At 59.1% G+C, this 57,142-nt stretch carries 53 protein-coding genes (1 of these 53 cut by a window edge); 24 read left to right on the top strand and 29 right to left on the bottom strand.

The features are described from left to right. The 7 genes from sucD to GbCGDNIH8_RS00235 all read right to left on the bottom strand — a co-directional run. Window positions 1-725, bottom strand: partial view of a succinate--CoA ligase subunit alpha gene (gene sucD, locus GbCGDNIH8_RS00265; protein ID WP_011630761.1) — the 5' portion only. 172 nt of this gene lie to the left of the window's left edge; 725 of the gene's 897 nt are visible here — the first part of the coding sequence; its start codon is at window positions 723-725; the stop codon falls past the left edge of the window. Between the two features lie 15 nt (window positions 726-740). After that, on the bottom strand, window positions 741-1,910 hold the full coding sequence (locus tag GbCGDNIH8_RS00260; protein WP_011630760.1) for a malate--CoA ligase subunit beta: 1,170 nt from the start codon (window positions 1,908-1,910) through the stop codon (window positions 741-743). A 109-nt stretch (window positions 1,911-2,019) separates the two neighbouring features. After that, window positions 2,020-2,661, bottom strand: a complete 642-nt coding sequence (gene fchA, locus GbCGDNIH8_RS00255; RefSeq protein WP_072571654.1) for a methenyltetrahydrofolate cyclohydrolase — start codon at window positions 2,659-2,661, stop codon at window positions 2,020-2,022. Next, complete coding sequence (locus tag GbCGDNIH8_RS00250; RefSeq protein WP_072571653.1) at window positions 2,661-3,533, bottom strand: NADP-dependent methylenetetrahydromethanopterin/methylenetetrahydrofolate dehydrogenase; 873 nt, start codon at window positions 3,531-3,533, stop codon at window positions 2,661-2,663. Before GbCGDNIH8_RS00250 ends, fchA begins: the two co-directional genes overlap by 1 nt. Before the next feature lie 48 nt (window positions 3,534-3,581). Next, on the bottom strand, window positions 3,582-4,520 hold the full coding sequence (locus GbCGDNIH8_RS00245; protein ID WP_072571652.1) for a D-2-hydroxyacid dehydrogenase: 939 nt from the start codon (window positions 4,518-4,520) through the stop codon (window positions 3,582-3,584). 125 nt (window positions 4,521-4,645) lie between these two features. After that, on the bottom strand, window positions 4,646-5,830 hold the full coding sequence (locus GbCGDNIH8_RS00240) for an aminotransferase class V-fold PLP-dependent enzyme (protein ID WP_038511699.1): 1,185 nt from the start codon (window positions 5,828-5,830) through the stop codon (window positions 4,646-4,648). A gap of 91 nt (window positions 5,831-5,921) precedes the next feature. Next, window positions 5,922-7,640: a formate--tetrahydrofolate ligase gene (locus tag GbCGDNIH8_RS00235; protein ID WP_072571651.1), complete on the bottom strand. Its 1,719-nt coding sequence runs from the start codon at window positions 7,638-7,640 to the stop codon at window positions 5,922-5,924. A 408-nt stretch (window positions 7,641-8,048) separates the two neighbouring features. Between GbCGDNIH8_RS00235 and GbCGDNIH8_RS00230 the strand changes: the two genes are divergently transcribed. From GbCGDNIH8_RS00230 to GbCGDNIH8_RS00220, 3 genes are all read left to right on the top strand, one after another. Further along, window positions 8,049-8,891: a L,D-transpeptidase gene (locus GbCGDNIH8_RS00230; RefSeq protein ID WP_253736052.1), complete on the top strand. Its 843-nt coding sequence runs from the start codon at window positions 8,049-8,051 to the stop codon at window positions 8,889-8,891. Between the two features lie 109 nt (window positions 8,892-9,000). Beyond that, the gene (locus GbCGDNIH8_RS00225; RefSeq protein WP_216634462.1) at window positions 9,001-9,387 is read left to right on the top strand and encodes a copper resistance CopC family protein; all 387 of its coding nucleotides are present in this window, start codon (window positions 9,001-9,003) and stop codon (window positions 9,385-9,387) included. An 18-nt stretch (window positions 9,388-9,405) separates the two neighbouring features. Further along, on the top strand, window positions 9,406-11,058 hold the full coding sequence (locus tag GbCGDNIH8_RS00220; RefSeq protein ID WP_072571650.1) for a copper resistance D family protein: 1,653 nt from the start codon (window positions 9,406-9,408) through the stop codon (window positions 11,056-11,058). Between the two features lie 110 nt (window positions 11,059-11,168). On the opposite strand, the gene GbCGDNIH8_RS00215 is transcribed toward GbCGDNIH8_RS00220, so the two are convergent. The 6 genes from GbCGDNIH8_RS00215 to GbCGDNIH8_RS00190 form a co-directional block, all read right to left on the bottom strand. Next, window positions 11,169-11,750 (bottom strand): hypothetical protein, encoded by a 582-nt coding sequence (locus GbCGDNIH8_RS00215; RefSeq protein WP_072571649.1) that lies wholly within the window; start codon window positions 11,748-11,750, stop codon window positions 11,169-11,171. 14 nt (window positions 11,751-11,764) lie between these two features. After that, complete coding sequence (locus GbCGDNIH8_RS00210; protein WP_072571648.1) at window positions 11,765-12,388, bottom strand: hypothetical protein; 624 nt, start codon at window positions 12,386-12,388, stop codon at window positions 11,765-11,767. A 225-nt stretch (window positions 12,389-12,613) separates the two neighbouring features. Beyond that, the gene (locus tag GbCGDNIH8_RS00205) at window positions 12,614-13,504 is read right to left on the bottom strand and encodes an energy transducer TonB (protein ID WP_081368747.1); all 891 of its coding nucleotides are present in this window, start codon (window positions 13,502-13,504) and stop codon (window positions 12,614-12,616) included. Further along, window positions 13,504-13,938 carry a TonB system transport protein ExbD gene (gene exbD / locus GbCGDNIH8_RS00200; RefSeq protein WP_072571647.1) on the bottom strand — a complete coding sequence of 145 codons (435 nt, stop codon included), beginning with the start codon at window positions 13,936-13,938 and terminating at the stop codon, window positions 13,504-13,506. Before exbD ends, GbCGDNIH8_RS00205 begins: the two co-directional genes overlap by 1 nt. 33 nt (window positions 13,939-13,971) lie before the next feature. Then, window positions 13,972-14,919: a tonB-system energizer ExbB gene (gene exbB / locus GbCGDNIH8_RS00195; protein WP_072571646.1), complete on the bottom strand. Its 948-nt coding sequence runs from the start codon at window positions 14,917-14,919 to the stop codon at window positions 13,972-13,974. 155 nt (window positions 14,920-15,074) lie between these two features. Further along, a complete protein-coding gene (locus tag GbCGDNIH8_RS00190) occupies window positions 15,075-15,917 on the bottom strand; it encodes a polysaccharide deacetylase family protein (protein ID WP_172822862.1) in 843 nt (280 codons plus the stop codon). 201 nt (window positions 15,918-16,118) lie between these two features. On the opposite strand from GbCGDNIH8_RS00190, the gene GbCGDNIH8_RS00185 reads away from it, so the two are divergent. From GbCGDNIH8_RS00185 to GbCGDNIH8_RS00145, 9 genes are all read left to right on the top strand, one after another. Beyond that, window positions 16,119-17,585: an AMP-binding protein gene (locus GbCGDNIH8_RS00185; RefSeq protein ID WP_157692494.1), complete on the top strand. Its 1,467-nt coding sequence runs from the start codon at window positions 16,119-16,121 to the stop codon at window positions 17,583-17,585. A 10-nt stretch (window positions 17,586-17,595) separates the two neighbouring features. Continuing rightward, on the top strand, window positions 17,596-17,952 hold the full coding sequence (locus GbCGDNIH8_RS00180; RefSeq protein WP_072571644.1) for an ApeI family dehydratase: 357 nt from the start codon (window positions 17,596-17,598) through the stop codon (window positions 17,950-17,952). Window positions 17,953-18,062: 110 nt separating this feature from the next. Continuing rightward, window positions 18,063-19,097 carry an LpxL/LpxP family acyltransferase gene (locus GbCGDNIH8_RS00175; protein WP_072571643.1) on the top strand — a complete coding sequence of 345 codons (1,035 nt, stop codon included), beginning with the start codon at window positions 18,063-18,065 and terminating at the stop codon, window positions 19,095-19,097. 16 nt (window positions 19,098-19,113) lie between these two features. Then, window positions 19,114-19,599, top strand: a complete 486-nt coding sequence (locus tag GbCGDNIH8_RS00170) for a LolA-related protein (RefSeq protein WP_172822861.1) — start codon at window positions 19,114-19,116, stop codon at window positions 19,597-19,599. Between the two features lie 137 nt (window positions 19,600-19,736). Further along, on the top strand, window positions 19,737-21,080 hold the full coding sequence (locus GbCGDNIH8_RS00165; RefSeq protein ID WP_095206392.1) for a dicarboxylate/amino acid:cation symporter: 1,344 nt from the start codon (window positions 19,737-19,739) through the stop codon (window positions 21,078-21,080). Between the two features lie 125 nt (window positions 21,081-21,205). Further along, window positions 21,206-23,605, top strand: coding sequence for an MMPL family transporter (locus GbCGDNIH8_RS00160; protein ID WP_072571641.1), 2,400 nt, complete (start codon window positions 21,206-21,208; stop codon window positions 23,603-23,605). 10 nt (window positions 23,606-23,615) lie between these two features. Then, window positions 23,616-24,785 carry a beta-ketoacyl-[acyl-carrier-protein] synthase family protein gene (locus GbCGDNIH8_RS00155; RefSeq protein WP_072573458.1) on the top strand — a complete coding sequence of 390 codons (1,170 nt, stop codon included), beginning with the start codon at window positions 23,616-23,618 and terminating at the stop codon, window positions 24,783-24,785. A gap of 11 nt (window positions 24,786-24,796) precedes the next feature. Next, window positions 24,797-25,624 (top strand): beta-ketoacyl synthase chain length factor, encoded by an 828-nt coding sequence (locus tag GbCGDNIH8_RS00150; protein WP_081369021.1) that lies wholly within the window; start codon window positions 24,797-24,799, stop codon window positions 25,622-25,624. Beyond that, on the top strand, window positions 25,621-26,073 hold the full coding sequence (locus GbCGDNIH8_RS00145) for a hotdog family protein (protein ID WP_072571640.1): 453 nt from the start codon (window positions 25,621-25,623) through the stop codon (window positions 26,071-26,073). Before GbCGDNIH8_RS00150 ends, GbCGDNIH8_RS00145 begins: the two co-directional genes overlap by 4 nt. Window positions 26,074-26,080: 7 nt before the next feature. On the opposite strand, the gene hemW is transcribed toward GbCGDNIH8_RS00145, so the two are convergent. The 4 genes from hemW to rph are packed head-to-tail and all read right to left on the bottom strand — an operon-like array spanning window position 26,081 to window position 29,318. Continuing rightward, the gene (gene hemW, locus GbCGDNIH8_RS00140; protein WP_072571639.1) at window positions 26,081-27,265 is read right to left on the bottom strand and encodes a radical SAM family heme chaperone HemW; all 1,185 of its coding nucleotides are present in this window, start codon (window positions 27,263-27,265) and stop codon (window positions 26,081-26,083) included. Further along, on the bottom strand, window positions 27,262-27,861 hold the full coding sequence (locus tag GbCGDNIH8_RS00135) for a nitroreductase family protein (protein ID WP_072571638.1): 600 nt from the start codon (window positions 27,859-27,861) through the stop codon (window positions 27,262-27,264). Before GbCGDNIH8_RS00135 ends, hemW begins: the two co-directional genes overlap by 4 nt. A gap of 45 nt (window positions 27,862-27,906) precedes the next feature. Then, window positions 27,907-28,524 carry an RdgB/HAM1 family non-canonical purine NTP pyrophosphatase gene (rdgB, locus tag GbCGDNIH8_RS00130; protein WP_072571637.1) on the bottom strand — a complete coding sequence of 206 codons (618 nt, stop codon included), beginning with the start codon at window positions 28,522-28,524 and terminating at the stop codon, window positions 27,907-27,909. A 41-nt stretch (window positions 28,525-28,565) separates the two neighbouring features. Then, on the bottom strand, window positions 28,566-29,318 hold the full coding sequence (gene rph / locus GbCGDNIH8_RS00125; RefSeq protein ID WP_072573456.1) for a ribonuclease PH: 753 nt from the start codon (window positions 29,316-29,318) through the stop codon (window positions 28,566-28,568). Between the two features lie 226 nt (window positions 29,319-29,544). Between rph and hrcA the strand changes: the two genes are divergently transcribed. The 4 genes from hrcA (at window position 29,545) to dnaJ (ending at window position 34,788) form a co-directional block, all read left to right on the top strand. Next, complete coding sequence (gene hrcA, locus GbCGDNIH8_RS00120; RefSeq protein WP_072571636.1) at window positions 29,545-30,672, top strand: heat-inducible transcriptional repressor HrcA; 1,128 nt, start codon at window positions 29,545-29,547, stop codon at window positions 30,670-30,672. A gap of 144 nt (window positions 30,673-30,816) precedes the next feature. Continuing rightward, complete coding sequence (locus tag GbCGDNIH8_RS00115; protein ID WP_072573455.1) at window positions 30,817-31,401, top strand: nucleotide exchange factor GrpE; 585 nt, start codon at window positions 30,817-30,819, stop codon at window positions 31,399-31,401. 187 nt (window positions 31,402-31,588) lie between these two features. Further along, a complete protein-coding gene (dnaK, locus tag GbCGDNIH8_RS00110; RefSeq protein ID WP_072571635.1) occupies window positions 31,589-33,487 on the top strand; it encodes a molecular chaperone DnaK in 1,899 nt (632 codons plus the stop codon). A 176-nt stretch (window positions 33,488-33,663) separates the two neighbouring features. Next, on the top strand, window positions 33,664-34,788 hold the full coding sequence (gene dnaJ / locus GbCGDNIH8_RS00105) for a molecular chaperone DnaJ (protein ID WP_072571634.1): 1,125 nt from the start codon (window positions 33,664-33,666) through the stop codon (window positions 34,786-34,788). A 197-nt stretch (window positions 34,789-34,985) separates the two neighbouring features. Here dnaJ and GbCGDNIH8_RS00100 read toward each other — a convergent pair whose 3' ends face one another. Next, window positions 34,986-35,774, bottom strand: a complete 789-nt coding sequence (locus GbCGDNIH8_RS00100) for an amino acid ABC transporter ATP-binding protein (RefSeq protein ID WP_072571633.1) — start codon at window positions 35,772-35,774, stop codon at window positions 34,986-34,988. A 213-nt stretch (window positions 35,775-35,987) separates the two neighbouring features. Here GbCGDNIH8_RS00100 and GbCGDNIH8_RS00095 point away from each other — a divergent pair, with 213 nt between their 5' ends. Next, window positions 35,988-37,322 (top strand): Nramp family divalent metal transporter, encoded by a 1,335-nt coding sequence (locus GbCGDNIH8_RS00095; RefSeq protein ID WP_072571632.1) that lies wholly within the window; start codon window positions 35,988-35,990, stop codon window positions 37,320-37,322. A gap of 142 nt (window positions 37,323-37,464) precedes the next feature. Here the strand turns inward: GbCGDNIH8_RS00095 and GbCGDNIH8_RS00090 are convergent, their stop codons facing one another. The 5 genes from GbCGDNIH8_RS00090 to GbCGDNIH8_RS00070 all read right to left on the bottom strand — a co-directional run bounded on the left by GbCGDNIH8_RS00090 (window position 37,465) and on the right by GbCGDNIH8_RS00070 (window position 41,963). After that, entirely contained in the window at window positions 37,465-37,770 is a 306-nt protein-coding gene (locus GbCGDNIH8_RS00090; RefSeq protein WP_072571631.1) for an HU family DNA-binding protein, read from the bottom strand. A 240-nt stretch (window positions 37,771-38,010) separates the two neighbouring features. Further along, window positions 38,011-38,217: a cold-shock protein gene (locus GbCGDNIH8_RS00085; RefSeq protein ID WP_025285611.1), complete on the bottom strand. Its 207-nt coding sequence runs from the start codon at window positions 38,215-38,217 to the stop codon at window positions 38,011-38,013. A 123-nt stretch (window positions 38,218-38,340) separates the two neighbouring features. Further along, window positions 38,341-39,327: a quinone oxidoreductase family protein gene (locus GbCGDNIH8_RS00080; protein ID WP_072571630.1), complete on the bottom strand. Its 987-nt coding sequence runs from the start codon at window positions 39,325-39,327 to the stop codon at window positions 38,341-38,343. Window positions 39,328-39,339: 12 nt separating this feature from the next. Beyond that, entirely contained in the window at window positions 39,340-39,843 is a 504-nt protein-coding gene (locus GbCGDNIH8_RS00075; protein ID WP_172822860.1) for a methylated-DNA--[protein]-cysteine S-methyltransferase, read from the bottom strand. A gap of 101 nt (window positions 39,844-39,944) precedes the next feature. Then, on the bottom strand, window positions 39,945-41,963 hold the full coding sequence (locus tag GbCGDNIH8_RS00070; protein ID WP_072573454.1) for a thioredoxin domain-containing protein: 2,019 nt from the start codon (window positions 41,961-41,963) through the stop codon (window positions 39,945-39,947). Between the two features lie 216 nt (window positions 41,964-42,179). Here GbCGDNIH8_RS00070 and GbCGDNIH8_RS00065 point away from each other — a divergent pair, with 216 nt between their 5' ends. From GbCGDNIH8_RS00065 to GbCGDNIH8_RS00040, 6 genes are all read left to right on the top strand, one after another. After that, window positions 42,180-42,578 carry a (2Fe-2S) ferredoxin domain-containing protein gene (locus GbCGDNIH8_RS00065; RefSeq protein ID WP_253736051.1) on the top strand — a complete coding sequence of 133 codons (399 nt, stop codon included), beginning with the start codon at window positions 42,180-42,182 and terminating at the stop codon, window positions 42,576-42,578. Further along, entirely contained in the window at window positions 42,575-43,897 is a 1,323-nt protein-coding gene (mnmE, locus tag GbCGDNIH8_RS00060; protein WP_072571627.1) for a tRNA uridine-5-carboxymethylaminomethyl(34) synthesis GTPase MnmE, read from the top strand. The genes GbCGDNIH8_RS00065 and mnmE overlap by 4 nt, the downstream gene beginning before the upstream one ends. Before the next feature lie 40 nt (window positions 43,898-43,937). Next, entirely contained in the window at window positions 43,938-45,827 is a 1,890-nt protein-coding gene (gene mnmG, locus GbCGDNIH8_RS00055; RefSeq protein WP_172822859.1) for a tRNA uridine-5-carboxymethylaminomethyl(34) synthesis enzyme MnmG, read from the top strand. Then, a complete protein-coding gene (gene rsmG / locus GbCGDNIH8_RS00050) occupies window positions 45,815-46,456 on the top strand; it encodes a 16S rRNA (guanine(527)-N(7))-methyltransferase RsmG (protein ID WP_172822858.1) in 642 nt (213 codons plus the stop codon). Before mnmG ends, rsmG begins: the two co-directional genes overlap by 13 nt. Before the next feature lie 79 nt (window positions 46,457-46,535). Beyond that, the gene (locus tag GbCGDNIH8_RS00045; protein WP_301335566.1) at window positions 46,536-47,363 is read left to right on the top strand and encodes a ParA family protein; all 828 of its coding nucleotides are present in this window, start codon (window positions 46,536-46,538) and stop codon (window positions 47,361-47,363) included. Beyond that, on the top strand, window positions 47,360-48,226 hold the full coding sequence (locus tag GbCGDNIH8_RS00040) for a ParB/RepB/Spo0J family partition protein (RefSeq protein ID WP_072571626.1): 867 nt from the start codon (window positions 47,360-47,362) through the stop codon (window positions 48,224-48,226). The genes GbCGDNIH8_RS00045 and GbCGDNIH8_RS00040 overlap by 4 nt, the downstream gene beginning before the upstream one ends. 20 nt (window positions 48,227-48,246) lie before the next feature. Here GbCGDNIH8_RS00040 and holA read toward each other — a convergent pair whose 3' ends face one another. The 5 genes from holA to GbCGDNIH8_RS00015 all read right to left on the bottom strand — a co-directional run bounded on the left by holA (window position 48,247) and on the right by GbCGDNIH8_RS00015 (window position 54,145). Further along, window positions 48,247-49,272, bottom strand: a complete 1,026-nt coding sequence (holA, locus tag GbCGDNIH8_RS00035; protein WP_072571625.1) for a DNA polymerase III subunit delta — start codon at window positions 49,270-49,272, stop codon at window positions 48,247-48,249. A 12-nt stretch (window positions 49,273-49,284) separates the two neighbouring features. Continuing rightward, window positions 49,285-49,845, bottom strand: coding sequence for an LPS assembly lipoprotein LptE (lptE, locus tag GbCGDNIH8_RS00030; RefSeq protein ID WP_072571624.1), 561 nt, complete (start codon window positions 49,843-49,845; stop codon window positions 49,285-49,287). A 115-nt stretch (window positions 49,846-49,960) separates the two neighbouring features. After that, window positions 49,961-52,588 (bottom strand): leucine--tRNA ligase, encoded by a 2,628-nt coding sequence (leuS, locus tag GbCGDNIH8_RS00025; protein WP_072571623.1) that lies wholly within the window; start codon window positions 52,586-52,588, stop codon window positions 49,961-49,963. Between the two features lie 67 nt (window positions 52,589-52,655). After that, window positions 52,656-53,249, bottom strand: a complete 594-nt coding sequence (locus GbCGDNIH8_RS00020) for a Maf family protein (protein WP_072571622.1) — start codon at window positions 53,247-53,249, stop codon at window positions 52,656-52,658. 44 nt (window positions 53,250-53,293) lie between these two features. Continuing rightward, a complete protein-coding gene (locus GbCGDNIH8_RS00015) occupies window positions 53,294-54,145 on the bottom strand; it encodes a pyruvate, water dikinase regulatory protein (protein WP_072571621.1) in 852 nt (283 codons plus the stop codon). Window positions 54,146-54,518: 373 nt separating this feature from the next. Here GbCGDNIH8_RS00015 and hemE point away from each other — a divergent pair, with 373 nt between their 5' ends. Then, entirely contained in the window at window positions 54,519-55,550 is a 1,032-nt protein-coding gene (gene hemE, locus GbCGDNIH8_RS00010; RefSeq protein WP_072571620.1) for a uroporphyrinogen decarboxylase, read from the top strand. 16 nt (window positions 55,551-55,566) lie between these two features. Here the strand turns inward: hemE and GbCGDNIH8_RS00005 are convergent, their stop codons facing one another. Next, on the bottom strand, window positions 55,567-56,988 hold the full coding sequence (locus GbCGDNIH8_RS00005; protein WP_253736050.1) for an MFS transporter: 1,422 nt from the start codon (window positions 56,986-56,988) through the stop codon (window positions 55,567-55,569). Window positions 56,989-57,142 lie beyond the last annotated feature (154 nt).

Genomic DNA, 57,142 nt, shown 5'->3' with positions numbered 1-57,142 from the left:
GTCAGGCCGGCAACGTAGCCAACCACCGGCTTCGACATGTTCTCGCTGATCCACTTCGCCGCTTCGGCTTCCTGCGGGCCACCGATCTCACCGATCATCAGCACGGCATGGGTCTCGGGGTCGGCTTCGAACAGCTGAAGGTGATCAAGGAAGGAGGAACCATTGATCGGATCACCACCGATGCCCACGCTGGTGGAGACACCGATGCCCAGCTCCTTCAACTGCGCGGCGGCTTCATAGCCGAGCGTGCCGGAGCGGGAAACGATGCCGACATGGCCTTCCTTGTAGATATGGCCCGGCATGATGCCCAGCATGGCCTGGCCCGGGCTGATGATGCCCGCGCAGTTCGGCCCCACCAGACGCGTACGACGATCCTTCTGGTAACGGCGCAGATAACGCTTCACGCGCATCATGTCCTGCGCCGGAATACCGTCTGTGATGGTACAGATCAGCTCCAGCCCCGCATCGGCGCCTTCCATGATCGCATCGGCACAGAAAGCAGGCGCCACAAAGGTGATCGACGCCTGGGCACCGGTTTCACGCACCGCGTCCTCGACCGTGTTGAACACGGGACGACCCAGATGGGTCTGGCCGCCTTTGCCTGGTGTCACGCCGCCGACGACATTGGTGCCGTAATCGATCATCTCGCGACCGTGGAACGTGCCCTTGTCGCCGGTGAAGCCCTGAATGATGATCTTGGTCTGTTTGTTGATCAGAATGCTCATTGGTCCTGCCTCCCCTTACGCCGCGGCCTTCGCGGCCTCGACGGCCTTTTCGGCCGCTTCGGTCAGGCTTTCGGCCATGATGACGGAAATGCCGCTTTCTTTCAGAATACGGCGGCCTTCCTCCACATTGGTGCCCGCGAGGCGCACCACCAGCGGAAGCTTCAGATCCACTTCCTTCACCGCGTGCACAACACCTTCCGCAATCCAGTCACAGCGATTGATGCCGGCGAAGATGTTGACCAGAACGACTTTCACGTTCTTGTCGGACAGCACCAGACGGAACGCCGTCGCGGTACGCTCAGGGCTTGCACCACCGCCGACATCAAGGAAGTTGGCAGGCTCACCGCCCGCATATTTGATGACGTCCATGGTCGCCATCGCCAGACCGGCCCCGTTCACCACGCAGCCGATATCGCCTTCCAGCCCCACATAGTTCAGGTTGTGCTCGGCAGCCTGAGCCTCACGCGGATCGTCCTGAGAGGGATCGTGCATGTTGGCGACGTTGTTGCGACGGAACAGCGCATTGTCGTCGAAGCTCATCTTCGCATCGAGCGCCAGAATGCGGTCATCCTTGGTCAGAACCAGAGGATTGATTTCCAGCATGGTCGCATCGTGATCGCGGAATGCACGATAGGCGCCCATGATGCTGGTCACCGCACGCTGCACCTGACGGCTGGACAGGCCCAGCTTGAAGGCGATCTGACGGGCCTGGAACTGCTGAAGACCAACCGCCGGCTCCACGATGACCTGGATCAGCTTTTCGGGATGCTTCGACGCGATTTCCTCGATCTCCATGCCGCCCTCGGCGGAGGCGATCACGCGCACGCGCTCCAGCTTACGATCCAGCACGAAGCCCAGATAGAATTCTTTCTCGAAGGGATCGGCGACTTCGACATAAACGCGCTGCACCGGCTTGCCTTCCGGGCCGGTCTGATGCGTGACCAGACGCTTGCCGAGCATACCGGCCGCGGCCTCGCGCACCTCATGATATGTCTTGCACAGCTTGATGCCACCGGCCTTGCCACGCGCACCGGCATGAATCTGGGCCTTGACCGCCCAGTGCCAGCCACCCAGTTCGGTTGCGGCATAGACAGCCTGATCAGCGCTGAAAGCGATTGCACCGCGGGGCACGGCCACGCCGGCGCTCGCAAGCAATTCTTTTGCCTGGTACTCATGGACGTCCATCTACGTCTCTCCCTTCGCGTTGATGCGCGCCTTCCCCCCCTCAGGTAAGCGCCAGACAGGATCGGGTTGGAGGCATGCCGTCATAGCTGCTCCGGACCCGGAGTATCACTCAGATGAGCTGTGATCTCACCAGCTCGTATGTCGCTTCCGTCTTTTCGCCTGCACTGCCCAGAATCTCCTGAAGCTCCTGCAGACGGCTTTCCGCAAATGCGCGGTCTTCGATGGCCTTGGCATTGACATACACGTTCAGTGCCGAGCTGCGCAGCCCGGCATGGGCAGCCAGAACGGCCACGCCGCCATCACTGATGACCGCCGCATTCCCCTTGCGGCTGACGATCTCCGCCAGGTCAATCGCATCACGGCAAAGGCGTGCGCAGTCCAGCGGCGCATCCGTGGCCAGATGCAGGGCCTTCTGGATCGCTTCCTTGCGGGCAGCCTGTTCCTCTTCCGTGGCCTTTGGCATGCCGTAGGCACCCATGACCGCATCGAAAGCCTGCACGTCTTCCTCAATCGCCGCAATCAGCTTGAGACGCAGCGCATCGGCCTGCGCCAGAACGCCTTTCAGCTCCTCCTCAACCTCGGCATACTTCTTCTTACCGATGGTCAGGTTGCAGACCATGCTGGACAGGGCCGCACCGATTGCCCCCATCACCGCAGCGGCACTTCCACCACCGGGGGTGGAAGCCTTGCTCGCCAGTTGTTCGAGGAAAGCCTCGACGCTTTCGTCCTTGAACGAGACGCCTGCGGTCATCACGCCATTTCCTTCGCCAGGGCGTAGATGCCCTCCGCGTCCAGAACCTGATCGTCCTTCTCAAACAGCTGGGCGATGCAGGCACGATGCAGCTTCAGCTTCAGGCCGCCGATACCCAGCGCACCGAAGCCCTTCACGGTACCGGCGCCGCCTTCGTATTCCTTGCCCTTGTCCATGACGCCAACCCCGCCAATACCCAGCGGAGGCTGTGCATTCACATCGGCCAGCAGCTCGACGGAGGAGGTCTTTTTCCAGGCCTCTTCGGACAGCAGTTCGAACCCGATCGCACCGGCGGCATACACCACCTGCTGACCCTGAATGGCGGCTTCACGCGCCGCAGCATCAGCAGCCTCGATCGCCTTCACCTCAACGCCGAAACGCTTGCTGATCGCAGCGGCGGCTTTTTCAGTGCGGTCCTTCTGACGGCCGGTGATGGTGACATCGGCCCCCTCCAGCGCCATCAGACCGGCAGCGCGCATACCCACCGGACCGGTTCCGGCCAGCACGATCGCCTTCTTGCCTTTCAGCGGAGCCGCCTTGGCCAACAGCGCCACACCCGCCGCAGCGGTGGTGTTGGAGCCATTGCTGTCCAGCATCACGGAGACGCGGAAATTGCCGAAGAATTTCTTCTTCACCGCGCTCAGCACGGCCTCACCGGCCTCCATGCTGCCACCGCCGATCCACAGAGCGGTGAAGCGCTTTTCCTTCGGACCGCGCGTGAAGATCGCACCATCGACCAGAGCACCGACATTCTCGGGCGTCACATTGGCATGGCCAATCACATGATCCGCGCCGCCGTCATACGCAACAACGCTGTCGAAAACGCTCGGGGTCCAGTCAGTATCAAATTGATACAGCAGTTTCGCTGTCATATTTTCGTTTCCTCTCCGCCTGAGGCAGTCCTGATGTGAAAGACGATCTTACTCGACCACGTTGGCAGGCTTGCCGGAGACAAAAGCCTCAATATTGTCCACCAGCTGATCGGCCAGAATCTGCATCGCCTCGGTGCTCGCCCAGGCGACATGCGGGGTCACGATCAGATTGGGAATAGTCGGATCCAGCAGTACGTTGCCGTTCACCGGCGGCTCCTGCGTCAGCACGTCGAAGCCCGCACCGGCGATTTCACCCTCTTTCAGCGCCTGCGCCAGAGCAGCTTCGTCCACCAGACCACCACGCGCAGTGTTGATCAGGATCGCGCTGTTCTTCATCTTTTTGAACTCAGCCGCGCCGAACATGTTGCGCGTCTCATCGGTCAGGGGAGCGTGAATCGTGATCACGTCACTGTCACGCAGGATGGTTTCGAAATCCACCAGCCCTTCCTGCGGGAACGCATCATAGGCAATGACCTTCATGCCGAGCGCACGCGCCCGTTCAGCAATGGACTTGCCCAGCGCACCATAGCCGACAATGCCCATGGTGGAGCCGGCAATGTCGCGGATCGGATGCGGGAAGAAGCAGAACTGGCGGGCCTTGTTCCACACGCCGTTCTGCACATCCACGGCATAGGCCAGCAGGTTGCGGCGCAGCGCGAACATCAGCGCAACAACATGTTCCGGAACGGTGTTGAACGCATAGCCGCGAATGTTGGAGACAACAATGCCCTGCTTTTTGGCAGCCACCTTGTCGATGACATCAGTACCCGTCGCCGCAACCGCGATCAGCTTCAGATTGGGAAGCTGGGCCAGCGTATCGGCGCGCAGCGGTATCTTGTTGGTAATGGCGATCGTTGCGTCCTTCAGTCGTTCCACCACCTGATCAGGGGCGGTCACGTCATATTCGACATACTCATGTGCAAAACCGGGCCTGCGCACCGTGGCGCCGAGCGTTTCGCGATCGAGGAAAACGATCTTCTGGGTCATGGACGCAATCCTGCCATCGAAGGGAAAAACCGGAGCATTTCCTCCGGGTCCGGCTGGCGGTCCCGAAGGACCGCCCCGGTTTTTATTGCGGAGGGTGCAACCGGGCACCCTCCGTCATCCGGCAATTATTTGCCGTTCGTGCGATAGTATTCTTCAGCAGCAGCTGCACCGCTGCCCGGCTTCACGTCGATGCCGATATCGCGCATCGCCATTTCCGCCCCGGTGATGGCACCCAGGCACATCAGCTCGTTCAGATCGCCCAGATGGCCGATACGGAACAGCTTGCCGGCAACCTGTGACAGACCAGCACCCAGAGCGAGGTTATAGCGCTTGAACGCACGGGAGATCACATCGGCACCGTTGAAGCCTTCCGGAACCAGGATGGCGCTGACAGTGTCGCTGTACCACTTCTGGTCCTTCGCACAGAGCGTCAGGCCCCACGCCTTCACCGCTTCGCGCACACCCTGAGCCAGGTAGTGATGACGGGCGATGACGTTATCCAGACCTTCCTCGTCGAGGATGATCTGCAGCGCTTCACGCAGCCCGTACAGCAGCGGCAGGGCCGGAGTGTAGGGGAAATAGCCGGTTTCATTCGCCTTCGACTGATCTTCGAAGTCGAAATACACGCGACGCAGCGGATTGTTGGCACGGGCGGCCTTCTGCGCTTCCAGCGCCTTCTGGCTGACGACGGCAATACCGAGACCGGCCGGCAGCATCAGGCCCTTCTGGGAGCCGGTGATGATCGCGTCGACCTTCCAGTCATCCATGCGGAAATCGATGGAGCCGATGGAGCTGACACCGTCAACGAACAGCAGCGCCGGATGCTTCGCGGCGTCGATCGCCTTGCGGACGGCAGCAACGTCGCTGGTGACGCCGGTGGCGGTTTCGTTCTGAACCACCATCACCGCCTTGATCTGATGCGCGGTGTCTTTTTCCAGTTCGGCCTGGATGTGTTCCGGGGAAGCGCCCGTGCCCCATTCTTCTTCCTGAACGATCACGTCCAGACCATGGCGCTTGGCCAGGTCAATCCACAGATGGCTGAACTGGCCGAAACGGGAGGCCAGAACCCTGTCACCACTGGACAGGGTGTTGGTCATCACCGCTTCCCAGGCGCCGGTGCCGGAAGAGGGGAAGATGAAAGCCTGACCGGTCTCGGTGCGGACCAGACGCTTCAGCTGCTTGAACAGCGGCAGGGTCAGGTTCGGGAAGGTCGGGTTGCGATGATCCTCGCTGGGAACATGCATCGCACGCAGGACGCGATCCGGAATGTTGGTGGGACCCGGCACGTGCAGAAAATGACGACCCGTCATAGAAAACTCCCTCAGGATATTGATCCGCATCGCAAGCAGACCATCGTTTGCGACGCGCACATTACGGTGAGCAGAAAACCCGGCAAGTGCCTTAGAACAATCCGGCGATAGTACCATTCGATGCCAGGCGGATAGCGTTGGCAGCAGGTACTTTCGGCAGACCCGGCATGGTCATGATGTCGCCGCAGATCGCGACGACGAACTCGGCGCCCGCAGACAGACGCAGATCACGCACAGGAATGACGTGCCCGGACGGCGCGCCACGCAGATTCGCATCGGTGCTGAAGCTGTACTGCGTCTTGGCGACACAGATCGGCAGGTGGCCGAATCCTTCCTTCTGCAATTCGTCGAACCGCTTGCGCACTGCGGCATCGGCCGTGATGTCGGACGCGCCATAGATCTCGGTGGCAATGGTGCGCAGCTTGTCCCAGAGGGGCATGTCTTCCGGATACAGCGGCTTGAAATCGGCGGAGCCGCCTTCCACCAGCTTGACCACCTCATGCGCCAGATCGGCGGCACCCGCACCGCCATTGGCCCAATGGTCGGAGCTGACGCAGGGGACGCCCATTTTCGCGCACAGATCATGCAGCATCCGGAATTCGGCATCCGTATCGGCACTGAACTTGTTCACGCCGACCACAACCGGCACGCCGAACTTGCGGACGTTCTGGATATGGCGTTCCAGATTGGCGAACCCCTTCTGCACGGCTTCGACATTTTCGGTCTTCAGCGCATCCTTGGCCACGCCGCCATGCATCTTCAGGGCGCGCACCGTCGCCACGATCACCACGGCAGACGGAGAGAGTCCAGCCTTGCGACACTTGATGTCGAAGAACTTCTCAGCCCCCAGATCGGCACCGAAGCCCGCTTCCGTCACCACATAATCGGACAGCTTCAGCGCGGCGCGGGTCGCGATCACGCTGTTGCAGCCATGGGCGATATTGGCGAACGGACCGCCATGGATGAAGGCCGGATTGTGTTCCAGCGTCTGCACCAGATTCGGCGCGATCGCATCTTTCAGCAGCACGGCCATGGACCCGGCGGCGCTCAGCTCACTGGCGCGGATCGGCTTACGGTCCTTGGTGTGGCCGACGATGATGTTGCCAAGACGGCGTTGCAGATCATCCAGATCGGTGGCGAGGCAGAAAATCGCCATCACTTCGGAGGCCACGGTGATGTCGAAGCCATCCTCACGCGGATAACCGTTGGAGACGCCCCCCAGCGAGGACACGATGGAGCGCAGGGCGCGATCATTCATGTCCACCGCACGGCGCCAGCCAATGCGACGCGGGTCGATGCCGAGCTCGTTACCCCAGTAGACATGGTTGTCGATCAGGGCGGCCAGCAGGTTGTTGGCTGCACCGATCGCGTGGAAATCGCCGGTGAAATGCAGGTTGATGTCTTCCATCGGCACCACCTGGGCGTATCCGCCGCCGGCAGCGCCACCCTTCACACCGAAACACGGACCCAGCGAAGGCTCACGCAGACAGGCAACTGCCTTCTTGCCGATATGATTCAGCGCATCGGTCAGGCCCACCGTCGTCGTGGTTTTGCCTTCACCCGCCGGGGTGGGGCTGATCGCCGTCACCAGAACCAGCTTACCGTCAGGACGGCTGTTCAGCGATGATAGATAATTCAAATCAATTTTGGCCTTGTAGTGGCCATACGGAGCCAAATGCTGAGCGGCAATACCCAGCTTTTCTGCCGCAACGTCGACAATCGGCCGCATAAATGCCGCCTGCGCGATCTCGGCGTCGCTTTTTGCTTCCTGATGCTGATTGCCGCGCGGCTTGTTTGCTTCCGTAGACATCTGGCTCCCCTCTGCCCGCGTCATTGCATTTCTCTATCAGTTGAATGCAACGATCGTACGTTATAGAGCCATTTAACGTAACCGAACGAACAAAACAACCCCGGTTTTGCTTATAATATTGCGGGAAGCGATACCGAAGATGATTTTCTTGTTATTTTCTTGCGCACCTCCGGACAGAGACACCACATATTTACCTGGCTGACGCACAAACTTCGTTCCTCCAGCGATGTTTGGGGATAGAGTCGCTCAATCGCTTCGCGGCGTCCTCATTTTATCCGGATGCGATCCATGGTCCGTTTTCCCGTTCGATTCCTTTCCATATCGGATAATGGAAGAATCTCTGTTCTTGCAGCGGGGGCCTTTCGGCATGGCATGATCATGTGCGCCTTTCTGCTCCCGATCTGTTCGATGATGGATGCCCAAGGGGCTGAAACACTGACAGCGGCGGCAGCGCCGGTACCGTCACTCCAGACGACTCCGTCCGAGATTCAGACAATCCCGCTGATTCCCTCCCTCCCCAGCCTCGGCAAGTCAGAAGCCCTGGCGGAGGCCAGTCTTCTGCGTCGTGCCATGCAGCGGGAAGTTCCCCGGACCAGCCTGTCCATCACACCGGAAGAAAAAAGCCGATGGATCGGCCTGACCGCCACAGCACTCAGGCAGGCAGGGATCGTCCTTGACCGGGAACAGCTTCTGATCGTGGTCGATCGTGCACCGCGTATGCAATATCTGCTGCCCGTTCTGGCGGATGGTGGAGATCCTGCCGGCTGGATGATTCTGGGCAAGGCCCATGTTTCGACCGGCCAGCCGGGGCGGAAAGACCATTATCTGACTCCCACCGGTGTTTTCCCCCACAGCACAGGCATTCTGGATTACCGGGCTCAGGGTACCTATAATGAAAACCATATCCGCGGCCTGGGGGTAAAAGGCATGCGGGTATGGGATTTCGGCTGGCAGAATGCCCGCAAAGGCTGGCGAACCGATGGTGAGACGGGTGATATCCGGTTGCTGATGCATGCCACCGACCCCGCAGTACTGGAAAGCCGGATCGGACGGCAGGCTTCACAAGGATGTGTAAGGCTGCCCGCCGCGCTCAACCTGTTTCTGGATCGGCACGGCTTGCTGGATGCCGATTACGAACAAACCGCAGCCTATGACATCAGTTTTCGCGCCCTGCTTCGACCGGACCGGACCCCGACCCCCATCGCCGGCAAATATATGGTGGTGATCGACAGCAGCGGCGCACCTCTTTAAACCCTGCCCGTCGGCTCTCTCCGCTCCCGGGGCGGATAGCAGCCTCATCACGCCGGCAGCCCGCTCTTTGTTCATCTGCCAGGCATTGAATCTTATCGGAGAGTCTGACTTGACCGTATTCCGCTCGACCGGCGCTGCCCTTTTCGGGATCATACTTGCTGCTCTGGCTGCCCTGATGCCGCAGACCGCTTCAGCCCACGCCATCCTGCTCGGCAGCACGCCCGCCGCCGGCAGCACCGTTCCGCCTGGCAGCCAGACCATCGAACTTCATTTCAACAGCCGGATCGACAAGAAGCGCTCGCGCATTTCGCTTTCAAGCCCGGACAAACACAAGACCGTGCTGGCCATCGCACCAGACGGACAGCCCGATATTCTGGACGTCACCGCTGTGCTCGATCAGCCCGGAGACTATGTGCTGCATTGGCAGGTTCTGGCAGTGGATGGCCATATCACACGCGGTGAGGTGCCGCTGACTGTCTCAAAAAGCGCCCCCTGATCTTCCGCGACCATATCAGTGTCCCTTCTCGTTGATGTTTTCGGCTATCTCAGCGTCGTCATTCATGGGCTGACCATCGTCGCCCAGTCGATGATGCTGGGGGCCATTCTCTTTCTGGCTCTCCTGGCCCGACCACTGGCTTCACGGATGGGAACCGCCGGGCCTGATGTCATCCGGGACAGCACCCGGATCGCTTTCTGGTCTGCGCTCGGCCTGATGATGACGGAGGCCGCCGCTATCGGCCTTCAGATCTCCGTCATTTCCAGCACCGTTGATCTGCCGATCAACGGTATTCTGGGAGCCGGTTTTGCAGTGTCCGGGCTGATCAAGATCGCTGCCGCTTTCGCGATAGCCGTGCTGTTGGCGGGGGGAAGACTGCGTGCGCCGCTGGGGCCATTGCTACTGGCCGGGGCCATCGAACTCGGGGCCGCCACCATGACCACCCATGCCGCAGCACGGATCGATAACAGCCTGCTGCTGCTGGTTGTTGAAGGGTTGCATCAGTTGGGTGCTGCAATCTGGGTAGGGGGCATCCCATGCTTTGTGGCCGCACTCGCCCGCATCAGGGATGTGAGCGCATTGCAGGCTGTCGGCCCCCGGTTTTCGCGCCTCTCCATGGCGGGCGTGGCTTTCATTCTCGTCTCCGGCATCATCATGGCATGGTATTATATCGGCTCATGGCAGGGATTTTACGGCACGGCCTATGGTGTCATGGTCGGAGCCAAGATCGTCATGCTGCTGATGTTGCTGGCGCTTGGCTATGGCAATCTGAAAGTCACCGAGCGGCTGAAGCGTGACCCTGCGACACCCGTGCTGCGTATGAAGCGGTTTGCCGAGGCGGAAATAGGCATCGGCTTCACGCTGTTTTTTGCCGCGGCCTCTCTGACCTCCGTGCCGCCGGCCATTGATCTGACGCAGGATCGGGCGAGCTTGCACGAAATCGCCGAACGCAACCGTCCGGTCTGGCCGCGCCTGACCTCCCCTGATCACGACCAACTGGCCCTGATCGAAAAACAGCAACAGCTGGATACGGAAGCCGCCACAGCCCATACCAATCCCCAACTCGCTTTCGAACCGGGTTCCGGCGATCTGCCGCCGCGTAATGCCGCCGATATCGCCTGGAGCGAATATAACCATCATTGGGCCGGTATTTTCGTGGCAACTATCGGCATGCTGGCCCTGCTCAATCGGGCAGGATTAAGGATGGCCCGTCACTGGCCTCTGATTTTTCTGCTGATGGCAGGATTTCTGCTGGTGCGCTCCGATCCTGAAGTGTGGCCGCTGGGCCAGGAAGGATTTTTCGCCTCCCTGCGCGATGTGGAGGTACTGCAACATAGGCTGTTCGTGGTCCTGATCGTGGTGTTCGGTCTGTTCGAATGGCGCGTCAGGGTTGGCGGGCTGGAGCATTCCCGCGCCGCGCTGGTGTTTCCATTGCTGACGGCAATCGGCAGTGCACTGCTGCTGACCCATAATCACGCCATTGCCAATGTGAAGGAGCAGCTTCTGATCGAGCTGACCCATACCCCGCTGGCCCTGACCGGGGTGCTGGCAGGATGGTCTCGCTGGCTGGAGATCAGGGCCGATGGCCGAACCGCCCGGATTGCCGGATGGATCTGGCCGGTCTGCTTCGTCCTGATCGGGCTGATGCTGCTGTCTTACCGGGAAGCCTGACAATTCCTCTGCACCTGCACCAGAGGCTGTGAACACATCAAAAAGGCCGTCGAACCCGCATTCGACGGCCTTTTCGTGGCTGTCGCCTTTCCGCCCCTCAATGCAGGCCCTCAATGCAGGGCGGTGGACATGCCTTCCTCCATTGTTCCAAACGCGTGCCGCCGCAGTGCCGCGCTGGCGCGGGGCATCACATGCCCGACCTTATTAAGCAGATGCATAAGCTGCCCGGCGCTTTCACATCCGGCTATAGCCGCCTCCGGTTTTGTCATGCCGGACAGCACGGTCATGGCCTCGTACCGCTGTTCCTGTGCCAGTGCCAGCACGTCCAGCAACAGCGCCTCATCCTGACTGACAACGGTCTGACAGACGCAGTTGACATCAAGCTGACGCCTGGCGCCACGGCACAGCGCCCACATGAAACCATCCAGATGCAGCGCCGCCGCCGGGATTCCGAGCCTCTGATACACCTCCTGAATCGCCGCAGAGGTATTGACCCGGCGTGAGACGCCAATGGCCCAGGCGCGCATGGTCCATAACAGGGCATGCTCGACCATCGGCAATTCGTGACCGGCCCTGAGCGCCGGGTCAACCTGTGCCAGACGACCGCAGACCTGCCCGGCCTTACCGGGTCCTGGCGCATGCTCTTCCGTCCCAGCCTCGACGGCCTGTTCATCCTGTTTGTCAGGCCGCATGAGGCCACATCCTTTCACGCTTGTTCACCGATCCAGTCGATGATGAGATTATCCGGCGAACATCCCCGCGCCCGCAGCGCCGCCAGCGCAGGGGCGGGAAGAATCCCGTGACCCCGGATTGGGCCGGGACTGGGCAATCCTGGGTGGGCAGCACAGGAAACAGCCTTGCAGGAGCTTGATGCAGTCTGTGGCGATCCGTCCGGCATGCCCTGTCCCCATGCCGCAATGCTCTGGATGATCAGTGCCAGTTTCATCCGCAGTTTCCGGTCCAGGGCCAGCTTGAACAGATAATTATCCAGCAGCCGCCTGTCCCCGGTCCCGGCCACTTTCACCGCCCGCAGAAATCGACGCTCATCGCGCGTTATCCCCAGCGATCCGGGAGGCTCCATCTGCCAGCCGCGATAACCGGTCTGTTGCAGGGCACAGTTGATATCTGCCAGCCCGGACAGGATTCCCCGCACATACAGCGCGTTTTCCTGTGTCTGCGATCCAAGCGTGGAGGGCGGATCACCCATTGCAAACCCGATATCACCCACCGCCCTGATCGCCAGACGCAAGGCCGTCAGGATGCTTCTTTCCTGCGACCCCAAAGCCAGTGAGGGGGCAGGAAACCATCCTTCTGGAAAACCATGATCCATATCCACCGCTCCGCCCGTTGCAGGTCCGCCTGATCGGGGGGACGGCCGGTTGGTCCGTCCCTCTTTCACGGTGTTAGACGATTCGAGGGTTTAATTGCAAGTAATTCTTATTTGCGATATTGCTTTTGAGGCAGACACAGGATGATGTACCTCTCTGGACAGCCCCAAACAGCAAAGGCCGCCCGAAATGGCGGCCTTTGCTGCATTCATCACCGACGAAGATGATCAGCGATCAGCGATCGTAAAGCTGAGCGGAACACTCAGCACCATCGGGCGACCATGGCTTATCTCCTGAGGCGGCGGTGGCAGCGGCTGTGCGCGGTGGATCCATTCCCGCGCGCCCTCATCCAGCAGTTCATGGCCGGAAGAGGTCACGATCGTAAAGCCCGTCACATGACCTGTCTCATCCACGGCAAAGCGGACCTTGACCACGCCTTCCTCATGCCGAAGCTCGGCCATACGGGGGTACCGCTTGAAGCGCAGCAAATGCCCGGCCACCTTCCCGTACCATGACGCCTGTGCCTGACGCGCTGCTGAAGCAGCCTGAGCAGCATCCGGTGATGGCGGTGCCGCCGGAGCAGGCGGAGCATCCTTGGGGTTTTCCTCGACATGCTCAGCCGGTTTCTGAACCGGTTTTGGCTTTGGCGGCTGCACCGGCTTTGGTTTGGGACGCTGCGGAACCGGTGGGGCTTTGGGCGGAGGCGGCAACACCGCTTCCGGCGATGGCGCCGGAGAAGGGGGAATCTCGGGCAGTTTCTGGGTTTCCTGAAGCGGCTGAACCTCTGGCTGCGGCGGCAGTTGAGGACGGGTCACATCTTCAGGGGGCGGTGCTGATGGCGTGGGTGCAGCAGGAGGCAGATCAATCATCACCGCCGGAGGAGAATCATTGCTGTCGCCAATCGGCACAGGATGAAGCTGGCTGACATAGGCGAACATAGCCACATGCAGCCCCAGAATCACCAGGCAGGCCCCCGAATAGCGCATCAGCGCACGGGTTCGGGACTCCGGCAAACCGCTCGGGCCAAGGGTCAGCCCGGCCAGTCCGGGGAGCAGCGTCGGCGGGATGACCGGACGGATGGTCTGTACAGTCCGGTCAGGTGTTGCGGCTGACACCATCAGTTCACCGCCGCATCCAGAGTCACCAGACCGATTTTCAGGTATCCCGCTGCCCGCAGGGAATCCATCACCTTCATCAGCGCCTCATAAGGCACCGTCTTATCAGCGCGCAGGAAAATCCTCTGTTCCTTGTCGCCATGTGTAATCTGGGACACCGCCTGACCCAACATAGCCTCAGGCACCGCTTCCTCACCCACAGTCAGGGTCTTGTCCGCCTTCAGACTGACAAAAACCGGCTTTTCCGGCCGTTTGTGGATTTTGGAGGTCGAGGATGGAAGATCAACCGCCACATCCACCGTCGCCAGCGGGGCCGCGACCATGAAAATGATCAGAAGCACCAGCATCACATCGATAAAGGGCGTCACATTGATTTCATGCGCCTCGGCCAGATCATCGCCGCCTGCGGTCTCCAGATCACCCACACCCATCGCCATGATGGTTACTCCGTCAGGATCGCTTGAAACAGATTACTCGGCGGCATGGCGCAAGGAGCGCTGGTTATCCAGATCCCTGGAAACAATCCGGGTAACCGCCGCTGTCAGATCGGTCAGTTGCGCACGATAACCGCCGGTAATCCGGGCAAAGCTGTTATAGATGACCACCGCAGGAATGGCCGCCACCAGACCCGTGGCGGTTGCCAGCAGCGCTTCCGCAATGCCGGGGGCCACCACCGCCAGATTGGTGGTATGGGACTGGGAAATGCCGATGAAGCTGTTCATGATGCCCCATACCGTTCCGAACAGACCGATAAAGGGTGAAGTCGCACCAATGGTCGCCAGAAAGCCGGTGCCACGCCCGATACGGCGGCCATAAGCGGCCTCCAGACGACGCAGACGGGAGACAACACGTTCCTGAATGCCGCCGGTCCGATCACCGGACGCGATGATTTCCTCCGCCGCCGCATTGACCATGGCCACGCCCGGACTCATACCGCGCCCATGCTGACGGGCCTGAAGGGTAGCCAGAGAACGCTCAGTCATTGCCTCGCTCAGATCACGGCGCAGGGAGCGGCGGGCACCGGCAATCTCGATCCCCTTCGCCAGAAGAATGGTCCAGGTCAGGATGGAGGCCGCAACCAGACCCAACATCACCGCTTTCACGACCATGTCCGCATTATGGAACATCGCCTGAACCGATAAATCATGCGGCAGATCGGCATCCACCTCAGCCTCGGTAATTTTCGGAGCAGCGGCAGACGTTGCATCCGGCGTGGGTGCGGCGTCTGCCGGGGTTCCAACCGGGGCGGGTGCCGCCGGTGCTGATGCTGGTGCCGGAGCAGTTTGTTGGGAAGCCGTCTGGGCGGAGACAATACCCGGCAACAAAATACCAGCTCCCAGCGAAAAAGACGTCGCTGTCAGAAACACAGCCGTCAGCGCGCCATGCACACCTGCCAGCCGATTGCTACGAATGCTCATCGGTCTCTCCGGTTGCGAATAATTCGCAAGAAAGGGGCAGTTACTGCATTCGCCGCATCAACGCAATCTTAATTCCGGGATGCTGCCCCGTTTTCCTTGAAAAACAGCCTGACTTCCGCTGGCTGCAATCAGCCAACATTGGCCCCACCCACTTATTATTTCTGTATCGTGATGGCCTGTCGCCGCCAGAGCGGCACCCTTTCCCCAAAACAGGGAGCAGGGTTTGCTGCCAGAATCGTCATTCTTTCGACCATACGGCCGCGATTGGCCCACATCGCCATACTGGCCACACGGGACCGGCCCGGTAAAAGTGACAATTTTTCTTTGGTATCAATATCATAAGGATGACAGTAAGCCCATGACGGCTGATCTCCCATCCGCTTTATAGCCAGACGTAACAAGGGCAAAGGCAGGTAGCGCAGCCACATCCCCCCCATGAAAGGCACATGGAAAGGGCCAATGCGAAACAGCGGGACCGGGATCTCCAGCACTCCGGATGGCCACAGAAATGGACGAGCCGGCAGACCGGCCCAGCCAATCGGGGCCTCCCCTCCCCTCAGCCGGGTCGGCATGATGGAGGAGGACCAGAGATACCCGGCCTCCGCCAGAACATCCGGCACCCAGGGCGTCAGCGGCGTCAACGAGAACTCAGGCGCACGAAATCCCTCGACAGACTGGCCGGAAAGATCGCTCAGCCGCTGACGCGCCGCGATCAGACCAGCACGCAACTGCGCCGGGGACAGCCGTTCCAGCCGCTGATGCACCTCCCCATGGCAGGCGATTTCGTGACCTGCTTCGGCAAAGCGCCGGACGATCGCCGGGGCGGTGCGTCCCAGTTCCCCCACGGTGAAAATCGTTGCCCGCACATGGTGGGATGCCAGCCAGTCCAGCAGACGGCTGGCATTCCCCGCGAGGCGATCCAGCCCACCCCCGTGATCTTCCAGATCAACACTGAATGTAACGGGATGATCCGGCCTGCCAAGAATCAGAGCGGTCAAGGAACGAGCCGGAAGCAGCCTGTCGGCTTTCAAACGTGTCACGGCTCGCCCGTAGCATTCGTGATGGGATAATGAAATATCTGTTTGACCGGGAATGAAAGATAAGAATGACAAAAAATCAAATGTTACTGTCCGGCCTGACCTGATATTTACCCGCACGGCCCCGGTCGCGGTTTATGCTTCTTCCTGTCAGGATACGTTTTGCTTACGACTCATGATCTATCGGTCCCCCGACGCGCGCCAGCCAGCACGGCCCTGACCGACCGGCAGCTTCACGAGACGCTTTTTCTGACGCCGGACGCGACTGTCCCGGACGGGTCCGTCACAGTCGCAATGTTTCTGGGAGAAGCCGATCTGCTGACACGGCAGTTACCGGCATGCCGGTTTCTGGCCCTGCCCTCCAGGAATCGGCTGGCGGTCGCCACGGGTTTTGCTGCCGCACAGATCATGGGCATTCCTGCGCTGATGACGGCCGAACGCACCCTGCACGGGCTTGAACATCTGATCCAGTCCTATCCGGGAACAACATTACTGCTGTCATCATCAGATACCGACATCATTGATCTTGCCCGGCAACAGGGATGGACTTTCGTGGTATGGGACATGAGCGGCGCTTCCCTCTGGACCCGCTCCCCTCACGACATTCCCGATGACCGGATTGCAGCCATTGCCTTCACCTCCGGATCAACGGGAAACCCGGTGGCCCATACCAAACAATGGCGTGCTCTGGTGGATCGCAGCCGGGCCATCGGCAATCGCTTCGCCCTGCCGACGGAAACGGATGCGCCTTGCAACATAGTGGCCCCTGTTCCGTCCCAACATATGTACGGGTTTGAGCTGTCCGTCCTGCTGCCCCTGCATGCCAAAGCAGCCATATGGTGTGGCCCGGCTTTTTATCCGGCCGATATAACCCGCGCGCTGGAGCGGATTCCGGCCCCGCGTATGCTGGTATGCACACCACTGCATATGCGGGCGATGCAGGATGCGGCCTTGCCGGTTCCACCCCTGTCGCGCACCATTTCAGCCACCGCCCCGCTGTCCCCGCTCCTCGCGGGCGGGTTTGAAACACGTTTTGGCACCGAGGTGCATGAAATCTACGGCGCCACCGAAATCGGCTCATTCGCCACCCGCCGGACGGTTGCCGGAGACAACTGGTATCTGCTGGATGGGGTGAACCTTAAAGCCGCTGGCAGCATGGAGGCCGGTCAGGGCGGGATCGAAATTGATCAACCGGTTGCGCAGGCTCCTTTCTGTCCGGACACACCGCTTGCGGATATTGTTGCCCTGCTGCCGGACCGTTCCTTTCGGCTGATCGGACGTCAGGCAGATATGATCAAACGCGGCGGCAAGCGCGCTTCTCTGGCCGGGCTGAGCCGTATTTTGTCGGAACTGCCGGGAGTAGAGGATGGTACTTTTTACCTTCCCTCTTATCTGCCCTCCGGCAAAACAGACGATGCGAGCAATCTGGAAGCAAAGCTGATCGCGCTGGTAGTCGCGCCAAGCTGTTCTGTTACCACCATAATGGAGGGGCTTCGCACCCGGATCGACCCGGCCTTCCTGCCGCGTCGCGTGGTGATAGTCGAGGCATTGCCCCGTAATGCGCTTGGTAAACTTCCGCGCAACGCGATAGAGGATCTGCTCCATCGTATGAACACAATTGCTTCTTAAAGATTACGATATGAATGACAGTGTTTCAGACGATCAGCAGGGTACCCTTCCTCCGCCGTCCCGGTTCGAGGTCGCACAAGATCACCCCGCCCTGGCCGGGCATTTTCCCGGCAGGCCATTGTTGCCGGGTGTTCTGCTGCTGGATCATGCCTTGCGGTCTCTGAAGATGGACCAGGCTCCGGTTCATATCGTCTCCGCCCGTTTTTCCATGCCCGTTCTGCCGGGGGATAGGGTCGATATCTCCACTAAGCCAGCCACGAATGGAGAGAGCGCCATCATCCTCTCCACCGGAAGCAGAGTATCACTGAAGGCCAGGGTCCGGGCCATGCACCCGCCTACCCCTCAGGAAGGGATAGGTCATGTCTAACCTTTTTCTCCACCACATCCAGATCGGCCTTGCTGCCAGGATGACTCCCTTGTGGATTGTTTCACGTGAAGCATCCATTGCTTCACCTGCCAGCATGATCCTCTGAGCCGATGAGTACGCACTGGACCAAAATAAAGGAAGGCGGTGGACAATTTCTGCCTGCGCTCCTGATCCGTCTGACCTTGCGGGCGGACTGGCTGATCAGGTTCCTGATCATGCCTGTGGTAGCAGGGTGGTACCTGATCACCCGAACACGGGCGCGGCAGGCAAGCAGGCAGTTTTTACAGCAGGCGCTCAACCGGCCCGTGACCTTGCGAGATTTGTATCGGCATTTTTACTGCTTTGCCTGCGTGATTCTGGACCGCGTTTTTTTGCTGTCCGGCCGGATCAGCCATTATAAAATTACCGTGCATGGTCTGGACCTTCTGCACCATCATGCCAGAACCGGTCAGGGTGCATTGTTATTCGGCGCCCATCTTGGCAGCTTTGAAAGCCTGCGCGCACTGACCACGCTGGAAAATTGCCCGGTCCGGGTCAGGCCGCTGATGTGGAGAGAACATACAAGCGGTCTGTCGGCTGCACTGGACAGTCTCAATCCGCAGGCTGCTCAGGACATCATCGATATCGGGCGAGCCAGCACAGCGCTGGATGTGCAGGAAGCGCTTGGCCGGGGAGAATTGATCGGGTTGCTGGCCGACCGTTCCCACATGCCGCAACGCATGCTTGGTGTACCTTTTCTCGGCAAAATCGCCCATTTTCCGGCAGGGCCGCTGCTGTTGGCCGCCGTTACAGCAGCACCTGTCCTGCTGTGTTTCGGGCTGAGGACCGGGCCACGCCACTATACTATCATCATCGAACCCTTTGCCGACCGCATCACCTTGCCAAGACAGAATCGTCTCGGCGCAGTGCATGAATGGCTGCTGTCTTTCATCGCCCGGCTGGAACACCATGCGCGGGCCTATCCTTACAACTGGTTCAATTTCTATGATTTCTGGCACACAGATGAAGGCACTGGTGAAAACACTCTCAATCAGCCGGATTGCCAGCCTGATTGCGTTGTCCCTATCGGGCAGCGTTCCAGCCTTTCAGGCGATAGCCGCAGACCAGGAACCCGCTTCCCCGCCCCTGGCCAGCCAGCCATCTGATCCGCTGCATCAGTTGATGGCGCGGCTGGCGCAGGTCGAGACGTCCCATGCACATTTCAGAGAAGAAAAGACGCTTTCCCAACTGACCCGACCGATTATTTCGGAAGGGATCCTGTCCTATCAACGCCCTGATCGGCTGGAGAAAATAATCACCTCTCCCTCGCCCGAAACATTGCGTGTGACAGGGGATACTCTGGTACTGATTCATCCGCCTGAACCACCCCACACTATTGATCTGACCACACAGCCTGCGCTTGGTGCCCTGGTAGATACTGTCCGCGGTGCGCTTTCCGGCAATCTGGCAACGCTGGAAAAGCATTACCGGATTGCGTATGAATCATTGGGGGGAGATGCATGGCGGCTTACCCTGAAACCGATCGACGGACATATTTCAGGATTTATAAGCGTCGTCCGCATTGATGGCATCGGTCATCAGCTACGCCAGACTGATACGGTCCAGACCAATGGTGATCGCAGTATCATGCAGATCACACCAGATTAATCTTTTTGCTGACAGACTTTCTGCATCACTCCGGACTGGTCCCGGATTATGGCTTTATAACGAAACGAAAAAGGCATATGGCACCCTGTCATAACCCGCAGCCCTGATGCGGGACAATAAGGGGGAAATACAAGACAATGGCCATGGCCCCAGTTTCACAGGTACCACAGCCCCACCGACCACATAAATGGTATCAGCATCTGTACGTACAGGTTCTGATTGCCATGGCTCTCAGTGTCCTGCTGGGTTATTTTGCGCCGGGTGTCGCGAAATCTTTCGGACCGCTGGGTGATGCTTTCATCAAGCTGGTCAAGATGATCATCGCACCGGTTATTTTCCTGACGGTCGTGACCGGCATTGCCAGCATGCGGGACATGAAAACCGTTGGCCGGGTCATCGGCAAGGCGATGATCTACTTCCTGTGCTTTTCAACGCTTGCACTGATCGTCGGTCTGGTCGTGGTCAATATTGTGCAGCCAGGCACCAGTATGCATGCCGATCCCGCCAAGCTTTCATCCTCGCTCGTGCAGACATATGTACAAAGGGCGCACGATACCACCCTGATCGGCTTTCTGCTGAACATCATTCCGGCCACACCTGTCAGCGCCCTTGCAAGCGGTGACATCCTTCAGGTGCTGTTTTTCTCCGTTCTGTTCGGGATTGCACTGGCATCGGTCGGGGAAGCGGGCGCACCCCTGCTGAAAGTTCTCGAATCCCTTTCTGCCGGTATCTTCAGGCTGGTCGCCATCCTGATGCGCGCAGCACCGCTCGGTGCATTCGGAGCCATGGCCTACACGGTTGGCACATTCGGCATCCGGTCTATCCTCAATCTGGCGATGCTGGTGGGGACATTCTACATCACCGCCATCCTGTTTGTGCTGATCGTGCTGGGGGCTGTCGCACGATATAATGGATTTTCCGTCCTCAAGCTGATTCGCTACATCAAGGAAGAGCTTCTCCTCGTTCTCGGCACCAGTTCCTCCGAACCTGCTCTGCCCGGGCTTATGGCCAAGATGGAGGCTGCAGGCTGCGAGAAAACTGTGGTCGGTCTGGTAATCCCTACTGGATATTCCTTCAATCTTGATGGCACCAACATCTATATGACCATCGCGGCACTGTTCATTGCCCAGGCCCTGAACATTCCGCTATCATGGGGTGATCAGGCCCTGTTGCTGGCTGTTGCCATGCTCAGTTCCAAAGGCGCTGCGGGCGTAACCGGAGCAGGGTTTGTCACACTGGCTGCCACCCTGTCAGTGATCCCAAGCATTCCCGTTGCAGGAATCGGACTGATTTTCGGCGTAGACCGATTCATGTCGGAATGCCGTGCGCTTACCAACCTGATCGGTAATGCCGTCGCGGCCATCGTTGTGGCGCGATGGGAAGGCAAGTTGGACAAAAACCGGTTGACCGCAGCCCTGAATGGCGAATTTGGTCCTGTGGAAGCCGGTGAGGATCTTGCCGGGCATGTCACAACATCGTGACTCTGCCTTTGGTCCACTGACCGATCCTGCGCGCTGTCTTCGTCCGGCTTGACCGGACGAAGCGTCCACTCCTACCAAGACGACACGGCAACAGGATTATTTGCTCTCGTGACACGCGCAGTTCCATGAAACGACTTCTGGCCGTTTTTCTTCTCTGCGCTGTCTGTCTCGGTCTGGTGCTGACGCAGATCCGCATTCGTACCGACATTACAGATTTCCTGCCTCCCGGTACAGACTCTGCTTCCCGCTTCCTGTTACGGGAAGTGCGGGAAGGAGAGGCAGCCACCCTTCTTCTCGCCGGAATAGACGGACCATCCACGCCCGCTCTCACAAAAATCAGCCAGAGGATGGCTGCACAGTTGCGAGGACACAACCTGTTCAGCCTCGTCATGAACAGCAGTGCGGGCATGGATCAGGAAGCGGAAAAGTTGTTTGCAGATCGCTATCTTCTTTCTGACGCCGTTACGCCGGAGCATTTTACCACCGATGCCCTGCATCATCATTTCGAGGCCTTGCTGACCGGTTTGTCAGGCGCGGCCTCACCGGTTGTTGCCCGCTATGGTTTTGCCGATCCGACCGGTGCATTCGCCGCAGTGGCTGCACAATGGCTGGAGGGGGGGTTCAGTGGTCCGCGCACGGTGGATGGCGTGTGGTTCGCACCGGAACAGCCGGATCAGCCACCACGCGCCCTGCTGCTGACCCGGCTGCATGCCGGTTCAAGCATCGAGGAACAACAGGTTGCCCTCTCCCTGTTGCGCTCTTCCTTTGAAGATGCCCGTCGTACCGTCAGTCCAACCGATCCCGGTGCATTTTCCCTGCATTTGACCGGTCCGGCGATTTTTGCCGAACAGGCTTCCAGCATCGTCAAGGCCGATATTCATCGCATCGCCATTCTGTCCGGCGTCCTGATTCTGGCCCTGCTGTTATGGCGCTTCCGATCGCCTGCCGTACTGGTGGCGATGCTGATTCCACCGATGCTCGGCATTGCGCTGGCAGCGGTCACGATCCAGCTCTGGAACGGTAGCGTGCATGGCGTGACGTTAGGATTCGGCCTCACCATGCTGGGTGTCACGCTGGATTATCCCGTGCTGTGGATCGGCCATCGCCGCCCTGGTGAGGCCGTGAGGGCAACACGACGGAGGATCGGCATGACGCTGGGCCTGACCATGATCGCCGCCTCGCTGGGGTTGATCGGGATGGTGTTTTCCAGCTTCCCCGCTCTGGCGCAGTTGGGATTGTTCTCGGTCATGGGGCTGCTGGGGGCGGGGCTGGCAACATTTCTCGTGCTGCCTCCTGTCGTCCGTTCGGCCGATCTGGCGCCTGCCCTGCTGAAAACGCCCGGGCGGAATAGTGCCGCGCCTGCATGGATGATCAGGCTGGAGCGGCTGCACCGTTTTCGGCCTCTGGCACTGTTGGTGCCCTGTCTGGCCCTTCTCTATCTGACCATCACCGGCCTGCCTCCGCTGGAACGCGATCTGGCCCATCTGAGTCCGGTACCAGCGAGCCAGATGACGCTGGATGACACTCTGCGCCGCCAGATCGGCGCACCGGATGCCAGCGTCCTGCTGGTATTCAGCGGCACCAGCCAGGAAGATGTTCTACGCCATGCGGAGCGTCTGACCCCGTTCCTGCACCAGATGCGGCAGCGCGGCCTGATCACATCCTCGCTCGGGCCTGCCGATCTGCTGCCCAGTGAATACAGCCAACGCCAACATCAGGCTGCGATTCCGCCTGCCCCGGAACTGCATGACCGGGTCATGGCCGCCATGGCAGGCTTGCCCTTCGCAAACGGAGCCTTCGATCCGTTCCTGAAAGATGCGGAGCAGCAACGGACGGCTTCCCCCCTGCACGCCTTACCCAGCCCCCTGTTGCGGGCACGTCTGGCCCCCATGCTGTTTCAGCGCGGTGACAGCTGGTATGGCATCGCCTCCCTCACCGGTCTGACGGACGCGGATACATTCCAGAGCCTGCTGGACCAGTCCGGCACCGGTCCGGCGCAGGTCATCGATATCCGGGAAGCCACCAACGGGCTGGTGAACCGCTTTACGGGTCAGGCTTTTCGCTGGCTTGGCGCAGGAGCCTTGCTGGCGCTGTTCGCTCTGGCGATCGGGCTGCGGCAACCGAAACGTTTGCTGGCCGTTCTGGTCCCGATCGGCGCGGCTCTCTGCGTCACTCTGGCATTGCTGAAACTCGCCGGGATATCGATCTCCCTGTTCCACGTGACAGCCATTCAGCTCATGATCGGTATCTCTCTGGATTATGCGCTGTTTCTGACGCGACGGGGAGACAATGGTGCCCCGCTGGATCTGGAGGAACGTGTGCGCACCCTCCGTACCCTGCTGGTCTGCAATGGCATGACCTTGCTGAGCTTCGGACTTCTGGCCACATGCCAGACCCCGCTGCTGGCCAGTATCGGCCTGACTGTGGCCAGTGGCACTTTCTGCGCACTTGTGCTGGCCTTCTTCATGGCCCGTCCGCAAGATACGGATTTGCCTGCCATTTCCCCCCCATCCGCGAATGGATGATACAGCCAAGATGCAACCGCTCGGGATTACCGCAACCAGCCTTGTCAGCGCGATCGGGCAGGACGAACACACGACCTTGCAGGCCCTGCTTACCAGACAGAGCGGTTTGCGGCGCTGTGACATGTTCGGCATCACCGAGGGATGGATCGGACGTGTGGAGGGGCTGGAGGAATACAGCCTTCCATCCGCGCTGGCCCGGTTCGACTGCCGCAACCACCGGCTGGCCGATATGGCCCTGCACAGTGACGGATTCTCGGAGCATGTCGCCCGCGCCCGTGCCCGCTATGGCGCGGAGCGGATCGCCATCGTGCTTGGCACCAGCACATCGGGCATCCTGACCAGCGAGGAAGCCTATCGTTGCCGCGCGCCGGGGGAAAAACTCCCTGACGCTCTGGATGTCGAAAACACCCATGACCTGTTCGCGCTTGCCCGCTTCGTGCAGGCGCGGTTGCAGCTGGAGGGTCCGGCTTTCGTGATTTCGACTGCCTGCGCTTCTGCCGCCAAGGCGTTTGCCGATGCCCAGCAACTGATTGCCAGTGGGCTGTGTGATGCCGCCGTGGTGGGTGGTGCAGATACGCTGTGCCGGATGACCCTGCGCGGCTTCGCGGCGCTGGAGCTGATCTCTCCCGATGCCACCCAGCCCGGCGATACCGGGCGGCGCGGTATTTCCATCGGTGAGGCCGCCGGGTTCGCCCTGCTGGAACGCGATGAAGCCCCCGCCATGCTGCTGGGTCATGGCGCCAGCAGCGACGGTCATCATATGTCTGCGCCTCATCCGGAAGGCCGCGGCGCCACGGATGCGATGCGTGGTGCGTTGCGCAGTGCCGGGCTTTCTCCGGATGCCGTTGATTTCGTGGCGCTCCACGGCACCGGCACAAGGCAGAACGATGCGATGGAGGACCGTGCCATCACCGAGATATTCGGCACGGAGACGCCATGCGGCTCCTCCAAAGGCTGGATGGGTCACACGCTGGGGACAGCAGGGATGGTCGGTGTGGCGCTGGCAATGCTGTCGCTGAAACACGGTTTTCTACCGGGCAACATCAACGTGTCACAGGTCGATCCCACGTTTACTGCCCGGCTGCTGACCGAGAATATGGTCGCCTCGCCCCGCCATATTCTGATCAACGCATTCGGCTTCGGCGGTATTAATTGCAGCCTGCTGGTAGGACAGCCCTGATCATGCCATCCATGTCCTCTTCCCCCTCCGTACGGATCGCGGGTGTTGCCATCTGGGGACCGGGCCTGCCGGGCTGGGAGCAGAGTCAGGGCGTGCTGACCGGCAAAACTCCCCTGGACCTCTCCAGTCAGGAGCCACCGCCGCCGCCTTCCATCCTGTCACCCAATGAGCGTCGCCGAACGGGAATGGTAGCAAGGCTGGCTCTCTATGCAGCCGAACAGGCCGTCGCACAGAGTGGCCTTCAGCCACAGACACTGCGCAGCATCTTCGCCAGCGGCAATGGCGACGGCATGTTGCTGCACGGGATTCTGGAAACACTGACGACCACCGAAAACACCTCGGATGTGCAGCTGTCACCGACACAGTTTCATAATTCGGTTCACAATGCACCCGCCGGATACTGGACCATCGCGCATGGTGCCAGCGCCCCCGCCAACTGCATCGGCTGCCATGATCATACTTTTGGTGCGGGACTGCTCAAAGCAGTGGTGGAGGCCGGGATAGAAAAAGAACCCGTGCTGCTCTGTCTCTATGATGCCCCCCTTGCTTCACCGCTGGCGGAAAAGCGCCGGACGGAATGCGCCTTTGCCGCCGCTTTCGTGCTGACCCCGGATCAGAAGGCCGGGCAAAGCGACGATGCAGGCCGTCTGTCGGTTGATTTCAGTGCCGGAGAGGCCGATCCCGCTCTGGTCGCTCCCGATCTTCCCGCCCTCGCTGCACTGGCGGAGATGAATCCGGCGGCACGCTCCCTGCGTCTGCTCAGCCTTCTGGCTGGGGGACATGGCGGGGAGGCCCATGCCACCATGCTATCCGGCCATGTACGAATACGCCTGTCATGACCGGAATACGCCACAATCCCGACAGCCCCGCCGCCATCGCTGCGCTGATTCCGCATCAGGGCAGCATGTGCCTGTTGCAACGTGTCGTGGCGTGGGATGACAGCACCATCAGCTGCCTGTCCGAGTCCCATCTTCTGCCGGATAATCCCTTGCGGGAAGGCGGACGGCTCGGTGCGGTATGCGGCATCGAATATGCACTTCAGGCTGCGGCCCTGCATGGAGCCTTACTGGATGGAGCGGCGGCAAGGCCGGGTTATCTGGCAGGGCTACGGGCCGTGACCCTGCATGTGCCGCGGCTGGATGATGAACGGTTCGGCACGCTCCATGTCTCGGCCCGCATGTTGCTGAACAGCCCTGGCGGCATGATCTACGCGCTGAGTGTGACCGCCGAAGATGGCACCATGCTGGCGGAAGGGGAGGCCAGCATCGTCCTGCCTCCCGCCGCCTGATTCTGCATCAGAGCACCAATGCCTGCAAAAGCGCATTCAGCCGCACCCTGCCCTCCGGCAAGGCGCGCAGATTGCCATGCTCGCGGCTGAGATAGGCATTGTCCAGCGCCAGCGATAAAACCTCCTGATCCACCGCCTGTTCCAGAGTCAGGCCGGTGCGCTGCCGGAAACGGGCTTCGTCGATACCATCCGTGATCCGCAGCCCCATCAGCAGCATTTCCCGTGCGCGTTCCTGTGGCTCGACCTCTTCCTCAAGGGTCGAACCATGGCCCTGACGCTCTACCAGCTCCGCCCATGGCTCCGGCGCACGATGCCGTCTGGTGGCGAAGAGACTGCCGGAATGACTCACCCGACCATGAGCTCCGGGCCCGATTCCCGCATAATCGGCATAGCGCCAGTACGCCAGATTATGCCGGCTTTCCGCCCCTGCTCTGGCATAATTCGACACTTCGTAGGCCGTCATGCCGAACTGCGCCGCTTCTTCTCCGGTCGCCTCGTACAGCTCGGCCGCCTGCTCATCCGAAGGCAGTATAATCTCCCCCCGGCGGAAAGACGCTTCATAAGCAGTGCCGGGTTCGATGGTGAGCTGATAGAGCGACAGATGATCCCCCGCCAGCGACAGGGCCTGTCGTAATTCCTGCCGCCACGCCGCCACGGTCTGGCCGGGTCGGGCATAGATCAGATCGAATGACAGGCGGGGGAAAATGCTATGGGCCAGTTCCAGCGCAGCCATCGCCTGCCTTGCATCATGCTGCCGTCCAAGCCCTTTCAGAGCCTCGTCATGCAGGCTCTGAATCCCCAGTGATACGCGATTGACGCCCGCCTGACGGAAGGCTCGGAAACGTCCGGCTTCCACGCTGGTCGGATTGGCCTCCAGCGTGATTTCCAGATCATCGCATGGCGGGAAATACCTTGTTGCATCTTCAATCAGAGCGGCAACAGTCTCGGCTTCCATCAGGCTGGGCGTGCCACCGCCGAAAAAGACGGAGGCAAGCGGACGACGCCCCAGCCGCGATGCCTCCCATACCAGTTCAGCCCGCAGAGCGGCGGCGAATCGCGCCTGCGGAATCTCATCCCGCACATGGCTGTTGAAGTCGCAATACGGGCATTTGGACAGGCAGAACGGCCAGTGGATATACAGCGCCAGCGGTTCTGCCGCCTGGTCACCGAAGGATGCCACATCCACCCTCATGCGGAGGGAAAAGCACCTTCGAAGATTTTGCTCTGCACCGGCTCGCGGCTGTTGGGAACCTCGCGCGCGCGCGCGGCCTCATCCAGTACGGAGGGATCGGCCCGACGCCCGATCGCCACCGCTGCCTCGATCCGGTAATCGGCGGGAACATTCAGTGCCTCAGCGGCAGCCGCGAAATCAACGCCCGTCATGCCATGCGTCGCCCAGCCCTTGAGATGCGCCTGCAAGGCCAGCAGCGCCCATGCCGCACCGGCATCGAAAGAATGGCTGTGATTCGGCACCGGCTGGTCCTTGCCCGGCGGCGTCAGCACGGTGTGCGACACCACATAGAGCAGCACCGACGCATTTTTCGCCCAGCCCTGATTGAACGGGATCAACGGCTTCAGCAGGGTCTCGAAATGCGGTGTATCACGATGGGCATAGATGAACCGCCATGGCTGCGCATTATAGCCGGACGGTGCCCAGGTGGCGGCTTCCAGAACAGTCAGCAACTCATCATGGGGCATGGGCTCCCCGGTAAAAGCACGGGGAGACCAGCGTTCCAGAAAAAGTTCATCGATAGGATGATCAGCATGGCGACCATTGGCTTCGGTCATGATCCTGTCCTTCTTAAGGCTGTAGAAAATACGGTCTGCATCCGATCAGGATTCTGCCAGAGGCAGACACGCGGCGGCAAACTGCTCGAACGCACGGGCACGATGACTGGCGGCGTCTTTCTCGGCAGGCGCGATCTCGCCATAGGTCAGGCTGCCGCCACGGGGAATGAACATCGGATCATAGCCGAAACCCTGTGTGCCACGCGGGGGCCAGACCCATTCACCATCGACCCTGCCGAGAAAGCTGTCCGTATGCCCGTCCGGCCAGGCGAGGCTGAGCGCGCAGACGAACCAGGCGCGCCGGTCTTCATCCTCACCAGCCAATTCGTGAATCCGCTGCATGGCGGCTGCAAAATCCTTTTCCGGGCCGGCCCAGCGGGCAGAGAAAATACCGGGATCGCCCTCCAGCGCGGCCACACAGAATCCACTGTCATCCGCCAGGGCAGGCTGACCTGAGGCCCGTGCCGCAGCCAGCGCTTTCAACTGGGCATTGCCAACGAAATCACTGGCGGTTTCCTCCGGTTCCGGCAGGTTGAGGGAACCTGCGGAAACCAGTGTGATCGACCAGGGTTTCAGCAGGCTGTCAAATTCCCGCACCTTACCGGCATTATGCGTGGCAAGGATGAGTGTATCATTCCGGTTCAGTCTGCGGGTCTCGCTCATGATCCCTCTCCCCTTTCACTCAGCCCTGATTTCGGCAGTCACTATCTGGACAGGAACGCAGCAATGGCGTCGCGCTGCATGGCGAAAAGCTGTGCCGTTCCCTGGCGTGCCAGACCAAGCATCGCAGAGAAATCCGCCTCGCTGAACGGAGCGCCTTCAGCCGTTCCCTGAATTTCGACGATGCCGCCCGCATCGGTCAGCACAAAATTGGCATCCGCCTCGGCCCCGGAATCCTCGATGTAATCGAGGTCCAGCACGGGCTGTCCCCCTACGACGCCGCAGGAAACCGCCGCCACCTGACCACGCAGCGGCACCGCTTTCAGGACGCCAGCCTTCACCATTTTGTGAAAGGCAAGGCTGAGCGCAACATACGCCCCGGTGACAGAAGCACAGCGTGTACCTCCATCGGCATTCAGCACGTCACAATCGAGGGTGATGCTCATCTCCCCCATTGCATCCCGATCCACCACGGCACGCAGGGCGCGACCAATCAGCCGCTGGATTTCCTGCGTGCGACCGGATTGCTTTCCCCGTGCCGCCTCCCTCTCTCCACGCTTGTGAGTAGCTCGTGGCAGCATGCCATATTCCGCCGTCACCCATCCTTTGCCGGTGCCACGCAGAAAACCCGGAATCCGCGGCTCGGCACTGGCAGTGCACAGAACCTCGGTACGACCCATCCTGATCAGGCAGGAGCCTTCGGCATGATGCGCAAAACCGGTTTCCAGACGGACGCTGCGCAATGCATCGGCCGCACGACCGGACGGACGCGCTGAAGAAAGGCCGGGGACAGACATGGATGGCAATCCTTTGGACATGACCGGACTGCTACGACAGAAGCCGGCTTCATGTCGTGTGGAGTGCCGGATCAGGGAAAGGCTGACAAGGCCGCCCACCATGAAAACCCACCCCGCAGCCCCATATCATGGATCAGCATTCTGAAAATATACAGACATCAGGACGCATCATCATTGACCCGTCCCTTCCGGCTTCCTACCGTTATGGCAGATCAGGTTTTCATGCATGCCACGTTCCGTTTCATCATCCCCCCACGGTTCCAGTCCGGGTAAAATTCGGGGGGCCAGCCTTCCGGTCAGCGCCCTGCCGCCGGGGCTGGACGCACGTTCCGCCGCGATCCTGCGTGAGATCGTCGAGCAATATGTTGAAACCGGCGAACCGGTCGGCAGCCGCACCCTGTCCCGTCGCCTGCCCGTCAACCTCTCCCCCGCGACCATCCGCAACGTGATGGCCGATCTGACCGATGCGGGATTGCTGTTCGCCCCTCATACCTCTGCCGGACGCCTGCCCACCGATCGCGGCCTGCGGCTGTTTGTGGACGGGCTGCTGCAATTCGGCGCACTCTCGGAAGACGAACAGGACAGCATCGCAGCATCGCTGGAAGCCCGTGGCCGCAGCCTTGAAGACACGCTGACCGAGGCTTCGACCCTGCTCTCCGGCCTGTCCGCCGCCGCCGGGCTGGTACTGGCACCAAAATCGGAAGGCGCGTTGCGGCATATCGAATTCGTGCCGCTGAGCACCGGGCGGGCACTGGTGATCATGGTGACCGCCGAGGGACAGGTGGAAAACCGGGTTATGGAAATCCCGCCCGGGCTGCCACCCTCTGCCCTGCAACAGGCGGCGAATTATCTGAACGCCCGGCTCAGCAACAAACCTCTTGCCGAGCTCCGCCGGTTGGTGACGGAGGAAATCACCGCCAACCGCACCCAGCTCGATACGCTGGCGGCGCAGGTGGTGAAGGCAGGGCTTGCCACATGGAGCGGCGAGGAACGCGGCGGCAACCTGATCGTGCGTGGTCAGGGGAAATTGCTGGCTGATGCCGTGCAGGCCGGTCAGCTGGCCGCCATCCAGATGCTGTTCGATCAGCTGGAAGCACAGGAAACCATCCTGCGGCTGCTCGATCTGGCGGAAAACTCCGACGGAGTGCGGATTTTCATCGGCGCCGAGAGCGGCCTGTTCGGAGCCTCCGGTCTGTCCATGGTGGTGGCCCCGGCCCGCAACGATGCCAACCGGATCGTCGGTGCCATTGGCGTGATTGGCCCGACTCGTATCAATTACGGTCGCATCATTCCGGTGGTCGATTACACAGCACGGGTCATCGGTCGTCTGCTGGGCGGGGCCGGACAGATTTGAACATTGGCCCCGATCATACCCTGAAGCACAGACGGAACAGAAATCGGCATGGATCTGCGCTTCTGGACGCGAAAAACACCGAAGAAACGCGGTTTTGGAGTTTCATCCCTTGTTCCGCGGCGTCGATGCGCTAATTCACCGCCCATGACGAACGAAACCGAGGCGACAGCCATGCAGGACGAAACGCAGCAGGAACTTCCGAAAGATCAGGAAGAGACTCATTCCGCCGAGCAGCCGCAGAACGCAGCCGCGGAAACACCGGAAGCCCGCATCGCCGCACTGGAAGCGGAGCGGGACGATTTCCGTGAACGCTGGATGCGGGCAGAGGCGGAGATGGCCAATGTCCGCGCCCGCGCCAAGCGTGACGCCGACGATGCCCGCAATTACGCCGTGCAGAAATTCGCGGCCGACATCGTGGAAGCGGCGGAGAACCTCCGGCGCGGCCTGTCCGCCCTGCCGGCGGCAGAGGAAGGCGAACCGGCCTCCCTGACCCGCGTGCGGGAAGGGCTGGAGGGGGTGGAGCGGAATTTTATCTCCATTCTGGAGCGCAATGGCATCAGCGGCACCGACCCGACCGGGGCGGTGTTCGATCCCAACCTTCATCAGGCGATGAGCGAACAGCCCAGCGCCGAGCATCCGCCAGGCACCGTGTTGCAGGCATGGACCTCGGCCTGGACACTGAATGGCCGCCTGCTGAAACCGGCCATGGTGGTGGTGTCAAAAGCCTGACAACGGATTTTCCGGCTGACTCGGTCGACTTCGACAGAGAGGTCGCAGTTTTAACCATCAATGTCGGAATCTGGTGAAGCAGCCTCTTGCCCGGGGCGCTTCTCCTTCTTACATCATCGAACGAATATAAATCGGGGATGCACGCGGTGCTTCGGGCCGTCAGCATCCGCTGGAAAGGAGCAGACTTATGAGCAAGGTCATCGGTATCGACCTCGGCACGACCAATTCCTGCGTTGCCATCATGGAAGGCAAGGATGTGCGCGTGCTGGAGAACGCGGAGGGCGCACGTACAACCCCCTCCATGATCGCGTTCACCGATAGCGGGGAGCGTCTGGTCGGACAGGCCGCCAAGCGGCAGGCCGTCACCAACCCCTCCAACACATTATACGCCGTCAAACGCCTGATCGGCCGCCGTTATGACGATCCGACCGTCGCCAAGGACAAGGATCTGGTGCCTTACGCCATCGTGCGCGGGGATAACGGCGATGCATGGGTCGAGGCCCGTGGCGAGAAATATGCGCCGAGCCAGATCAGCGCTTTCGTGCTGTCGAAAATGAAGGAAACCGCCGAAGCCTATCTCGGCGAGCCGGTCACGCAGGCGGTCATCACCGTCCCGGCCTACTTCAATGACAGCCAGCGTCAGGCCACCAAGGATGCGGGCCGCATTGCCGGTCTCGAAGTCCTGCGCATCATCAACGAGCCGACTGCCGCCGCCCTCGCCTACGGCATGGACAAGAAGAATACCGGCACCATCGCGGTCTATGACCTTGGTGGCGGGACTTTTGACGTGTCCATCCTCGAAATCGGCGATGGCGTGTTCGAGGTGAAGTCCACCAACGGTGACACCTTCCTCGGCGGTGAGGATTTCGACGCCCGCGTGATCGACTATCTGGCCTCCGAGTTCCAGCGCGAACAGGGTATCGACCTGCGCAAGGACAAACTGGCCCTGCAGCGTCTGAAGGAAGCCGCGGAAAAGGCGAAGATCGAGCTGTCCTCCTCCAAGGAGACCGAGATCAACCTGCCCTTCATCACCGCTGATGCTTCCGGACCGAAGCATCTGGTGCTGAAACTGTCCCGCGCCAAGCTGGAAAGCCTGGTGGATGATCTGATCCAGCGCACGTTGGAACCTTGCCGCAAGGCGCTGAAAGATGCCGGCGTGTCCGCAGGCGAAATCAGCGACGTGATCCTGGTCGGCGGCATGACCCGCATGCCGAAGGTGATTGAGACCGTCAAACAGTTCTTCGGCAAGGAACCGGCCCGCAACGTCAACCCTGACGAAGTGGTGGCCATCGGTGCCGCCGTACAGGGCGCGGTGCTGAAGGGGGACGTCAAGGACGTTTTGCTGCTGGATGTGACCCCGCTTTCCCTGGGTATCGAAACCCTCGGCGGCGTGTTCACCCGTCTGATCGACCGCAATACGACGATCCCGACCAAAAAGAGCCAGGTGTTCTCCACCGCCGAAGACAATCAGCCCGCCGTGACCATCAAGGTCTATCAGGGCGAACGTGAGATGGCTGCGGATAACAAGTCTCTTGGCCAGTTCGATCTGACCGGCATTCCCCCCGCACCGCGTGGCGTGCCGCAGATTGAGGTGACGTTCGATATCGACGCCAATGGTATCGTGAATGTCTCCGCCAAGGACAAGGCGACCGGCAAGGAACAGCAGATCCGGATTCAGGCCTCCGGTGGTCTGTCCGATGCCGATATCCAGCGCATGGTGCAGGAAGCCGAGGCCAATGCCGAAGCCGACAAGCAGCGCCGCGCTCTGGTTGAAGCCCGCAATCAGGCCGAAAGCCTGGTCCATCAGGTCGAGAAAAACCTGAAGGAGCAGGGCGACAAGATCGCCGAAGCTGATAAGGGTGAGGCGGAAAGCGCCATCAGCGCGACCCGCACCGCACTGGAAGGCGATGACCTCGCTGCCCTGACCCAGGCCACCGAGCGTCTCAGCCAGGTTGCCATGAAGATTGGCGAGGCCATGTACAAGGCCCAGTCAGACTCTCCGGCCGGTGAAGCCGAGGCCGGCCCGAACGGCGAGAAAGTCGTGGATGCGGATTTCGAGGAAGTTGATCCGAAGAAGCATTCCTGACCCCTGGTGTCAGGCCCGGTCTTGATGAAAGGCCGGGATTACACGACCAGGGGCACGCCTGACGGGCGTGCCCCTTCTTCGTAGTTCGGCCTTTTTGATTGCCTCGCCCTGTCATCTGCTGCATGAGCACGGTTTCCGCTCTGCCGCGGACAGAAGATCTTAGCTGAGAAACACCCATGGCCAAGCAGGATTACTATGCCACTCTTGGCGTCGCTCGAGACGCCAATGCCGATGAGCTGAAAAAAGCCTATCGCAAGCTCGCCATGCAGTATCACCCGGACCGCAATCCGGGTGATCACGAAGCCGAGGCCAAATTCAAGGAAGTCAGCGAAGCCTATGATGTTCTGAAAGACGAACAGAAACGGGCCGCCTATGACCGTTTCGGTCACGCTGCTTTTGAAAATGGCGGTGGAGGAGGTGGCGGCGGTTTCGGCGGCTTCCATGAAGGCGGTCTGGGCGACATTTTCGACCAGATGTTTGGCGACTTTATGGGGCGGCGTGGTGGCGCCCCTCGCACAGGTTCCGACCTGCGCGCTGCGGTTGAAATTGATCTGGTGGAGGCATTCAACGGCACCAAGGCCACGCTGCGTGTCCCCACACGTGTTACCTGCGATGCCTGCCACGGTACGGGCAGCGAAGACAAAAATAAGAGTGCCGATACCTGTCCGACCTGTCAGGGCGCCGGCAAGGTTCGGGCGCAGCAGGGTTTCTTCGTGGTGGAGCGCACCTGCCCGACTTGCGGCGGCGCGGGACGTGTCATCCGTAATCCGTGCCGGGTCTGTCAGGGTGCCGGAACCGTCTCTCAGGAACGCACGCTGCAAATCTCCATTCCCGCCGGAGTCGAGGATGGCACACGCATCCGCCTCTCGGGTGAGGGAGAAGCCGGCCCGAATGGTGCGCCACCCGGCGATCTGTACGTCCATGTCGCCATCCGGCCGCATCCGATTTTTCAGCGGGAAGGTGCAAATATTTTCTGCCGGGTTCCGCTGCGGATGACGCAGGCGGCTCTGGGTGGAGAGATCGAGGTGCCCGTGATCGACGGTACCAGCGCCAAGGTAAAAATTCCGGCCGGCACGCAAAGCGGCGAGCAGTTCCGTCTGCGCGGAAAAGGCTTCTCCGTCCTGCGCAGCCCGGCACGAGGCGATATGTACATTCAGGTGAATGTGGAAACGCCACAACATCTGAGCAAGCGGCAACAGGAATTGCTGGAAGAATTCGAGCGTGAAGCCTCCACGACCAAAGCAAGTCCTGAAGCTGAAGGATTCTTTGCCAAGGTAAAGGAATTTTTTGAAGGACGCTGATTTTTTCAGCCAGACCCATCAAAAATAAACAGATCATACCAATATAGTGATGAACCCTGCAGCAGAATGCACGTTCAGGGTTTAACTGCGGCGCTTCCCCCCCCCCCCACCTGTGCCGCAGGAAAAACAGAGGCGGCACGATCTTCCCCGATCGTGCCGCCCAATTTTTTTAGGCGGGATGGCCTGCCAGACACATTTCAGACGGTTGCGAGAAACGCCCTCAGTTCAGGGGGAGAAGTCCGTTCAAAAAACACTGATGGCGCGTCATCCGCCAGAATATTGCCCTGATCCATGAAAATAATGCGGTCTGCCGCCTTGCGGGCATATTCAAGTTCATTGGCGACACAGATCATGGTGATATCGCTTTCCGCCACACTCTCCATGACCTCCAGCACAGGCCCCTTCATCTCCGGCGGCAGAGCCACGGTTGGTTCATCGAACAGCATGATACGCGGTGACATACACAAGGCGCGGGCGATGGCGACACGCTGCAACTCACCGGCATTCAAACCAGCGGGATGCTGATGCGCTCTGTCCAGCAGCCCTACCTGGCGCAGTGCCTCGGCGGCACTGGCCTCTGCCTCCTCCCGCCGCATGCCACGCGACCAGATGGGGGCCAGTGTGCAGTTTTCCAATACGCTCATATGGGGGAACAGATTGACGCTTTGAAAAATCATGGCCACGTCCCGCTGGATGTGACTGATACAGGCGGGATCATCGGTCAGCTCCACACCGTCAACCACAATGCGGCCGGTCTGATGAGTTTCCAGACGACTGATGCAGCGCAGGGCCGAAGACTTGCCCGACCCTGATGGGCCGCACAGCACGACACAGCTTCCCTCCTCCACACACAGGGAAACATCACGCAGCACCTGCATGCGCCCATACCATTGATTGACCTTCTCCATGATGACCACCGCACGGTTGCAGGACGCAGATGGCTCACCGGAGTCAGGCGTAAAAACGGTGGAAGGGGCTTCTTTCATACATCACGTCCGTTGGGTCGAGGCGCGCGGTGACATGGTCGCGGGCCATGTCTGATTGTCCGCCCTCCCCCCTTTCTGCGCAAGCTGCATCCACCGCAGCATGTCCTCTTTTGCCTCGCTCCACCTTATCTCTTGACGTTTTGTAGCACAGGTTACACTTTTTGATCAGGTCCGGCAGACACCGGTTTTTCTCACGACGAACCGTAGTATTTCATGACTCAGATCACTCCTACCTGTGCGCCACCCCCCGGTCCAACCGTAACGGATCGCACCTCCTTACGACTGGCTGAGGCAATCGCCGGCAAAAGCAGAGACTGGAAAACCGGTTTTCTGTTTGCCGGCCCGGCTGTGATCGCCTCCATCGCCTATGTTGATCCCGGCAATTTCGCGACCAATATTCAGGCCGGCTCCCGCTATGGCTATGCGCTGCTCTGGGTCGTGGCAGCCGCCAATCTGATCGCCATGCTCTTTCAGGCTCTTTCCGCGAAACTCGGCATCGCAACCGGGCGGAATTTGCCGGAACTCTGCCGTGACCATTTTTCCCGCCCATTGGTGATCGCGCTATGGATCATCAGCGAAATCGCCGCGATGGCGACCGATCTGGCCGAGTTTCTGGGAGGGGCAATCGGGTTGGCCCTGCTGTTCAGGCTTCCTCTGATCATCGGGATGGTGGCGACGGCCATGATCACCTCTGCCCTGCTGCTGTTTGAAAAGCGGGGTTACCGGGCCATGGAGCTTGTCATCGGGGCATTGGTGGCGATGATCGGCCTCTGCTATCTGGCTGAAATGTTCATTGCCCCTGTGGATTGGACTGCTGCCGCCTGGGCGACCATCACGCCACGTCTGCCAGATGCAACAGCCCTGACAATCGCCACCGGGATTGTGGGGGCAACCGTGATGCCTCACGCAGTTTATCTCCATTCCGGGCTGGCACAGAACCGGGCTGCTGCTGCCACAAATGATGCATCCCGGCATCGTCTGATTCGTTTTTCCAACCGCGAAGTGATGCTTGCTCTGGCACTTGCCGGGATGGTGAATATGGCCATGGTGATCATGGCCGCCTCGGCCTTCCATGTCGGGCATAGTGATGTGGCTGAAATAGAACAGGCCTATCATACTCTGACACCACTTCTGGGCGCCGGCGCAGCTGCTATATTCCTGATATCCCTGATTACGTCCGGTATTTCGTCATCCGTTGTCGGCACGATGGCAGGTCAGATGATTATGCAGGGTTTTGTGCATACCCGCATTCCGATCTGGCTGCGCAGACTGGTTACAATGGTACCTGCTTTTATCGTGATTCTGGCCGGCGTGAACGCAACCGATGCGCTGGTGATCAGTCAGGTCATTCTCAGCATCGCGCTTCCCGCCCCCATGATTGCCCTGATCTATTTCAGCGGACATCGTGGGCTGATGGGGCCATTCGTCAATCACCGGGTGACGCAATGGATCGCCTCAGCCGCTGCCGCTATCGTACTGGGACTGAATATGGTGCTATTGATGCAGGCCTTCGGGTTTACCGTTCCCGGCCTGCCAGCCGCTCCCTGAAAAATCCGGGCGACCGGATTGGGAGTCAAAAATGATTGGATCAATAAAAAGCAGACTGCCATTGAGCAGCCTGCTTTTCGCTTCTTATGATATCCTGCCTTAAAACAGGATCATCACCATCAGACGCAAATTGCGCGATGGATCAGGCCTTCTTGGCCTTTGCCTTGACGGTGGCGCCGTTGACGGCATCCTTCAACGCCTTGCCGGCACGGAAGCGGGCTGCACGGGTCGCGGCGATTTCAATCGTCGCACCAGTCTGCGGATTACGCCCCTGACGGGCGGCGCGCTCGGACACATCGAAAATGCCGAGACCGCTGATGCGGACTTCCTCGCCAGCCTTCAGCGTGGCACTGATCGTCTCAATTGCGGCGGACACGATGGCATCAACCGTGGCCTTGGTCTGGTCGGTTGACTTTGCGATCTTATCAATCAGATCGGCGTGGTTCATTGCGTTTCTCCCGTCTCTGGCTTTACTGTGGCCGATGGTTGGAACTGCTGGTCATGCCTCAATGGAGACAGACCAACGGCTGGTCAATGGTTGAAATGGTCTGGCTGGCTCAAGAAAGCAGGCAATAAGAAAAAAGACGTGTCACCCGGCATTGCCAATGATGAATCATAAAGGCGCATCCGGCAGACAGGCACTCTGTTAAGAGACCTGACCAGCCGGATATGGAAAGAGTTAATCGTGTCAGGCGAGCTTCAGATTAACCGCGGAGGTCTTTCCCTGACGACCGGCTTCAAGATCGAAGCTGAGCTTCTGACCATCATCCAGCTTGGACAGGCCCGCCTTCTCGACGGCGGAGATATGCACGAACACGTCTGCGCCGCCTCCATCCGGGTGAATAAATCCATAACCCTTGGTCGCATTAAACCATTTGACGGTGCCAGTCGGCATCAACGCCTCCCCGTTAGTTTCATCGGCATCATGACACGATACCAACTGTGACGGAAAGGGTAATGGCCGAACGGGAGAATAATCAATCTCTGATCGGCCTTTCAATGCAGATTTATTGAGGTCTCAGGGGATCAGGATCGTACTTCCCGTTGTCCGTCGTTCCTCAAGTGCGCGCTGGGCCTCTGCCGCATGCTGTAGCGGATAGGTCTGGTTGATTTCGATATGGACATGACCCGCGGCGACGACGTCGAACAGATCCTGCGCCATAGCCAGCAAATCAGCCCTTTTTGCTGTATAGGTTGCCAGGCTGGGCCGTGTGACAAACAGGCTTCCCTTGGCGGACAAGGTGGTCAACGAGAATGGTGCCACCGGACCGGAAGCATTGCCATAGCTGACCATCAGTCCAAGCGGTGTCAGACAGTCGAGACTGGCATCAAACGTATCCTTGCCGACGCTGTCGTATACAACCGGCACCATTGCTCCATGGGTGAGGCGGCGGACCTCGCCTGCAATATCGGCGGGGTGATCATTGGAAGACACGATCACATGGCTGGCTCCATGAGCACGCGCCAGAGCCGCTTTTTCCTCGGTAGAAACAACACCAATGACCGAGGCCCCCAGATAAGCGGCCCACTGGCAGAGTATCAGCCCGACTCCACCTGCCGCAGCATAGACCAGGATTGTGTCACCGGATTTGACCGGATAGGTCCGCCGTAGAAGATATTGCGCTGTCAGCCCCTGAAGCATCATGGCGGCGGCTGTCTGACAACTGATCGAGTCGGGCAGCTTGACCAGCCGGTCGGCTGCGATCGTGCGCTCTGTCGCGTAGGCGCCTAATGGGCCAGTCGCATAGGCTACCCGGTCACCAACCTGAATATCCGTCACACCTGCACCGATTTCGATGACGGTGCCAGCCCCTTCCATTCCCAGAACAGTCGGAAGCGAGGGCGCTTTGTACAAACCGGAGCGGAAATAAATATCAATGAAATTCAGCCCCACCGCGGCATGACGAATGACAGCTTCTCCAGGTCCTGGAACGGGGGTTGGCACATCTTCCCATGAAAGAACATCCGGACCGCCATGAGCGTGCACACGAATCGCTTTAGTCATGACAAATCCTTGTCAGGAACGGGGTAATGACAGCTGGAAACAGGGTGATGCCGCATGAACCATATCCGGATCAGGATTCTCAAGCGACAGAAGGTACCGCTTCGTTTCCACGCCATCCAGCCCGCTATATCCGCCAAGAGCGCCATTACTGCCAATGACCCGGTGGCAGGGAATGATGATGGGTATGGGGTTGAAATGATTAGCCTGACCAATCGACCGTGCCGAGCCCCCAACTTTCGCAGCCAATGCTCCGTATGTCATTGTTTTTCCATAAGGAATATCCTGTAAAGCCTGCCAGACCTTTCTGCGATAGCTGGTACCCTCCGGCATCAGCGGAAGATCGAAGTTTTTCAGATCACCATCAAAATAGGCCTGCACCTGCTCTGCGGCTTTTTTCAACAGGGGCGTTCGATCACGGCTGCCCATTGCTTCGCCCCAGTCGAGGGAAACAATATAGCCCTGATCTTCCGTGATGGTCAGAACACCCAGAGGTGAATGAAGGGAAAGCTGCGGCATGGGAGGTCCGGTCTCGTAAAAGAATGAGATGAAAGACAGGAGCATTCAGTCTGATTACATCCGATCAGACCTTTCATACGCGGTATCGTGCATGACGTCATTCATGAGGCGCTGATGGCAGCTTTGACCGCCTCCAGCGTTGTCAGCGGTGCACTGCACAGATTCTGTCTGCAGACCAGCACGAAGAACGGTTCAGCGACATGATCTGTCTGCCAGTCAGGAGCAGCATGCAGCGGCTTGCGGCACACCAGCACAGAGGGATCGCCAAGCGCCAGCACATCCCTGACCATGGACTGAAGATGCGGATCGTCAGCCTGCCCATGAATGCTGACCAGCGTTCCGCGCGTCAGCAAATCTGCCGCCATCAACAGATAGGGTGAAGATGCCAGACTTTGCGGCCGTCCGGTAAAGGCACGGATCAGGCCGGAAGCAGCCTCATACCATATCTGCTCGCCGGTGAGATGATAAAGCCGGGCCAGGGCATCAGCCATCATGCCATTGCCGGATGGCACGGCATTGTCGCTCGCTGTACAGGGCCGGATCAGAGGAACGTCATCAGCATCATGGGCCGTCGTATAAAACGCACCGGTTTCAGATCTGAAAAAGGATCGGGCAGACTGGGCGATGGTGACAGCATCAGACAGGTAACGCTCCTGCCCTGTTGCCTCATACAGGGACAGGGCGGCGCGGATCATGGAGGCCTGATCATCCAGCAATCCGGCCGCAGTGATCCGGCCCAGACGCCATGCATGTGCAATCCGTCCATCATCCGACGCCAGTGCAGCCCTGACCGCGTCATAGGTGCTTTCTGCCACAGACAACCATTCTGCACGGTTCAGCGCAATGGCAGCCCTGACCAGTCCGACGATGACCAGCCCGTTCCAGTCGGCCAGCACCTTGTCATCACGACCGGGGCGAGGACGGTTTTCCCGTGCCTGGAACAGAATTCTGCGCTCCTGTGTCCAGTTTTCAGCATCAGCCTCCGGCGACATGGCAAGGCGACGCAGAATCGTATGGCCCTCCCAGTTGCCTTCCGGGGTGACATCAAAGGCCTGATTGAAACCGGTTGCGGCCTCTCCCAGCAGGGCATCTATTTCATTCTCACGCCATATATAGAATCGGCCTTCCTCGCCCTCACTATCCGCATCCTCGGAAGCCGCGAAAGCAGTGCCAATCCCTTCAACCGGAACAGACATGTCCCTGATCAGCCACCCAACCGTTTCCTCGATACAGCGCGCATAAAGCGGCGTGGGATTCTGCGCATATCCCAAAGACAGCAGCTCCAGAATCTGCCCGTTATCATAAGCCATTTTCTCGAAATGCGGCACCAGCCACTCAGCATCGGTCGAATAGCGGGCAAAGCCACCACCCAGATGATCGTATATGCCGCCGCGCGCCATATGGCGCAGAACCCCGTGCACAGCATCGGACAGTTCAGGGCGACCGGTGCGATGGAATTCCTGCCAGAAAAATCGGAACACCGGAGCATTCGGGAATTTGGGAGCCCCTGTGAAACCGCCTTTCTCCGGGTCCAGGTTGCGCAGAAGAGCTGCATCAACCGCATTCAGCAATAATAGATCGACCTCCGGCCCGGCTGCCGTTTCCGACAGGCGATTCATGGCGCGCGTCAATTGTCCGAGATTCTGTTCAATCGCGGATTTTCTACTGGCCCATGCATCCCTGATGGCCGCGAGTACCTGCCGGAATGAAGGTCTGCCAAAACGAGGCTCCGGCGGGAAATACGTGCCTCCCCAGAAAGGTTGGCCCTCCGGGGTTAGAAACATGGTCAATGGCCAGCCGCCCTGCTGTCCCATCGCGTGCAGCGCCGACATATAGATATGGTCAATATCCGGACGTTCCTCCCGATCGACCTTGATACAGATGAAAGCGTTATTCATCTCATCGGCGGTTGCCTGATCTTCGAAACTTTCATGCGCCATGACATGACACCAGTGACAGGCCGCATAGCCAATGGACAGCAGAATGGGCCTATCCGTTTTTCGGGCGCATTCCAGGGCTTGTTTACCCCAGGGTAACCAGTGAACAGGATTATCCGCATGCTGCAACAGATAGGGCGAAAGCGCATCAGAGAGATGGTTACGGTTTGGTGCGACGGTCATCGTCATCCCATATACTGTCACAAGGCTTGCAAGGCGGATCGTCTATGGCAGGTTTGGATCGGGTGTTTCACGTGAAACACCATACAGGCGCGAATGCATCAAGTGCCGTTACAACAGCAAGATTGGCACACTGATATTCGTACGCAAGCGGCTTTATAGAATTCGTCAGAACCGTCATACCCTTTGCTGCTCCATGGCTGACAAAAGGTGTTTCCGATGAGTGATCAATCTGTGACCGCTGGAATGACAGGCCACAGGATGGAAACCGATCCACCGCTTTACTTCGATATCCATCTGTTCGTTTGTTGCAACCGTCGCCCGGACGATCATCCACGTGGCTCCTGCGCTGCAAAAGGATCTGAAAAACTGCGGGATTATATGAAGGCCAGAGCAAAGGAGATGAGCCTGGCAGGATTCACAATGCCGAGCCTGCGTATCAACACAGCCGGATGCCTTGATCGCTGTGAACAGGGGCCCTGTCTGGTCATCTATCCGGAAGGTATCTGGTACACTATTTCCTCCACCGAGGATGTTGATCAGATCCTGATGCGCCATGTCAGCCAGGGAGAGCGAATAGCTGAGCTTATGCTGCCTGCCGAAACGGCTCCCCAATGAGTCAGGAGACGATTTTTGCGCTGGCCTCCGGTGCAGGCCGCGCTGCCATCGCAGTGATACGGATCAGTGGTCCCGCAACACAGAATACAGTGACTCATCTATGCGGAACCCTGCCCCCGCAACGGAGGAGCAGCCTGCGGAAACTGAGAAACCGGAGTGGGGAAATACTGGATCAGGGCATCGTCATCTGGTCTGCTGGTCCCGGCAGCTTCACCGGCGAAGACTGTGCCGAACTGCATCTTCATGGCGGCAATGCCGTGATTGAAGGGATGGCTGACGCGCTGGTCGATCTTGGATTGAGGCCGGCAGAAGCGGGTGAATTTACCCGTCGCGCCTTCCTCAATGGCAAGCTGGATCTGACTGAAGCGGAGGCCGTTGCTGATCTGATCGACGCAGAAACCAGCGCCCAGCGTCATCAAGCCCTGCAGCAACTGGATGGTGGCCTGAGCCGTCAGTTGGAAGCATGGACCGCAACGCTGACAAAATTGCTGGCCTGGCAGGAAACGCTGATCGACTTTCCGGACGAGGATTTACCGGCTGAAGTGGATGCGACATTACGCAGTGACCTGTGCCTGCTCCGCCAGGAAATGGCTCAGGCACTCAGCGAAAGCGCAAAAGCGGAAAAACTGCGTGAAGGGCTGATTTTTACCATTCTCGGCAAGCCGAACGCCGGAAAATCCAGCCTGCTGAACAGTCTGGCGAGGCGGGACGCCGCCATTGTCTCCTCCCAGCCCGGCACAACGCGGGATACGATCGAAGTTCGTCTGATTCTGGCAGGCGTTCCGGTGACACTGATCGACACAGCCGGATTGCGGGACAACGCCGACAGTATCGAGGCTGAGGGAATCCGTCGTGCTCTGGCCCGCGCAGAAAGTGCCGATCTCGTTCTAAGAACCGTCGATATCTCAACAGCAACAGAGTCTGATTTATCGGCTGATCAATGGCCAGGATCGTCAGAGGCACGATCCTTGATGATCGGTACGAAATCCGATCTTCCCCATAGGCTCCCTTTATCACCAGACATTGTGTTGGTCAGCACACTGACAGGGGATGGAATGCAGAGGCTGAAAACCATGCTGGAAGCAGAAGCACGGGCACTGACATCCCACGCTACCGGAGCACCTTTGACACGGGCGCGCCATCGCGCTGCCCTGCAGGATGCGATCCAGCATCTGGATGATGCCGAATGCGCCCGGCTGGAAGAATTACGCGCCGAAGAGATCAGGCTGGCCCGTCAGGCTGTTGGCCGGATCACCGGACAGATCGGGGTCGAGCAAATTCTGGACCACGTCTTTTCCAGTTTTTGTATAGGAAAGTAGTGTCCACCTTTTGTAGCGTGCCCGACAGGATAGATATCTTATGAATACCTCTGACCATCCTGCCCTGACAGCCTACGATGTGATCGTGGTCGGAGGCGGACATGCAGGCTGCGAAGCAGCCGCAGCGGCCGCGCGTACCGGTGCCATGACGGCTCTGGTCACGCATCAGGCATCAACGATTGGTGAAATGTCCTGCAATCCTGCCATTGGCGGTATAGGCAAGGGGCATCTGGTGCGGGAAATCGACGCGCTGGATGGAATCATGGGACGCGCCATCGACCAGGCCTGCATTCATTTCAAAATGCTGAACCGCAGCAAGGGACCAGCCGTACGCGGGCCTCGCGCCCAGGCGGATCGGAAGCTGTATAGAAAAGCCGTTCAGGATATTCTTCATAACACTCCCAATCTGTCCATCATTGAAGGATCGGTTGAGGATCTGATCACCAGTTCCGGCACACAACAGACCGTGCAGGGTGTCATTCTGCAGGATGGGCGGCATCTGCCTGCCTCTGCCGTGGTTTTGACAACCGGTACCTTTCTGCGGGGCGTGATCCATTGTGGTGAACAGCGATCCGAGGCCGGACGTGTGGGGGAAGCACCGTCTATCGGTCTGGCAAAGCGGCTGGATGCACTTAATCTCCGTCTGGGTCGGCTCAAAACCGGCACACCGCCCCGTATCGACCGCCGCAGCATCGCGTGGGAGGATCTCCCGGAAGATCGTGGAGAAAATCCGCCGACTCCGTTCAGTACCCTGAACCATCACATTGATCTGCCACAGATATCCTGCCGCATCTCGGAGACCACAGCGGATACCCATCAGATCATTCGCGACAATCTGCACCGATCCGCGGTCTATGGCGGCATGCTGAGTGGCAAAGGGCCTCGCTATTGCCCTTCCATTGAGGACAAGGTCGTCCGCTTTCCCGACAAGACCCGCCACCAGGTGTTTCTGGAACCGGAGGGGCTGGATGATTTTACCGTCTATCCAAACGGCATCTCTACCAGCCTGCCAGCCGAGATACAGGAAGCCCTGCTTCATTCCATGCCGGGTCTGCATAATGCTGTGATTATCAGGCCCGGTTATGCGGTGGAGTATGATTTCGTTGATCCTCGCTCCCTGCGTCCCTCTCTGGAACTGAAGGAGTTACCGGGGCTGTTTCTGGCCGGGCAGATCAATGGCACGACCGGTTATGAAGAGGCCGGTGCGCAAGGGCTGATGGCCGGGCTGAACGCAGCCCGGAAAGCTCAGGGACTGGACAGCGTTATGCTCGACCGGTCTCAGGCCTATATCGGTGTTCTGATCGACGATCTCACCACGCATGGTGTCACTGAACCTTATCGTATGTTCACGTCACGATCAGAATTCCGCCTCACACTCCGGGCCGATAATGCTGATCGCCGCCTGACCCGTTGGGGACGGGAAGCCGGCTGTGTCGGTGCCGAACGATGGAAAGCGTTTGCGGCCTACGATCAGGCCATGAACGATGCCTTGACGCTGGCTTCTCAGGACACACTGACACCGGCGCAGTTGCAGCAGGTGGGAATTACCGTACGACAGGATGGCCGCCGCCGCTCCCTTCTCTCTCTGATCGGCTCTGATCCTGCACAGGATCAGAAATTGTATCAGGCCTTTCCCTGGCTGCACGATCTTGATTCACGCGTGCGGGAACAACTGGAAATAGAAGGATCTTATTCCGGCTACCTGTCCCGACAGGATAAAGAGCGGCGCGTCCTGCAACAGGAGGATACGATTTTACTGAGCGATCATATCGATTACAGCGCTATTGGTGGTTTATCCGCTGAAATTCGGGACAAGCTGCAATCCCTTCGCCCTGCTTCCTTGGGAGCAGCCTCCCGGATGGAAGGCATGACCCCGGCTGCCCTCGCCGCTATCAGCCATTTCGTTCGTCGCAAGCAGTGTTTCACGTGAAACATCCCCTTATCAACTGTCAGATCATCCATACTATCCTCCCGATCGGATCGGGTGTTTCACGTGAAACACAGGAAAAACTTGACCTGTATGAATCGTTGCTGACACGCTGGACCCGCACCGTTAATCTGGTCAGCCGGAATGATGTGGAGCATATCCGGGATCGTCACATCACAGACTCGCTCCAGCTTCTACCCCTGCTGGAACCACTGTCTGGGCCTCTGATCGATATTGGCTCCGGCGGTGGATTGCCCGGGCTGGTTCTGGCTATTGCCACTGGCCGGGAAACGCATCTGGTGGAAGCAGACCAGCGCAAGGCGGCTTTTCTGCGCGAAGCCGCCAGAGCCACAGATTCCAATGTCACCGTCCATGCCTGCCGGATCGAACAATGTGACATTGCTCCCGCCCCGGTTCTGACCGCCCGTGCGCTTGCGCCACTGAATGTGCTGCTTGGTTATGCCTCACGCTTGCTGAACAAAAACGGCGTTGCCATTTTCATGAAAGGAAAAACAGCAGAACAAGAATTGACCGAGGCCGCGACAGAGTGGCACATGCGCGTACAACTGAGCCCAAGCCACACTAATCCCGATGCTTCCATTTTACGGATAGACGAAATTTCTCGTGTCTGAGAAACAGAAAAGCCCCTTTCGGGCATTAAAAAAACCCTCCGGGCAGGTCTCCGAATCAACAGAGATTCCTTCCTCCCCGGTGATAACCAACAGCAAAACACGCCCGAAAATTCTTGCCATTGCCAACCAGAAAGGTGGGGTCGGCAAAACCACGACGGCGATCAATCTGGCCACCGCACTGGCTGAAACCGGTGAACGGGTACTGTTGATCGACCTTGATTCTCAGGGCAATGCATCCACCGGTCTCGGCATCCCCCGCAACCAGCGTGGCCATGGTTCCTATGCCGTGCTGATGGATAGCCACAAGGCGGCGGATGTCATACGCAAAAGTATTGTCCCCAACCTGTTCCTGATTGTAGCGGAATCTGATCTGGCCGGAACCGAAGTAGAGCTGGTCTCCCAGAATCGCCGTGAATACCGATTGAGAGATGCGCTGGATGCCCTAAAAAATACAGACCAAACCTCTGAGCTTTCTTTCGATCACGTGCTGATTGACTGCCCGCCCAGCCTTGGTCTGCTCACACTGAATGCGCTTGTCGCAGCAGATTCGGTGCTGGTGCCCCTGCAATGCGAGTTCTTCGCTCTGGAGGGCGTCACCCAGCTCAATCGTACGGTTCAGGCTGTCCGGCGGGCGCTCAATCCGGCACTGGAGCTGGAAGGGATTGTACTGACGATGTTCGATCGGCGTAATAACCTGTCAGAACTGGTCGCGGCGGATGCAAGAGGATTTTTCGGTGCCAAAGTCTATGACACTGTGATTCCACGCAATATCCGCCTTTCTGAAGCACCGAGCCATGGCAAGCCGGTGCTGCTCTACGACAGCAAATCCTCCGGCGCGCAGGCTTATGTTCAGCTGGCGGACGAATTACTGAAGCGTGAACGCAAGGCTGGGACGAAAGCGGTATGACAAAATCCCCGCAGGCGCGGCTGGGCCGTGGATTGGCAGCCTTGTTGGGCGATGAGCTGCCGACACAGGATGGGGAACGCCGTCATCCGGATATCGTCATGATGGCGGTGGAGCTGCTGGCCCCCAGCCCCTTTCAGCCGAGGATAAACATTGAACCGGGCGCCTTGGCCGAACTGACAGAATCCGTTCGCGCCAGAGGCATCCTGCAACCGCTGCTGGCCAGACCCGATCCTGATCTTGCGGGGCGCTACCAGATCATCGCCGGTGAGCGCCGCTGGCGGGCCGCTCAGGCAGCCGGGCTGCATGAGGTGCCGGTGCTGGTGCGCGCTTTGTCCGACAGCGATGCCATGGCCGCGGCCCTGGTTGAGAACTTGCAAAGGCAGGATCTCAATGCGGTTGAGGAAGCAGAAGGCTATCGCCGCCTGTCCGAGGAATTCGGCCTGACACAGGAAAAGCTGGGCGATGCGGTCGGCAAATCCCGCAGTCATATCGCCAATACACTTCGGCTGCTTAATTTACCCTCCCCGGTCCTGCAGGAAGTCAAAAAAGGTGCTCTCAGCGCAGGCCATGCCAGAGCCTTGCTGTCGCATGCCGATCCGGCAATGGCCATGCTGACGGTGCTGGCAAAAGGCCTTAATGTACGACAGACAGAGCAACTGGCTGCACGCAAAAACTCTCCCCCTGTCACGGCGCAGGAAAGAGCCGCCCGTCGTGATCCCGAAATTGCTGTTCTGGAACGCGACCTCAGCAATCATCTGGGGCTGAAAGTCACCGTCACCTATGATGGCCAGAGCGGGGATATCCGCATCCGTTACAAGTCACTTGATCAATTGGATGGCCTGATCACCCTGCTGACCCGTTAAGCCCCTCTTTAAACCCCTCTTTAAACCCCTCTGGCAGCAGCCTGACGGGCCCGCAGGGCGATACTCATCACTGCCTGACGACAGATAATCTCATCAGGGGCGCCGCTCTGCTTGCAGGCTTTCTCAGCCTGCCAGAGCATGTCGCAGATCACGGCCAGCATCTCATCCCGCCAGAGCGTCAGAGCCTTCGTAAAGGTGGGTACACGTTTGAAGAAAACCGGAGGCTTTGCCTGCCTGACAGCCTCAGCGGCGCTTGTTCCGTTTTCCTGCATCACCGCACGCAGCTTGCGAAGCCGCTGCATATGCTGAAGCGCCATTCTGATCACGGCAATGGAGGTCGTACCCTCCGCCAGAGCCAGAGACAGGGCTCGTTCAGCACCAGAAATATCACCGATCACAGACGCATACAGCGCATCTTCCAGTGACAATCCGGCGAGGTCGCCAATACAGGCCTGTGCTGCCTCTATGGTCGCGGTTCCGTCCTGGCCGACATACAGGGCTAGCTTGTCGATTTCACGCCGAGTCAGGGCACGATCAGCCCCCAGATGATCGCAGAGCCATTTCAGTGCATCAGCCTCGATGGACACGCGATCACGGGCCAGAGAGTCCTGAATGGTCTGGGACAGGCTTCTGCCTTCATCCGGATAGCAGGCAATAGAGGCTGCACTGGCCATTTTCTCGACCAGCACACGAAGCTTGGAGCGCGGCGTCAATGCACCTGCTTCCAGAATGACCAGCGCTTCCCCCCGCCCCTCCAGACCGGCCTGCAGGGGAGCGGCAAAAATGTCAGCCGCTTCCCTGATCCTGATGACACGACGCCCACCCGTCAGGGACAGACCCGCCATTTCATTGGGAAGATCAGCCGCCTGTTCTGCCGCCAGTTCAATAACACGAAAAGGATCATCAATCTGCCCTGCCACAAGCCGTGTCAGGATAGTCCCCCGCTCACGGACCAGGCCATGATCATCCCCGTAAAGCAGCACAGCCCGCACAGCCTGATCAGGCTGACGCAAAAACGCTTCCGCCTGACGCGCATCGAATTTCATGCAGGCTTAATCTCAGCCTTTGCTGTCTGAAGCAACTGGCTTTGTTGCTTCATCTGCCAGTTTCTTTTCAAAATACTGGGCAAGATCAAGCGTAATCTGGTTGGCAAGCTCCTCCGCCATACGGCGTAGAACTGTTTCCGAATTGATATCCATGGCAAAGAACTGACCATTCGACAGATCAATACCATCAAGCGTGTAAGCACGCCCTTTGGCCAGAACCGTTTTTTTCAGATCGTCAGCCGTCAGTGTCCAGTTGGCGATCCCCTGCATTCTGAGCCGGGTGGTTGAGTTATCGGGCATGATCCCGGCACTCTCGTTATTGACGGTATAAAAAACCGTCAGTTCATAGCGGGGAAGTTTGCTGCCGCCAGTATAGTCAAAGTGATTCTGCAATGCCTGACGAAGCAGCACACCGTTATGATCACTGATCAGCGCCACTGAAATAGCTCTGAGCTGCTCCTGAACAGGGGTAAGGGCACCATCCTTTCCCGGTGCATAGACGGCATGCCATCCACAACCAGGCAGAAGCAGCAACCCACCCAGCGACAACAGCGTGCGGCGTTTCAGGTCCATGGTCTTTTCCCCATCCCACGGGCCTGTCTGTTCACGTCAGACAGACCTATGGATCAAAGCTTTTCCCTCTTTGCGGCCAACCGCGCAGACGGACCGCTACCCAACCCTGTGAACCCTATCCGGCAATGACGAAATTGACGATGCGGTTGGGAACATAGATGCGCTTGACCACGCGCTTTCCTTCCAGCGCCCGCACCACATTCGGATCAGCTTCGGCCTGCGCAATGACACTGTCCTGATCAGCACCGGGGGAAATGTCCATGGTGGCGCGCAATTTACCCATGACCTGAACCGCAATGGTGACCGACTGCACCACCAGCAGCGCAGGATCAGCGGATGGCCAGGCCTGCTCGGCAACCAGCTTCGGCTCCTGTTCGATCAGTGCGGCCATTTCCTCTGCCAGATGCGGCATCATCGGTGCGATGATCCGTGACAGCAGGGTGATGGCCTCAACCCGGGCCGCTGTCATTCCCGGCTCGGCGGCCTTCTTTTCTGCTTCGGTCAAAGCATTGGCGAATTCATAAACCCGCGCCACAGCAACGTTGAAGTTGAACCCTTCCAGTGCCTCTGTCACAGCAGCCACTGTACGGTGCGTCATACGCCGTAACGTCATCGCCGCATCGGACGAGGCATCGTCCCGATTGGTTTCCCCCTTTGCGGTGCGCGCAACCGCTTCGGCCAGACGATAGAGGCGCTGGACAAATCGGTACGCACCAACAGCCCCGGCATCAGTCCACTCCATATCCCGCTCAGGCGGGTTGTCAGAGAGAATGAACCAGCGCGCCGCATCGGCTCCATAGCGGTCGAAGATTTCTCCCGGTGCCACGGTATTGCGCTTGGATTTGGACATTTTCTCGCCGCGACCGACCTGAACCGGCTCCCCGGTTGCGGTCTCGACCACCATCTCGCCATGACGGGTAACTTCGGCTGGCGAAAGCCAGCGCCCGTCAGCCGCGCGATAGCTTTCATGCGTGACCATGCCCTGCGTGAACAGCCCGGCAAACGGTTCCCTGACTGATACATGGCCGGTATCGGCCATGGCCCTGGTAAAGAACCGGGCATAAAGCAGATGCAGGATGGCATGCTCAATCCCGCCGATATACTGATCAACCGGCAGCCAGCTTTGCGCCGCTTCCTTCAGGACAGGCACATTGGCATGAGGGCTGGCAAACCGTGCGAAATACCAGGAGCTGTCGACAAAGGTATCGAAAGTATCGGTCTCCCGCACGGCTGCCGCACCGCAGGAGGGACAGGTCACATGCTTCCAGCTCGGATGATGATCCAGCGGGTTGCCGGGACGGTCAAACGTCACATCTTCCGGCAGAGTGACAGGCAACTGATCGGCAGGCACCGGAACCGGACCGCAATGATCGCAATGAATAATGGGAATGGGGCAGCCCCAGTAACGCTGTCGGCTGATCCCCCAATCCCGCAGGCGCCAGTTAGTGACGCCCTGCCCCCACCCCATCGCTTCCAGCCGGGTAATGACTTCCCGTCTGGCCGCATCCGGGGTTAAACCATTGAAAGGCCCGGAGTTGAAAAGAACCCCATCCCCGTCATACGCCTTTTTGCCGATCGTGAAGCTGGCGGCGTCCTGACCAGATGGCAAAACCACCGGCGTGACCGACAGATCATATTTGCGGGCAAAATCCAGATCACGCTGGTCATGCGCCGGGCAACCGAACACCGCGCCAGTGCCGTAATCCATCAGCACGAAATTGGCGATCCAGACCGGGAAAGTCTCCTCATGGAAAGGATGCTTCACCCGCAGCCCGGTATCGAAACCGCGTTTCTCGGCGGCTTCAATAGCGGCCTCGCTGGTACCGAGGGAGCGACATTCAGCAATAAAAGCAGCCAAAGCAGGGTTATGCGCCGCCAGTGCGGCCGCAACAGGATGATCCGCAGCAATAGCCACGAATGACATGCCATACAGCGTGTCGGGCCGTGTGGTATAAACTTCGATCTCACGCTGATCGCCCAGCGCTTCGACCAATGGAAAACGGAGCCTCGCCCCCTCACTGCGACCGATCCAGCGCGACTGCATGACCCTGACACGCTCGGGCCAACGATCGAGCTGATCCAGCCCTGCCAGCAATTCTTCAGCATAGTCGGTGATCCGCAGGAACCACTGTGACAGTTTCTTCCGCTCTACCGTCGCGCCGGAACGCCAGCCTTTGCCATCAATGACCTGTTCATTGGCCAGCACGGTTTCATCAACCGGATCCCAGTTGACCCAGCTCTCCCGGCGCTCCACCAGATTTTTCTTCAGGAAATCGAGGAACAGAGCCTGCTGATGTCCGTAGTAAGATGGATCGCAGGTAGCGAATTCACGTTCCCAGGTGATGGACAGGCCCATACGCTGCAATTCACCGCGCATGGCGGCGATATTGTTCCAGGTCCATTGCCCCGGATGCACACCCCGTTCCCGCGCCGCATTCTCGGCCGGCAATCCGAACGCATCCCATCCCATGGGATGCAGCACCTGATAGCCCTGGGCACGCTTGTAACGTGCCACCACATCCCCCAGCGTATAATTACGCACGTGCCCCATATGGATCTGCCCACTGGGATACGGAAACATTTCAAGGACGTAATAGGTTCTGGCGCCCGGATCGGGCACATCAGGAACGGTAAAGCAGGCCCGTTCAGTCCAGGCCAACTGCCAGCGCTGTTCGGCGGCAGCGAAGTCATAGGAACGGTCGGGGCGCTGATCGCTCTGGAGATCGGTGATACTGTCGGTCATGAACGGCTGTATTCCTCACAGCCGTTTTCTTGACAAGGGAAACCCTGAGGGTCTCCCTGGTTTCCTCCTATGCTGTCAAAGCCTGATGCTGCCGCAGAAAGCTCAGCAAGGGCAGCAAGGGCATGCCGAGGATGGAGAAATAATCGCCCTCGATACGGTCGAACAGCTGGATACCCGGCCCTTCCAGCCGATAGCAGCCGACACTGCCCAGCAGCGCCTCCCCCTCCTGCGCCAGATACCAGTTCAGGAAATCCTCGCTGAAGCGGCGCATATGCAGGCAGGGCGTCTCGACATGATGCCAGATACGGCTGCCCCCTTTCGCACAGACCACCGAGGTAACAAGGTGATGCGCCCTGCCCCGAAAATCCCGCAACCGGGTCCGAGCACTTTCCAGATCAGGGGCCTTGTCGAACCATACACCTTCACAGACCAGCAACTGATCGGACCCGATGACCACAGAATCCGGATAGCGCCGCGAAATCCGCTCAGCCTTCAGATCGGCCAGAGCTGTCGCCGTCTCCGCAGCGGAAGCGCCTTCAGCCCGCATGGATTGCTTCACCATATCTTCATCAACCGCAGCCGGGATGCTGTCCGCATCAATTCCAGCCTGTGCGAGCATGGCCCGCCGGGCAGAAGAGGCGCTGGCAAGAATCAGCTTCATGACATGGCTCCGTCCTGACGATGAGGGATCCGGCTATGGCGCGGCTAACCACTGGGAGGCAAGGCCCGCCGCCTTTCATGCCATGCCTCCACCAATTGCAGCACGGTGGCCGCCGTTTCCTCGATCGAACGTCTGGTGACATCAATGACCGGCCAGCCTTTGCGCGCGCAGAGACGCCGCGCCCAGATCAGTTCGGCCTTGACGGAATCCAGATCAACATAAGCGGTATTCTGCTGCACATTCGGCTGACCACCGATCATTTTGAGCCGATGGCGGCGAATTTCGATCAGGGCTTCCGGATCAATGGTCAGGCCGATCACGGGTACGGTGGGCGCTTCCAGACCGGGCGGTTCCGGCAAGCCGGGAACAAGCGGAACATTGGCCGCCTTGACCCCGCGATTGGCGAGATAAAACGAAGTCGGCGTTTTAGAAGAGCGTGATACCCCGACCAGGCACAGATCGGCCTCATTGATCCCGACCTGAGCCTGACCATCATCATGAGCCAGCACGAAATGCATGGCATCGATCCGGCGGAAATAATCGGCATCCAGGACATATTGGCGACCGGGTCGGGCTATAGCCTGTTCCCCGATATGGTGTTGCAACAGGGACAGAACCGGGTCCAGCACATGCACCACCGCAATGCCGATCCGGGAACAGAAATTCTCCAGTTCACTGCGCAATCCCGGCTCAATCAGCGTTGACAGGACCGGGCCCGGTTCAGCCTCGATCCCCTCCAGAACACGATGAAGCTGAAAACGGGTCCGGATCAGGGACCAGCGATGATAGATGATCTGCGCATGCTCAAACTGGGAGACAGTGGCCCGGGCGATGGAATTGAGCGTTTCTCCGGTGGCATCGGAGACCAGATGCAGATTCATGCGATGTGTGGTCATGACCCGAATCCATTTCCCTGTCTCCGCCCATCCTCCAGCAACCTGCTGACTCTGGAAGGTGCGGCACTGAATGACCGTAGTGAATTACCGTAGTACCGGGGATAACCCCTCTTTCCGCCAAGGTCGCAAACCACGCGTACCGAAACAAGGGGACAAGCTCACGAATCACGGGTACTGGGCATGAATCGTACACCCATGTGAAAAGTTTTCTGGATAAATGCTATTTCACTTTATCTGTCAGATACTTAGCCGCATCTTTCAGTGTGGATAAAGTACGTAGTAAAATCTGGATTCCGGGTACCACGTTATCCACAGGGTTCTATCTACTCCTCTCCCTTTTCCTTTTCTTCTTTATCCTTTTTAAGCAGGTCTTATGAACAAACCGATCCTGCGTGTGCTCCATGGTGAAGCACTGCCTGTTCCTCCCGTCTGGCTGATGCGTCAGGCCGGCCGGTACCTGCCTGAATATCGGGAGGTCAGAGCAAAAGCAGGCAGTTTCCTCGGTCTTGCCACCCATCCCGAATGGGCAGCCGAAGTAACCTTGCAACCTATTCGCCGTTTCGGAATGGATGCAGCTATTCTGTTCAGCGACATTTTGATGTTGCCATGGGCTTTAGGATACGGGCTGCATTTTGCCGAGGGCGAAGGCCCCGTACTGCCGAAGCTGGAGGAAGCCGACATTGACCGGCTGGATTTCAGCCAGCTCATCCCGCGGATTGCCCCGATTGTGGAAACCGTCACACGGGTGCGGGAACAGCTTCAGCATCATCATCCTGAAACGACCCTGATCGGGTTTGCCGGTGCTCCGTTTACCGTCTCCTGCTACATGGTGGATGGAGGGGGCGCCAAGGAATTCCCCCGCACCCGACATTTCGCCTACACAAATCCTGAGGCTTTCGACCGTCTGATCGCCCGTCTGACAGAAGCAACCATCACTTATCTGTCAGCACAGGTAGAGGCAGGGGCGGAAGTGCTGATGCTGTTCGACAGCTGGGCCGGTTTACTGTCTCCGCTCAGTTTTGCCCGTTGGGTGACTACGCCGGCCTGCCAGATCACTGCGGCACTGAAAGCGCGTCATCCATCCGTGCCCGTGATCGGCTTTCCAAGACTCGCTGGCACATTGCTACAGAATTATGCTTCAGAAACCGGCGTGAATGCGGTCGGAATGGATACTTCTGTGGATCCGATCATGGCGCGTAAAATGGTGCCTTCCGAAACGGCGCTGCAAGGTAATCTCGATCCCCTCGCTTTACTTGCGGGCGGAGAGGCCATGGCGCGTGAAGTATCCTCGATTCGTCAGGCCATGGCGGGACATCCGCATATCTTCAATCTCGGCCATGGCATTGTGCCGCAGACACCGCCCGAACATGTGGCCGAATTGTTGAAGCTGATCAGAAAAATCTGAAACGAATCGGGCAAGGTCAGGCTTTTTTACTCAGATCTTGCCCATCCGTGCTGTTGAGACGGGATGCGCAGAGAATGGCCAGCGCCGAAATAGCGGCGATGGTAACGAAGCCGGTTGCAAAATCGGTCATATCAGGCTGCGCACGTTGCCCTGCCAGCATGGAGAGGCTGACGGAGATACCGGCAATACAGATACCAGCCGACAGCGTCATCTGCTGAAACGTCGTGTAGAAGCTGGTGGCCTCGCTCATCTGCTCACGCGGGACATCGGCATAGGCGATGGTATTGTAAGCAATGAACTGAAGCGCCTGAAACAGCCCGGCCGGAGCCAGAACCAGGAAAAACCATCCATGCGGCCAGGATGGCTGAAATGTCGCACAGAGCAACACGGCCGTACTGGACAGGGCACCATTCCAGATCATCACGCGCCGGAAACCGAAACGGCGTAAAATTCTGGCGGCCCATGGCCTGACCAGCAATGATCCTGCTGCACCGATAAATGTCACGGAACCGCTTTCGGCGGCACTCATACCCATGCCGAGCTGCATCGTCATGGGCAGCAGGAACGGCATGGCTCCTGCCACCACCCGACTGCACGCCCCTCCCAATACTGATAGTCGGAAGGTACGAATGCGCATCAGCATCGGGTTGAGGATCGGATGAGGGATGGTCCGGCTATGCCGCAGATACAGCCACCCGCTGCCCAGTCCGATCAGGGTAAGAATAGCGGCGCTGGACAGAGCCTTTGCATCTGTGCCTGACGGGCCTCTGCCGAGCGTTTCCATGGCCCATAACAGACAGGCCAGGGCAGTTCCTGAAAGCAAAAGTCCCTTGAAATCAAGCGGACGAAGCTCTGTCTCAGTCACATTGGGAACGAACCGTGCCGCAAGACCCATGCCAATCAATCCGATCGGCAAATTGATGTAGAAAATCCAGCGCCATGACAGCCATGTCGTAAAAAACCCGCCAACAGGTGGCCCCAGAATAGGCCCCAATGTGGCTGGAATGGTCATCCACGCAATAGCGGAGACCAGTTCATGGCGTGGCACGTTCCGCAGCAGCAGCAGCCGTCCCACCGGCACCATCATGGCCCCGCCCGCACCCTGCACCAGCCGGGCGATGACCATTTCCGGGAGGCCCTCTGCCATGCCACAGACCATCGACCCGGTTACGAACAACGCAATGGCCCCCATGAAAACCCGCCGACTGCCGAAGCGGTCCGCCATCCAGCCCGATGCCGGGATGAACACTGCCAGGCTGAGCAGATAAGCCGTCAGCGCCACGCTCATCTGGAGGGGGGCAACGTCAAAACTCTGCGCCATCTGAGGCAGGGCTGTGGCCAGAATGGTTCCGTCCATCAACTCCATGAACAGCGCAGCGGAGACGATGAGCGCCAGTATTCTCGATGATACTGGCCGGGAAGAACGTGGCTGGGTCATAGGCTCTTTATGAACTGACCCGCTGTAGTGAAAACGCCGGTGATGCACATGGCGGGCTTGCATCCAGCCTCTGCCCTGTGTACCCGGCTCTGTTATATCTCCTTGCTCCCGGCTTTGTGATGGCCGGCCCTGTCGCACCATTGTCGATAGAATC

Origin of the sequence: Granulibacter bethesdensis (assembly GCF_001889545.1) — a bacterium.
In the GTDB taxonomy this organism is placed as follows: domain Bacteria; phylum Pseudomonadota; class Alphaproteobacteria; order Acetobacterales; family Acetobacteraceae; genus Granulibacter; species Granulibacter bethesdensis_B.
Note: the sequence above shows the minus strand (reverse complement) of the source record. Positions and strands in the feature narration are given on the sequence as shown.

Bases quoted from the DNA above. Each gene is read 5' to 3' on its own strand.
- GbCGDNIH8_RS00260 (WP_011630760.1), bottom strand. From the start codon at position 1,910: ATGGACGTCCATGAGTACCAGGCAAAAGAATTGCTTGCGAGCGCCGGC.
- fchA (WP_072571654.1), bottom strand. From the start codon at position 2,661: ATGACCGCAGGCGTCTCGTTCAAGGACGAAAGCGTCGAGGCTTTCCTC.
- GbCGDNIH8_RS00250 (WP_072571653.1), bottom strand. From the start codon at position 3,533: ATGACAGCGAAACTGCTGTATCAATTTGATACTGACTGGACCCCGAGC.
- GbCGDNIH8_RS00245 (WP_072571652.1), bottom strand. From the start codon at position 4,520: ATGACCCAGAAGATCGTTTTCCTCGATCGCGAAACGCTCGGCGCCACG.
- GbCGDNIH8_RS00240 (WP_038511699.1), bottom strand. From the start codon at position 5,830: ATGACGGGTCGTCATTTTCTGCACGTGCCGGGTCCCACCAACATTCCG.
- GbCGDNIH8_RS00235 (WP_072571651.1), bottom strand. From the start codon at position 7,640: ATGTCTACGGAAGCAAACAAGCCGCGCGGCAATCAGCATCAGGAAGCA.
- GbCGDNIH8_RS00230 (WP_253736052.1), top strand. From the start codon at position 8,049: ATGATGGATGCCCAAGGGGCTGAAACACTGACAGCGGCGGCAGCGCCG.
- GbCGDNIH8_RS00215 (WP_072571649.1), bottom strand. From the start codon at position 11,750: ATGCGGCCTGACAAACAGGATGAACAGGCCGTCGAGGCTGGGACGGAA.
- GbCGDNIH8_RS00210 (WP_072571648.1), bottom strand. From the start codon at position 12,388: ATGGATCATGGTTTTCCAGAAGGATGGTTTCCTGCCCCCTCACTGGCT.
- GbCGDNIH8_RS00205 (WP_081368747.1), bottom strand. From the start codon at position 13,504: ATGGTGTCAGCCGCAACACCTGACCGGACTGTACAGACCATCCGTCCG.
- exbD (WP_072571647.1), bottom strand. From the start codon at position 13,938: ATGGCGATGGGTGTGGGTGATCTGGAGACCGCAGGCGGCGATGATCTG.
- exbB (WP_072571646.1), bottom strand. From the start codon at position 14,919: ATGAGCATTCGTAGCAATCGGCTGGCAGGTGTGCATGGCGCGCTGACG.
- GbCGDNIH8_RS00180 (WP_072571644.1), top strand. From the start codon at position 17,596: ATGAATGACAGTGTTTCAGACGATCAGCAGGGTACCCTTCCTCCGCCG.
- GbCGDNIH8_RS00175 (WP_072571643.1), top strand. From the start codon at position 18,063: ATGAGTACGCACTGGACCAAAATAAAGGAAGGCGGTGGACAATTTCTG.
- GbCGDNIH8_RS00170 (WP_172822861.1), top strand. From the start codon at position 19,114: ATGGCGCGGCTGGCGCAGGTCGAGACGTCCCATGCACATTTCAGAGAA.
- GbCGDNIH8_RS00165 (WP_095206392.1), top strand. From the start codon at position 19,737: ATGGCCATGGCCCCAGTTTCACAGGTACCACAGCCCCACCGACCACAT.
- GbCGDNIH8_RS00160 (WP_072571641.1), top strand. From the start codon at position 21,206: ATGAAACGACTTCTGGCCGTTTTTCTTCTCTGCGCTGTCTGTCTCGGT.
- GbCGDNIH8_RS00155 (WP_072573458.1), top strand. From the start codon at position 23,616: ATGCAACCGCTCGGGATTACCGCAACCAGCCTTGTCAGCGCGATCGGG.
- GbCGDNIH8_RS00150 (WP_081369021.1), top strand. From the start codon at position 24,797: ATGTCCTCTTCCCCCTCCGTACGGATCGCGGGTGTTGCCATCTGGGGA.
- GbCGDNIH8_RS00145 (WP_072571640.1), top strand. From the start codon at position 25,621: ATGACCGGAATACGCCACAATCCCGACAGCCCCGCCGCCATCGCTGCG.
- hemW (WP_072571639.1), bottom strand. From the start codon at position 27,265: ATGAGGGTGGATGTGGCATCCTTCGGTGACCAGGCGGCAGAACCGCTG.
- GbCGDNIH8_RS00135 (WP_072571638.1), bottom strand. From the start codon at position 27,861: ATGACCGAAGCCAATGGTCGCCATGCTGATCATCCTATCGATGAACTT.
- rdgB (WP_072571637.1), bottom strand. From the start codon at position 28,524: ATGAGCGAGACCCGCAGACTGAACCGGAATGATACACTCATCCTTGCC.
- rph (WP_072573456.1), bottom strand. From the start codon at position 29,318: ATGTCTGTCCCCGGCCTTTCTTCAGCGCGTCCGTCCGGTCGTGCGGCC.
- hrcA (WP_072571636.1), top strand. From the start codon at position 29,545: ATGCCACGTTCCGTTTCATCATCCCCCCACGGTTCCAGTCCGGGTAAA.
- GbCGDNIH8_RS00115 (WP_072573455.1), top strand. From the start codon at position 30,817: ATGACGAACGAAACCGAGGCGACAGCCATGCAGGACGAAACGCAGCAG.
- dnaK (WP_072571635.1), top strand. From the start codon at position 31,589: ATGAGCAAGGTCATCGGTATCGACCTCGGCACGACCAATTCCTGCGTT.
- dnaJ (WP_072571634.1), top strand. From the start codon at position 33,664: ATGGCCAAGCAGGATTACTATGCCACTCTTGGCGTCGCTCGAGACGCC.
- GbCGDNIH8_RS00100 (WP_072571633.1), bottom strand. From the start codon at position 35,774: ATGAAAGAAGCCCCTTCCACCGTTTTTACGCCTGACTCCGGTGAGCCA.
- GbCGDNIH8_RS00095 (WP_072571632.1), top strand. From the start codon at position 35,988: ATGACTCAGATCACTCCTACCTGTGCGCCACCCCCCGGTCCAACCGTA.
- GbCGDNIH8_RS00090 (WP_072571631.1), bottom strand. From the start codon at position 37,770: ATGAACCACGCCGATCTGATTGATAAGATCGCAAAGTCAACCGACCAG.
- GbCGDNIH8_RS00085 (WP_025285611.1), bottom strand. From the start codon at position 38,217: ATGCCGACTGGCACCGTCAAATGGTTTAATGCGACCAAGGGTTATGGA.
- GbCGDNIH8_RS00080 (WP_072571630.1), bottom strand. From the start codon at position 39,327: ATGACTAAAGCGATTCGTGTGCACGCTCATGGCGGTCCGGATGTTCTT.
- GbCGDNIH8_RS00075 (WP_172822860.1), bottom strand. From the start codon at position 39,843: ATGCCGCAGCTTTCCCTTCATTCACCTCTGGGTGTTCTGACCATCACG.
- GbCGDNIH8_RS00070 (WP_072573454.1), bottom strand. From the start codon at position 41,963: ATGACCGTCGCACCAAACCGTAACCATCTCTCTGATGCGCTTTCGCCC.
- GbCGDNIH8_RS00065 (WP_253736051.1), top strand. From the start codon at position 42,180: ATGAGTGATCAATCTGTGACCGCTGGAATGACAGGCCACAGGATGGAA.
- mnmE (WP_072571627.1), top strand. From the start codon at position 42,575: ATGAGTCAGGAGACGATTTTTGCGCTGGCCTCCGGTGCAGGCCGCGCT.
- mnmG (WP_172822859.1), top strand. From the start codon at position 43,938: ATGAATACCTCTGACCATCCTGCCCTGACAGCCTACGATGTGATCGTG.
- GbCGDNIH8_RS00040 (WP_072571626.1), top strand. From the start codon at position 47,360: ATGACAAAATCCCCGCAGGCGCGGCTGGGCCGTGGATTGGCAGCCTTG.
- holA (WP_072571625.1), bottom strand. From the start codon at position 49,272: ATGAAATTCGATGCGCGTCAGGCGGAAGCGTTTTTGCGTCAGCCTGAT.
- lptE (WP_072571624.1), bottom strand. From the start codon at position 49,845: ATGGACCTGAAACGCCGCACGCTGTTGTCGCTGGGTGGGTTGCTGCTT.
- leuS (WP_072571623.1), bottom strand. From the start codon at position 52,588: ATGACCGACAGTATCACCGATCTCCAGAGCGATCAGCGCCCCGACCGT.
- GbCGDNIH8_RS00020 (WP_072571622.1), bottom strand. From the start codon at position 53,249: ATGAAGCTGATTCTTGCCAGCGCCTCTTCTGCCCGGCGGGCCATGCTC.
- GbCGDNIH8_RS00015 (WP_072571621.1), bottom strand. From the start codon at position 54,145: ATGACCACACATCGCATGAATCTGCATCTGGTCTCCGATGCCACCGGA.
- hemE (WP_072571620.1), top strand. From the start codon at position 54,519: ATGAACAAACCGATCCTGCGTGTGCTCCATGGTGAAGCACTGCCTGTT.
- GbCGDNIH8_RS00005 (WP_253736050.1), bottom strand. From the start codon at position 56,988: ATGACCCAGCCACGTTCTTCCCGGCCAGTATCATCGAGAATACTGGCG.